This is a genomic window from Corynebacterium marquesiae, assembly GCF_030229635.1.
Classification (GTDB): domain Bacteria; phylum Actinomycetota; class Actinomycetes; order Mycobacteriales; family Mycobacteriaceae; genus Corynebacterium; species Corynebacterium marquesiae.
The window spans coordinates 1-56,924 of the sequence record NZ_JASPII010000011.1; the positions used below are offsets into that span (position 1 = coordinate 1).

Sequence of the window (56,924 nt, forward strand, 5' to 3'; positions counted from 1 at the left end):
CGAGATGGCCCCTAAACCACCGCCATGAAACTAACCCCAGATTCGAAAACAGATACACCACTACCCAGGACTTGACCCAAGCGCGCTGCCCAGCGAGCGAAGAAAGCAAAGCGCAACATTGAGTGCAACGGCTATATTGAAGGAGCGAAAGCCACCGGATGGAAACAAGCCATCAACCAACTAGCCGTGGCTTACCCCAACCGATTCGCAGATTACTTGTAAACCAAGCCTCCGCACACAAAGAATCGGACACTCTCTACCTCTCCGGATTTGCAACCGGAAGGAGCGACTGCAACTAGCTCCTCCAGCACGAGCAATAGTTCAACTATCAGCTCTAGTTCCACAAGCTCTGCGGCCGAGTCGTCCTCTTCGGAGCCGCAACCGGCAGCGGAAGCTGAGCCTTCGCTTGCCGACGCTCCCCTAACGAACACCGCCCAATCCACCACAGAACCCACCCTGACCGAGTGCGTATATGGCGGCGGTAGTTGGACCACCAACGGTTGGTACAGCGATGGGACTATTCGCTGGGCGCAAGAATGCCAGAACCTCCACGACGAGCAAATGGCAAAATACCCCTACCGGTGCCCGCAAACGGATCACTACGTCTCCGATCCATCTCAGTGCTCCTCGCCGGTAGGCAACGGGGATCGCGGCTCAGATTCAGATTATGATCCCAACATCCCTGCTTATATGACACGTTCTGCCGAAGTTGAGCAGATGCGCGCTGAAAACCAGAAGTGGTGGTTTAACTGCCAGGCAGAGCATTCGGCTGAATATTGCCGCGAGAACGATCCTTGGAGTCCATAGATTTCATGCTGATTTAACCAGCGATTCACTGCCGCTATTTAGGCTGGAAAAGTTCCTTTTAACCTCTTGTGGAGCTTTGTATGCCTTATTCAAATAGTCGTCCTTCTTTTAACCGTCGTAACTTCCTGCAGATTGCTGGTGTTTCGGCCGCAGCAGTGGCTGCGGGGATTAGTGCACCGGCGAAGGCGGGTGCGCAGTCGAGTCTGAGTTCATGGGGATCCTCGCAAGGTGGTGAACTGCCGCAGGATTCGGAACTTTTTGGCCTGGGCGTAGCGGCGGGTACGCCGCGGCACGATTCGATGATTTTGTGGACCCGCTTGGCCCCGGAACCGCTGGCCGAGGATGGTCACGGCGGCATGACCGGCGGCGATGTCCGCGTGGGTTGGGAAGTTGCGAAGGATGAGAGGTTTGGGGACGTCGTCAAGCAGGGCGAAGCCCTAGCCCAACGCGAGCTGGCGCACTCGGTACATCCACAGGTAACTGGGCTGGAACCTGCAACTGAGTACTTTTATCGCTTCCGCGTGGATGGCAAGGTGAGCCCCGTAGGTCGGTTTAAGACTCTGCCGGCGCCCGGTGCGAAGGTGGATAATTTCACCTTCACAGTGGCTTCGTGTCAGGCGTGGTACCACGGCTATTTCACCCCGTGGAAGCATATTGCGCAGGAACCGGACCTGGATATGACGATTTTCGTGGGTGACTACATTTACGAATACGGCATTGTGGAAGGCGATAATCTCTGGCGCCAGGGCGCAAGCGTGCCCAATGTTTTCAAGGCAACGGTGGAGACTCTGGAGCAGTATCGCCTGCGCTACTCGCTCTTCAAATCTGATAAGCACCTGCAGGCCGCGCACGCACGCGCCGCGATGGCGATTGTGTGGGATGACCACGAAGTAGAAAATAACTACGCCGGTAGTTGGTCCGAGATTGGCACCACGGCCGAGCACTTCCTGTACCAGCGCGCGGCTGCCTACCGTGCCTTTTATGAGAATCTTCCGGTGGCCCCGCCGGCGCTTCCCGAAGGCCCCAATAACCGCATCTATGATTCTTTCGACGTGGGCACGCTAATGCGTTTCAATCTAGTCGATACCCGCCAATACCGCGAAGAATCCGCGGAGGATGCCAGCATCTTGGGCGCGGAGCAAGAGCAGTGGCTCAACGATAAACTCACCACCTCCCCGGCACAGTGGAACGTGGTGGTCAATAGCGTGGTCGTCGTACCGATCGCCGATAGCACCGACCAGTGGGACGGCTTCCCAGCAGCCCGCCGCCGCCTTATCGAGTCCCTCTCCAAGGTCAGCGATCCCGTTGTCTTCACCGGCGATATTCACCAACACTGCGCTGCCGAAATCCAATCCGAATCCGGCCAGCCCGTCGGCGTGGAATTGGTCGCTACCTCCATTGCTTCCGATGGCGATGGCTTCGCTGGTTCCAAGAGCACCGAGTGGCTGGAAAAGCCGTATGTGAAGGCCATGGATAAGCGCCGTGGCTACATCAAAGTGCGCGCTACCCGCGAGCACCTCGATTCCGAATTCGTTGTCGTGCCCTGGATCGAGCGCGATGATACCGCCCCGCGTGAGACTGCTTTCTCCTTCCGTACCAATGCCGGCGAGCACACGCTGCGCTCCCTCTAAGCCCCGAAAGGACAATTCATCATGGGACTTTTTAGCTCGCTTTCCTCTTCTTCCTCTCGCCACGGTTCTTCCCGCAAACATTCCTCTGACCAGGGTTCCTCTGCTCCAGCTCCTACCGCGAGTGCTGCTCCGCCGGTCGTAACCGGCATTCAGGCAGAGCCGCAGCTCATGGAAAACTACATCACCTGGGAACATGTTTCTTGGAACGTCGTTTTGGATCACTACCGAGTCATCGGCACCGATCCTAATGGTGTAGACGTGCTGCTGGGCAAGACCATCTTCCCTTTCTTCCACCACTCACGGCGCGATGTTGCCGGTGAAAAATGGTCATATTATGTCAAGGTGGTTGATGCTGCCGGTGCTGAGTCCTCTCCTTCTGGCAAAGCGACGTCTACCTCCCTGCCTTCGGTCACTGCCGGCAAAGCGCTAGCCACGATTGGTTCCTTTGACCGAAAGGGCACGGAATTTCAGTACTCACCAAAGGACTATAAGAAGATCGTCACCGCGCACCCAGACCAGACAATCACTGTTGGACCGGATGCTACGCCTGCCGAGGTCCCCTATCTCCTCCCCGGCCCCGGCGACAAGTGGGCGGGCAGCAAGTCCTACACGCTGAAGTGGACGGTGAAATTGGATAAGCCTGCTTCAAAAGCGGCGCTGGCATTGTGGCTCATTGATACCACCAAGCTCGGCGGTGTTCTCGATATCACGATTAATGATTTTCATAAACAAATAGAGCTCCCACAGGGCGCAACGCAAGGTTCGCGCCAAGGCGATGCCAGCGGGGACCCGACCCCGCTGCGCCCCGCAGCAATCGAGTTTGATCTCGCCGAAGATACCCTGAAGGAAGGAGAGAACCAGCTGGTCTTCACCCTGCGCGAAGGCGGCTGGCTTGCATGGGATGCGCTGGGAATCTTTGCTAAGTAACACCGCGCAGGCGGTGCTTTGCCTGGAAACGGGAAATTGTTCACCGATTCCTGATGTACGGTAGTAACATCTGCACCCTTCTACTACATCGTCAGCAGCAAAGGACGCCGACGTTGAAAGGACTTAGCTTCCGTTATGCCTACAGTTTCTGATCGCCTGCACCGAGCCCAGCAGGATTTTAACGCGGTGATCACCATCATCCCGTTTGATGAGCACGCGGTGGATGAATCGCCCACGCTCATGGGACAACCGGTGGCATTCAAGGACATCGTTGATGTGGCGTGTGTGGCTACTACCTGCGGCACCAAGGTCAATGTTGGCCGCGCACCGGTCAAGGATGCGCCAGTGGTGCAGCGCTTGACGGCGAAGGGTGCGCTGCCGGTGGCGAAGGCGAACCTGCAGGAATTTTCCTATGGCATTTTGGGCGATGCCTCCGCGTATGGACGAGTTATCAATCCGCGGGATCCCGAAGTGTGCGGCGGTGGATCGAGTTCCGGTTCGGCGGCACTGGTAGCTTGCGGCGCGCTGCAGCTTACGGTGGGTTCCGATAGCGCCGGCTCGGTGCGTGTGCCTGCCGCATGCCAGGGCGTGCTGGGTTTCAAACCCACCTTTGGTCTCATTCCGGTAGAAGGCGTCTTTCCCTTCGCCCCGAGCTTTGACTGCGTTGGATTCTTTGCCAGCTCAATTGACCTGATTGAGCAGGCCTTTATTGCCACCGCAGATGAGGAACCAGCCGCAGCGCAAGACGTTTCTACAGTTGATATCACGGCCCTCAAGGCCAAGGGAGAGCGCTTCGCGGATCTTTTGGCGGCGCTGGAGCACTCGGACTTTGAGCTCGCCGAGAGCGTGGATTTGGAAGACACCATCGCCGCCACGGCTGAGCTCTACGAGCCGATGCGCTTGAAGGAGGTCTATGACGTCCACCGGCCGTTGCTGGACCAACGCGATAAGTATCAGGACGTGATCCTGCAGCGTGTACTGGGCGGGGAAAATATCAGCCAAGAAAATTATGACGCGGCCGCACAGGGCGTGAAAGAGCTGCGCGAGAAAGCGCTTGCCCTGCTTGGCGACGCCCCCATTATCCTCACCCCTACCCTCGATTCCGGCCCCCTCAAGTGGTCCGATATCACCGCGGAAAATACTGCGGAATCGGCCGCGAGCCTGCGGCGCTGGACCGAGCCTTTCAACGTGCTCGGATGGCCGGCGATTACGGTGCCGCTGCGCGGCGAAGAGGAAGAAGGTGTGGGTGATGCGGTGCAGGTCGTCGGCAAGCCGGGCGAGGACCTGACCGTGCTGCGCGTTGCCCGCGCTCTGCAGGCCCTGCTCTAGGCCTCGGCCAGCACTGTCTTTTCCTGCGTGCGCGGCCGCCAATAGGCGGCTTCTACGGCGCTAAGCTCCTTGAAGTGCGATGAGGTGAGCTCATCCATTGCTTGGATATAGCTAGGAACCTCCTCACGCGGCAGGCGCAACCCCATGGTCAAATGCGGGGTCCACCGCGGCCCGCGCCCATCCGGATTAGCGGCACTGATTTTTCGCGCGGCAATTTCTAGCTCATCGGTCGTTTCAAGGAGCCAAGCCACCGTCTGCTTGCGTTTGGTGCCAAAAATGACGTTTCCTACCCGCCGGAAATCTGCCGGCATGACGGCCGGCAACAGCTGCGCTGCTAAATCCACGATCTCTGGCTGCATATGCGGCGAAAAGGTCACAGTAATGTGCGGGCGTTGCTGCTGGACGGGAAAGCCGCGCTCTGCAAGGCCGGCAAAGATTTCGCGCACCTGTTCCTCCTGCTTTTGCGGCAGGTAGAGCAAGATATTATCCGGCGATGCTTTACTCACAGGCGAGCGTTCCCTTTCTGTAGTGGAGTGCTTCCAGCGTACAGTCCAAGAAGTGGATCACTGCCTCTTGTGCCAGCGCAAACGTTTGCCGTTTAATGAGAGTCATGAGCACTTCAGAGTCATCGCCCCTCATCCTCGCCATCACGGCGTGTCCGACGGGCATCGCACATACCTACATGGCGGCCGAAAACCTCGAGGCCGCAGCCCAAGAATTGGGCTACCGCATCAAGATTGAAACTCACGGTTCCATCGGCGTCGAAGGAACCTTTAGCAAGCAAGATATCGAAGACGCTGATGCCATTGTCATCGGTGCCGATACTGTAATTTCCAAAGACCGCTTCCATGGCAAACGCCTCGAGGCCACCGGTGTGGACGAGGCCATCAAACACCCGAAGGAACTGCTCAGCAGAGCCTTGAGCGCCTCGCGCTGGGAGGGCTCTTCCGAGAAGACAGAGGAAGAGACGCCTCGCAAAAATAGCGTTGGTCAAACCTTGTACAAGGCACTGATGAACGGCGTCTCGCACATGATCCCGTTCGTAGTGACCGGTGGTCTGCTCATCGCGGTCGCCCTCTCCATCGGCGGCACGCCCACACCGGAGGGCATGGCGATTCCGGAAGATAGCTTCTGGAATACGGTCAATGAGCTTGGCGCGCTGGCGTTTTCGCTGATGGTCCCGGTGCTCTCTGGCTATATTGCGGTGGGCATCGCGGACCGGCCGGGCCTTGCCCCTGGCCTTATTACTGGCCTCATCGCCACCACCGGCTCGCTTTACGGTTCTGAGGCGGGCGCCGGTTTCTTGGGCGGCATTGTCACCGGTATTTTGTCCGGTTATGTGGCTCTTGCCATTAAGAAGATTCCGGTACACAAGTTCATTGCACCGATTTGGCCCATCATCGTCATCCCGATTTTCACCACGCTGATCGTGGGGCTCATCTTCATCTTGCTCATTGGCGCACCAGTTTCGGCCGCGTTCGAGGCAATGACCGACTATCTCGCTGGCATGCAGGGCTCCTCCGTCATCGTGCTGGGTCTTATCCTGGGCGCCATGATCGCCTTCGATATGGGTGGTCCCTTTAATAAAACAGCCTTCCTCTTTGGCGGCGGCATGATCGCGGCCGGTAATGCGGCACCCATGGGCATGGCAGCATGCGCGATTGCCGTACCGCCTCTCGCCGTTGGTGTAGCTACGCTCCTGCGCCGCCGGTGGTTTACCAAGGCTGAAAATGATGCGGGCATCGCCGCATTGTTCATGGGATTCTTCGGCATTACTGAGGGCGCCATCCCGCTCGCGGCCGCACGCCCGCTACAGGTTATCCCTGCCAACGTTGCCGGTGGCGCCGTAGCTGGTGCGCTCGCCGGTCTATTTGGTGTACAAGACCACGTCATGCACGGCGGCCCGATCGTCGCGGTGCTCGGCGCGGTAGATAACGTCGTTGGTTTCTTTATCGCCATGCTTGCCGGCATCGCTGTCTGTGCTGGCCTTATTCTCCTGCTAGTGGGATTGACGCAGCGCAAGGATAAGCCGCTTGTTGCTGTCGATACGATTAGCCTCGATAAAGACCTGGGTTCTTCCAGCGAAGAGGTCATTCGCTCCATGGTGAAGCTCACCTCTTCGCGAATGTCCGATGCAGAAGCGGTCGCCAGCGCCGCGTTGAAGCGCGAATCCACCCGTTCCACTGGAGTGGGCCACGGAGTGGCCATTCCGCACGCTCGATCTGCGGGGGTGAAGGTACCAACTCTCGCCTTCGCGCGCCTGCCCCAGGGCGTCACGTGGGCCGCGGGTGAGGACCCGACCACCTTGGCCTTCCTTATTGCCGTTCCGGATAACGCCGGAAAGCAGCACCTCAAGCTGCTCTCCAAGCTGGCCCGCAGCATCATGAAAGAGGACTTCCGCGCACAGCTCCACGGTGCGAAGACGCGCAAGGAAGCCGCCGACATCATTTCAAAGGTGCTCTCCCCTGCACCATCGACTGACAACGCAGCCGCAACCTCCCAGGCCTAAATTGTCTTGCAGCTACTAGCGCTCAGCGGTTATCCCCGCTGGGCGCTTTTCTTATGCCAACACCGCGCAGGAATGAACTGCTCCCCATTAGTTGGACTGAGAAATCAGTTGCCAACAACTAGTGGGGAGCAGTTCAGACCCTCTTACCCGGGGCGGGGCGGTTTTCTCATGCCTAGGTGGGGGTGCGCACGCGGGTAAATGAAAAGTAACCGTCTTCACAAATGACAGTGGCGAGGGTTACACTAAAAGGCATTCGAATTGTTCAACAATCTTAAAGGACGGTGTTGAATGTCCTCGCTCCATATTGATTTGAACGCGGACTTGGGAGAAACGACCGCGGGCAATCCGGTCGCGGATGACGCGGCGATGCTGGAGATGGTGTCCTCCGCAAACGTGGCCACGGGCTTCCACGCGGGTGACCCACACTCGATTGCCGGCACGCTCAAGGCGGCTGCAGGAGCAGGCGTAGCCGTAGGCGCGCACGTGGGTTATAACGACGCCGCAGGTTTCGGTCGCCGCTTCATTGATTACAACCCGAACGAACTCGCAGACGAGGTGACTTACCAAATTGGCGCGCTCGACGCTTTGGCCCGCGCCAATGGCACCAAGGTTTCCTATGTGAAGCCGCACGGTGCGATGTATAACGCCATCGTGAAGGATAAGGCGCAGGCAGAAGGCGTCATCAAGGGCATTAAGGCCTTTGGTGATTTGCCGGTGATGCTGCTGCCGGGGGGAGTAGCGGTGGACGTCGCCAAGCGCAGCGGGCTTACCGTCATCCGTGAAGCCTTTGCAGACCGCAACTACAACCCCGATGGCACGCTCGTCTCGCGCAAGGAAGCCAATGCGGTGCTGGGTAGCGCCGATGAGGTGGTGCAGCGAGTACTGGAGGTGGCGCAGACCGGGTCGATCACGGCCGTGGATGGCACGAAGTTAGAGGTAGATGCACAATCCGTATGCACCCACGGCGATTCGCCCGGCGCGGTGAAGTTGCTGCGCGGCGTAGTGGAGCGCCTGCGGGAAGAAGGCATCGAGATTCGGAGCTTTATCTAATGCACATTAATTTTGTGGGCACGCGCGCGTTGCTCATTGACCTGGATGGATTGAACCAGGTGATGGATTGGCACGCGGCGCTTTCTGCCAAGCCGTTGAAGAATCAGGTGGACTGCATCGCGGCCGCCACCACCTTGCTGCTGACCTTTGAAGCACCCGATTCGGCGCGCGATGCGGCGGAATTTTTGCAGGACTTCTCCCCTGCCGCCGCGACGGCTGCGGAGGCACGCACGGTAGAAATTGATGTGCTCTATGACGGCGAGGATGTGGACGAGGCCGCAGACCTGCTGGGACTTTCGCGCGAAGCGCTCATTAACTGGCATACCTCTACCGAGTGGACCGCAGCATTCGGTGGCTTTGCTCCAGGCTTTACCTACTGCGCGCCGTCGGACCCCTCCCAGGCGCGCGCGGTGCCCCGCCGGTCCAATCCCCGTACCGCGGTACCGGCCGGCGCCGTAGGTATCGCGGGCGAGTTTTCCGCGGTGTACCCACGCGTTTCCCCGGGCGGCTGGCAGCTGCTGGGCACCACCAATACGCCGATGTGGGATTCCAATGCTAACCCGCCGGCGCTGGTACAGCCGGGAGACCGCGTGCGCTATCGCAGCGTGGATAAGCTGCCGGAGCTAGTCGATCACTCTGCCCGCTCGAAACGCGCCCCTGCCCGCTTGCCGCGCATGGAGGTTATCGATGCCGGCCTACTCACCCTCTACCAAGACCTGGGCCGCCCCGGTGTGGGCGATCTCGGCGTGACCCCCTCCGGTGCCGCCGACCGCGCCGCCGCCGCGACCGCCAACGTGGCCGTGGGCAATCCGCGCGGGGCAACAGTGCTGGAGAATATCGGCGGCATTAAGCTCCACGCGCTCACCGATACCGTCATTTGTGTCACCGGCGCGACCGCGCGTGTGCGCCTCGGCGAGATGCCAGTCCACCTCGCCCGCCCCGTGCTGGTCACGGCCGGGCACACCGTCACGGTGGATCCTGCAACGGTAGGCATGCGCAATTACGTGGCCATCCGCGGCGGCATTATTGCTGAATCCGAGCTTGGCTCCGCGGCCACTGACGTCCTTTCTGGCCTTGGCCCGGACCCGGTCACCACCGGCGATGTCATCGGCGTGCTGCCGCGCTCTACCGGCATGACCGACGCCCAGCTGGCTAACCCGCTGCGCGTGCGTGAAAGCTCCGATGGCAAAACCCGCGCCACCTTGCGCTGCGTGCTCGGACCGCGCGATGACTGGTTTGGCGATAATGTCTCCGCCTTCCTGGACACCGAGTGGACCGTCACTTCGGATTCCAACCGCGTGGGCCTGCGCCTCGATGGCGAGGAGACGATTGAACGCGTCAAAGACGGCGAGCTCCCCTCCGAGGGCATGGTCGCCGGCTCCATCCAAATCCCACCTAATGGCAAGCCCGTGGTCTTCCTGCGCGATCATGCCGTGACCGGCGGCTACCCGGTAATCGCCACCGTCTTGGAAGAAGATATTGATATTGCCGCGCAGCTACCACCCGGCGCGCGCGTGAACTTTGAACTCGTTGCACCCCAAGCCTTGAACACTGGAGAACAGAATGCAGATTAAAACCGTCCTCATTGCTAACCGCGGCGAGATTGCCGTGCGTATCGCCCGCGTCGCCCGCGACCTGGGCATTAAGTCCATCGCCATTTATTCCGAGGCGGACGCAGGTGCCCTGCATACCCAGGTAGCGGATGAAGCTTATGCGCTGCCGGGCAATACCGCGGCCGATACCTACATGAACGTGCCCGCGCTGCTTGATATCGCGGTGCGTGCCGGTGCCGATGCCATCCACCCGGGCTACGGCTTCTTGTCCGAAAACGCCGACTTTGCCCGCACGGTTACCGAGGCCGGCATGATCTGGATTGGCCCGTCGCCAGAGTCCATCGAGTTGCTCGGTGACAAGATCGCTGCGCGCCGCGTGGCCGAGGAGGTCGGCGCGCCACTGGCACCGGGTACCTCCGATCCCATCGATGACTGGCAGGAGGCCCGCGCCTTCGCCGAAGAGCACGGTCTGCCCATTGCCATCAAGGCCGCTTATGGCGGTGGCGGACGCGGCTTGAAGGTCGTGGACAATATGGAAGAGATTGAGGGTGCATTCAATTCTGCCGGCCGCGAGGCCATGGAGGCTTTCGGCCGCGCTGAGTGCTATGTGGAGAAGTTCCTCACCCACCCGCGCCACGTCGAGGCCCAGGTGCTGGCCGATACGCACGGCAATGTGCGCGTGCTCGGCACCCGCGACTGCTCCACCCAGCGCCGCTTCCAAAAGCTCATTGAGGAGGCTCCGGCGCCCGCGCTTTCCGACGCCCAACGCAACGGCATCATCGAAGGCGCCCGCTCCATTTGTTCCAAGGTAGGCTACACCGGCGCCGGCACCGTGGAATACATCGTCTCCGAAGACGGCACCATCTCCTTCCTCGAGGTCAATACCCGCGTGCAGGTCGAGCACCCAGTCACCGAGGTAGTCACCGGCACCGATATCATCGCCGAGCAATTCCGCATCGCGGCCGGCGAGCCGCTGTCCTTCGATGCGGATCCGGAGTCCCACGGCCACGCTTTTGAATTCCGTATCAATGCCGAGGACATCCTCAATGGCTTCGCCCCGTGCCCCGGCACCATCGTCTCCTTCGAGCCGCCCACCGGCCCGGGCATCCGCGTAGATTCCGCGGTGCGCTCTGGCTCTATCATTCCGCCGTACTATGATTCCCTGATTGCCAAGCTGGTGGTGTGGGGCCCGACCCGCGAGATCGCCCTGGCTCGCGCCCGCTTTGCCCTGCGCGAGTTCACCGTTACCGGCGTGCGCACAGTGCTGCCGTTCCACCGCGACATGATGGATGAGCCTGCACTCATCGGCACCGCCGCCCCAGCAGACGATGCCGCTGCCGCCGGCGCCGCCGAGATTGGCGTATTTACTGACTGGGTGGATCACAACTACCGCCCGTCTGCCGCCAACCAGGTGGAAAAAGTCGAGGCCATTTACACCCAGCGCCGCACTGTGGCCGTAGAAATCGACGGCAAGCTGGTCAACGTCGGCGTCCCCGTGGATTTCCTTGCCGCGCCGGGCGCCGCCTCGGCCGGTGGCTCCGCGTCCACCGCACCGTCTTCGGCTGGCGCGCAGTCCACCGATGACAATGCGGTCACCTCCCCGTTCGAGGCCAACCTCGTGGCCTGGAACGTCGCGGACGGCGATACCGTGGCCGAGGGCGATGCCATCGCCACCGTCGAGGCCATGAAGATGGAATCGGCCATCAAGGCTCCGCGCGGCGGTACCATCAAGCTCCTGGCCGCAGAAGGTGACCGTTTGGATTCCTCCAAGGTCATCGCGACCATCGATTAGCGCTCGCTCCATCGTTATGCACCTCATCTTGAATGTGAGGTGCATAACTTTTTAGTACAGTTGTGGTCATGCTTTCCCAGTCTGTCGCCTCCGAGTTGCGCGAGGCCATCTCCGCCGGCGAGTTTCAGCCGGGCGAGCAGCTCAGCGAGGTCAAGGCGGCCGAGCGCTTTCACTGCTCGCGCAATACCCTCCGCGAGTCTTTCACCAGACTTGCCGCGGAGCGCATCGTCGAGCGCATCCCCAACCGAGGCGTATTCCTTGCGACGCCCGATGCAGACTACATCCGCGACCTCTTCGCCGCCCGCGCGGCAATCGAGCCTGCCGCGGTACGTTGGGGCGCTTTTTCCGACGCCCCCTCACTCGTCACCCTGACTTCCTCTGCCTTCGACTACGCGGCACGCGGCGAGCACCAGGAAGTCTCCGCCATCAATCAGCGCTTCCACCGCGCGCTGGTGGCCGCGCTAGGCTCCCCTACCTTGAATGAGCAGATGGATAATCTGCTCGCCCGCATGCGGCTCACCTTCTTGCTAGCAATCCCGCGGTACCCGCAGCTTCATGCGGACCATATTCAAGGAAATATCACCTTGGCCACGCTTATCGCAGATGGAAAACGCCTCGAGGCCGCCACGCTTTCGCATGACAGCCTCATGAATACCTGCGAGAAGATCCTCGCCGTGCTGGACGATTAAGGAATGAGAAAATCTTGATCGCGGGCGTTGGTCACGAGCATCTGGCCCGGTGCGTGCGTAATAGCTAAGCGCGGCTTAGATTCCATCACGATGGCCTGCGGGGTCACACCACAGGCCCAAAAGACCGGCAGGCAGCCCTCCGGCACTTCGCCCGGATCACCAAAGTCCGGGCGGTTCAAGTCCTCAATACCAATGGCCGCCGGGTCACCCACGTGGACCGGGGCGCCGTGAACTGATGGGTAACGGGAGGTAATCCGCACGGCATCGGAGACCTGCGCGGCCGGAATCGGGCGCATGGAGACCACCATGGGCCCGGAAAAGACACCGGCCGGGGTGGTGGGAATCGTGGTTTTAAACATCGGCACGTTGCGCTGCTGGGCAATGTGCGCGACCTCAATGTCGTTATCCTGCAGCGCAGTCTCAAAGGTAAAAGAGCAACCGATGAGGAAGCTGACCATGTCTGGGGTGTAGTACGGGGTGGCGTCGGCAAGCGTAGCTGTATGCTCGCCATTTTCAAAGACACGGTAGGCCGGAATATCGGTGCGGATGTCCCCGCCCGGCAGCAGCTCGGAGGTGTACTGACCGGCTTCCAGCACGCCCACAATCGGGCATGGCTTGGGATTGCGCTGGGCAAAGAGTAAGAAGTCAAAGGCGTATTCCTGCGGCACGGCCAGCAGGTTAGCCTGCATGAAACCGCGGGCATGCCCGGCGGTGGTGACCATGTCATGGCTGCGCGCATACTCACGCACTTGCTCTGGGGTCTGCATTATGCCCACAGCTCGGTGATGCCGGAGAAGGCCTTGAAGCCGATGAAGATGGTGAGTACCCACGCCAGGGCGCCGATAACCAGCAACCACTTGGGATATTTATAGCCCTGTAGGAGGTCGCGGCGGCGCCAGGCCACCCACATCACGAGGGCGAAACCGATGGGCAGGATCAGGCCATTGATGGCGCCGGCGAAGATGAGCAACTTCTGTGGCGCGGAGTTGATGGCTACGAAGACTACCGTGCACACCGCAATGAAGATAATGGTGAGGATATTGCGGGTGCGCGTCGAGGTGCCCTGGGAGGTCACGAAGGATACCGAGGTATAGGCGGCGCCGATAACCGAGGACAAACCGGCCGCGAAGAGGACCACGCCGAAGGCACGCAGGCCAAACTCGCCGGCGGCATTGTAGAAGGCATCGGCCGCGGTGTTGTCGTCCGAAAGCGCCACGCCGGTGGCGACCACACCGAGAACCGCCAAGAAAAGGAGCATACGCATGATGCCGGTGACCACGATGCCGCTTACCGAGGTATAGGTAATGTTCTTGACGTTTTCCACGCCGGTGTGGCCAGAATCGATGAGGCGGTGCGCGCCGGCAAAGGTGATATAACCACCAACGGTGCCACCAATGATGGTGGTAATGACGAAGAAGTCGATCTCGCCCGGTGCGACGGTATTCTTTAGGGCCTCGCCCACCGGTGGCTGGCTGACCACCGCAACGTAGAGCATAAGCAAGATCATGACCGCACCCAGGACCGCTACGAGGCGGTCGAGGGCCATACCCGCCTTTTTGGAGAGGAAGATGAAGATCGCGATGGCCGCGGCAATGACACCGCCGATGCGCGAATCGATGCCCAGCATCGCGTTAATGCCTAGGCCAGAACCGGCGATATTGCCGATATTAAAGACCGCGCCGCCGATGAACACGAATATGGCAAGCACCCAGCCCAGGCCAGGGAGCACGGTATTGCCCAAAGTATTGGCGCGCATGCCGGTCACGCAGAGAACTCGCCACACATTGAGCTGGATAGCGATGTCAACGAGGATGGACAGCACAATCGCAAACGCGAAGGAAGCGCCCATCTGCACGGTAAAGACCGAGGTCTGGGTCAAAAATCCCGGACCGATGGCGGAGGTGGCCATAAGGAACATGGCACCAGCCATGGCGCCGAGGCCTTTGGGCGGGGTCTTGTCCCCCGCCTGCGCCGGAGTGGCGTGTGATGTCTCAGCACTCACTAGATTTCACCTTTCGTGATGCAGGTCGCATTAGTTTGTGATGCGCATCATCTTAAAGGTTGCTATGCCTTTTGTTCAACAACTTTTATGTACTGCGGGGTGGCGCGGGGGTGATCTAGGCAACTTTCCCGCCGCGTTTTCCCAGGTGGCTAGAGATTATCCGCAATGCCTCGTCCACCGCTTTCACCTCGCTGGAACCAAAGCGCAGCACCACGTATCTGCGGTTTTCTAGCGCTCGCTGCCTCTTTATCTGCTGCTTGACCACGTGGGCGGGTGTCTCGCCATAGGTACCGTCATATTTGGCATCGCCATCGACCTCAAGTACCAGCCAGCCATCGAGACAGAGATCCGCCCGATATTTCCCGAGCAACGGCTTCTGCGGCTCAATTTTCACCTGCGGGAAACGCTCGATAATGAGGGCTCGCAGATAGGACTCATAGGGCGATTCCGATCCGCCATACGCGTGCTCGATAACCTTACGCATAGCTGCTTGTCCCCTAGTGCGCCGCATTTTTGCCAGTTCTTCGCGCAAGTCATAGGTGGTGACGTCGTGTTGTCTGAGCGCAGAATCGGTAGCTACCAGGCCATCTGGGAAGCCATGTAGCCGGGCGATTTCGAGGCAGGTGCGGGCGGGATTCGTGGCGCGCACACCAGCTATCGACACCGTGGATTCCTGGAGGAACTTTACCCGGCGGTACCGGTATCCTTTCGCGGTGAGCCTGCGAGGGGGAACGCTTCCCGAAGGCACCGCTAACTCCACCTCCTCCCCTTCCCTAGAAATTACCCATATTCCCCACAGCCGCGCAGCCGATTTGCTGATGAGGACGGCGCGGTGAGTGCTCCACCCGGCAGCGACTACTTTGGCGAATTGTTGTTTATGGCGCACCCATTGCCTCCAGGTGGCCGTGGGAAGGGCGACCCAGGGCGCTATCTGGGTGAGCTCCCCGCACTGGAGGGCTAAATGGTGCGGACTTTCGGCTCCGGCGTAACGAAGGTTGATGAAGTGATCTGTAATCATGGTTTCATCTTCGCGGCTGGCGGGGCGGGGCACGCGTCATGAGGCTCAGGAAGGTGAACTTCCGAGGAGCTCGAGTGGGGTCGGAACTTTAGGTCCAAGGTGATCGGGCCGAATTGAGGGCGTTGAGGCTGAATTGAGGGCGGGTTGTGCTCAGATCAGCTCGATCACATTCGACCTAAGGGGAAGTAGTTCAAAGCGGCGGTGTGGGGGATAATTCAGCAGCGCTGTTAACCGTGCTTTACTAGAGATAATGGAACCCATCGAGCTCTCAGAACTAACCGGTACGCAATCGCGCACCTACGGCACCCGCAAGATCACCTCGGATATGGTCTCAGCACCAATCCACGTTGCGGTCGCGCTCTGGGACGAGCGTTGGGATTCCGCCCCCAACGGCACCATCGAAGGCTGGGTCATCGCGGTCAATACTAAACAGACGCGTTTTGTGCGCCGCGGCCAAACGAAGAAGGGCGATATCGTCGATATCGCCGTACGCGAGGTCAAACGAGCACTCAAAGGACTCGACGGGCGGGTGTGGATTGTCACTGGTCGCAGACAGAATGCGTTGCGAGCGGCACTCACGGCAGACGGTTTCACGGTGACGGGAAGCTTTGCGGAAGAAAATAGGGCTTCGAAGAGCGCGAGCTCTGTGCGCCGAAAACAAGCCGGCATCACCGCACGAAAAGCGCGCAAGATGGGTGAGGCGCCGAAAAAGAAGCAAGCGGCACAGGTAGAGACGCCGAAAGCACACTGGTGGCCGAACTTCTCGCGCGCCTCCTCGTGGCCCGAGGGCGACGTGGTTCGCATAGCCACCGATGCTTCCTCGGATACTGTATTCAAGGGGTCGATGTGCTTCGTTGCGGGAAACGGCGACTACCGGTTACGAACTCGAGAAACCAAGGCGAGCACGGATGAGCTCGAGCTCGAAGCACTGACGCTCGCGCTGAAATACCTGCTCAAGGTGGGTGCGCGCAAGGCGGTTATTGAGTCCGATTCCGTAGCCGCTTTGGAGGCGGTCGAGCAGATTGTGCATAAGCGCGGCTCTAAAGCATCGCGGCCGGGGCGCACGTGGCGAGGGGTGTCTTCGGGTGCGCGGTCCCGATTCCAGCAAGCTTGGGGCGATATCCAAGGCCAATGCGAGGTCGACATTCGCCGTGTGCTCGGGCATGCGGGCGATCCGCTGAATCGGGCGGCCGACCAGATTGCGTACATGGGGTTGCGCGCGATTGCGCATCCGATGAAGCAGTCTCGCGAGACTCTGCGCGAGGGAATTCAGAAAGCCCTCTCGGCATTGTGATCCGATCGGTGTGTTTAGGGCTTAGGGCCGATCTGATCAGGCCGAATTGAGGGAGTTAAGGCCGATCTGAGGCGGCCCAGCCTTCAGATCAGCCTGATCAGTATGGACCTAACGACAATAGGCGCGTCGACAAGAGGCGCACTGGGAGGGGCGCAACTAAGCCGAGCCGGGCTGCAGAGTTAGGCGAGGCGGCGGGCCCCGTCTCCCGGGCGGGCCACCAAGAAGGTGGGTTCTGGGAAGCTGCGGGATGCTGCGGCGTCGTAAATGGCCTGGGCAGTGGACTCGACGTCGGAACGGGGGATGAGCGCGATGACTGCGCCGCCGAAGCCGCCACCAGTCATGCGGGTGCCGATTTCGCCGGCCGCGGTGAAAGCGGAGTCAAGCTCGGGGGTCGTGACTTCGTACAGGTCGCGCAGGGAAATGTGGCTTTCGCGCATGAGGCGGCGGAACTCTGCCGGGGCGGATGAGGTGAGCGCGGTAGCGGCGGCTAAGGTGCGCTCAGTCTCTTCCACCACGTGACGCACGCGGCGGCGGTAGAGTTCAGCCTCCTGGGGGTTGACGGTCGCGGCGAAGGCGACGGCATCCGGGATTTCGCGGATGGAGCGGCCGGCGGCAGCCTGAACGGCGTCGATGATGCCACGGCGGGAGGCATATTGACCGTCGGAAAGCGTATGCGGCGCATTGGTGTCCGCGATAAGCAGCACCATGTCCTGGGCCTCGATATTGAACGGCACGCGCTCGACGGCGCCGGTGGAAAAATCCAGGAATAGCGCCTTGCCGCGCTGGCCGAGGAGGCTGGCGTTTTGATCCAAGCCACCGGTAGAGGCGCCAACCACCTCGTTTTCGGCGCGGATGCAAGCCTGGGCCAGCTGCGCGCGGGCGGCATCATCGGGAGCTTTGCCGTGGCAAAGCTCGTAGGCGGCCACGGCCACGGAGCACTCGAGGGCGGCGGAGCTGGACAGGCCAGAGCCGACGGGGACATCGGAGACAATGGCAATATCGAGGCCGGTGCAGTTCAGGACGCCCGCGGCAGTGGCGGCCCAGACGGTGCCGGCGACGTAGCCGGACCAGTCGGAAGGGTGGCCGGGGCGGACTTCGGAGAGTGGGAGGCTAGCTTGGGCAACGCTGCCGTCGTATTCGGAGGCTATCCGGAGAAGGCCATCGGTGCGGGGTGCGACGGCGACGGCGGTGTTTTGTTCCAGCGCAAAGGGGATGGAGGCGCCGCCGGCGTAATCGATGTGCTCGCCGATGAGATTGACGCGGCCGGGCGCGGCCCACACACCGGCGGGCTCGGGCGCGTCCGGGAAGGCAGCGGTGAAGAGGTCGCGGGCTGCGGCTGCTAGCTCCGCATCGCTGCGGGTGTCAATCCAGTTAAGCATCCCAGATCTCCTTAAAGCGGGCGGCGATGCGCTCCGGGGTGGTGTCATTGATCCACACGGCCTGCGAGGACTCGGAACCGGCGAGGTACTTCATGCGGCCGGGCGAGCGCATGAGCGAAAAGAGCTGCAGGTGCATGCGGATGCCGGGGCGCAGGTCCGGGTCCACCGGCGCTTGGGTCCAGCCGGCGATATACGGGGTCTTGTCCACGCCATCGAAGAAGCGGTCCACGGCGGAGTACAGCTTCTTGAGCAGGGGCGCGAGGTCGGCGCGTTGGGCGCCGGAAAGCGCGGCGAAATCGGGGACCTCCTCATTGGGCAGGACCATGGCTTCGAGCGGCCATTTGGCGGCGGCGGGGACGAAGACGGTGAAGTGCTCGGTTTCGGCGATGATGCGGGTGCCGGCGGCGCGCTCACGATCGAGGAGATCCTGGAAGAGGTCGCCGTCGTAGGCCCGGGCGGAATCCACGATGGAGCGCAGGCGCGGTGAGAGGAATGGATAGGAATAAATCTGGCCGTGCGGGTGTTGGAGGGTCACGCCGATTTCTTCGCCGCGGTTTTCAAAGGGGAATACCTGCTGCACGCCGTCAATCTGGGAAAGCGCAGCGGTGCGGTGAGCCCAGGCCTCGATCACGGTGCGGATGCGCGATTCCGGCAGGTCCTTGAAGGACAAAGCTGGGTCCTCGGTAAAGCACACCACCTCACAGCGGGCGCGGGCGGGAAGGCGTGGCACCATGCCAAGCAGGTTATCGTCCTCCGGATGCTCGATGTCCGCGGTGGTGGCAAAGGACGGGAAGCGGTTTTCAAAGACCACCACGTCATAGCTGGGGCTGGGGATCTCCGTAGGCAGCTGGCCTTCGCGCGTGGGCGCCAGCGGGTTCTCGTTGGCCGGTGGCAAGAAGGTGCGGTTCATACGGTGGGCGGCAAAGGCCACCCAATCCCCGGTAAGGGGATCCCGGCGCATCTCGGAGGCGGGGGCGACGGTGGGGATGTCGCGGGCGTCGACAAGCACGCGATCGGGGTGGGGTTGGTCATCGAAGTAGAGGATCTCGCGGCCGTCGGCAAGCGCGGCAGAGGTAATCTCAACCATTAGTTTTCTCCTGGGATGGTGATGGGCTTCAGGCGCGCCCACAGCACAAAGGCGGCGGCCACGGCCAGCAAAGCAAGGCTTGCCCATAGGTTATCGCTGGCGTTCTTAGCATGCCCGGTATCCGGGTTGATGCCTGGGTCAAGGAAGAAATAGCAGCCGAGCAAAATTAGGCCGTAGAGGCCGAGGAGTGCGGCGATAACATTGCGCAGGTCGAATGCGCCCGCGCGCTTTTTCTCAGACATGTTGGGCTCCTTAGGCAAAGATGACGTTGAGGGCTACGGCCATCACCAGGCAAATGATGCCCAGCGGGACGGTCTGCTGGTACCACGGCAAGGACTTTTCGGTGTAGTCCTCAAAGTGATCCTTGGGGGTCACGGAAGAAACAAAACCAACCAGCTCGCTATCCGGCTTGGGCTGGGTGAACAGGGTAACCACGATGGAGACTAGGATATCCACCACGAAGGCGACACCGGCCGCCACAAAGGCCGTGCCTTGGCCCGGCAGGTTGATCATGTCCGTAAAGGATGCGACGTACCAGAAAGCGATGGCGGAAGCGGTACCGGCTACGAGTCCGGACCAACCGGCGTGCGGGGTCATGCGCTTCCAGAACATGCCCAGAATGAAGGTGGCAAACAGCGGCGCATTGAAGAACCCAAACAGGGTTTGCAGGTAGTCCATGATATTGCCAAAGTTTTGCGCGAGCAGCGCGGTAAAGATGGCAATAGCGGTGGCGATAACCGTGGCGATGCGGCCGAACTTCAGGTAGTAGTCATCCTCGCGGTCCTTGACCACGTAGGTCTGCCAGATGTCATAGGAGATGACGGTATTAAAGGCCGAGATATTCGCAGCCATGCCGGCCATGAAGGAAGCGAGCAGGCCGGCGATCGCCACGCCTAGCAGGCCATTAGGCAAAAGGTCGCGCATGAGCAGCAAGATGGCGTCATTCGGCTCCGCGCGCTCCTCCATCAAATCGGCCACGGAGACGGAGGCGACCATGCCCGGAATAACCACGAGGAAGGGCACGAACATCTTGGGGAAGGCACCGATGATCGGCGTCTTGCGGGCAGCCGAAATGGAATCCGAGGCCATGGCGCGCTGAACTTCCACGAAGTTGGTGGTCCAATAGCCAAAGGAGAGCACGAAGCCGAGGCCCAGCACGATGCCGATGACGGACCACACCGGGTTCTCAAAACCGGAGATATCCGTGCCCGGCCAAGTGTGGAAGTGCGATTCCTGGGCCACCGCGTCCTTCAGCCCGCTCCAACCACCAACGCGGTTCAAACCAATGATGGTCAGCGGGGCGAGTGCGGCGATGATGACGAAGAACTGGAGGACCTCGTTATAGATGGCGGCCGAAAGTCCGCCCAGGGTGATATAGGACAGCACGATGAGTCCAGCCACGAGGAGCGATACCCACATCTGCCAGCCCAGCAGGGCCTCCACGATGGTGGCCAGCAAGTACAGGTTCACGCCGGCAATAAGCAGCTGGGCCACAGCGAAAGAAATCGCGTTGACCAGGTGCGCGGCGTTGCCAAAGCGCTTGCGCATAAACTCCGGCACCGAACGCACCTTGGAGCCGTAGTAGAACGGCATCATCACAATGCCCAAAAAGACCATGGCCGGGATGGCGCCGATCCAGAAGTAGTGCATGGTTTGGAAGCCATACTCCACGCCATTGGCGGACATACCGATGATTTCCACCGCGCCCAGGTTGGCCGAGACGAAGGCCAGGCCGGTAACCCAGGCGGGCAATCCCCGGCCGGAGAGGAAGAAGTCGATGGAGCTAGACACTCGGGCCTTGGCGGCCCAGCCGATGCCTAGCACGAAGAGGAAGTAGATGGCTACCAAGAAGTAGTCCACCCAGGAGGCATCGAGCCTCAATACGGATTCAGCAGTCTCCATGGCTGACCTTTCTAGTTATTGTTCTCTGCTGCAAGGCGCAGCGTGAATCTCTGCGGTTTCTGAGCGCTCAGGCGCGCGAGGTCTTGACCGCTGCGCAGCGCATTCGGCGGCGCGCTCATGGGCTCCACGGCTAATGCCTTGCCGGGGCCGCCTGCCCGCGGGAAATCGGCCGGGGTAAACATCTGCACCCAGTTCAGGCCCTCGCCCATCTCCAAGCGCACACCCTTTCCACCGGCCGAATACACGGCCGTCAGTGGGCCTTCGCCGTGGAAGCAATCGTCCCAATCCACCTCGGCGATGGGCTGATTAGCGATGCGCACCTGCTGCGTCTTTCCCGTAGGCAGGTTGCGGGCGTTTAGCAGGTGGCGCTTGCCGACGTCCACACTGAGCTCCGCTTCCTCCGCCCCCGCCCCTTGTGGGGAGAGGTAGAGGTGCAGCCCATAGGCGAAGGGAACCTCGCCGGGCTCCGTGGTGCGTGCGGTCAGCTGGTGGTGCAATCCCTGCTCATCGAGGGCGTAGGTGGCCTCTAGTTGAATCGTCCACGGCCAGCCCTGGCGCGGCTCAATATCAAAGGCGAGAGCCACCCGGTTGGCCGAGCGTTCCTTGATGCGCCACCAATCCACCGCGAATCCATGGATGGCGTTATTGCGCTCCGGTTCGTCGATCTCCAACTGGTGTCCGGTCCCCTGCCATTCAAACCAGCCATCTTCGGTGCGATTTGGCCACGGCGCCAGCACCACTCCAGCCATCAGCGGCGGCTTGCCCCCATAGCTTTCTACCAAGGGCGCACCGCGATAGGTCAGCGCCTTGAGAGCACCGCCGAATAGACCAATCTCGGCCGCATAATCGCCATGGGCAAGTGCGACGCTGGGGTAGTCAGCGTCAGGGCCAGCCGCTCCTCCACTGGTCATAACAAAGACCTTTCTGGCTATAACTTTCGTTGCATTTAGCCTAGGAGTACTGCGAAGCGTCGGTCAATCGTTTGCATAACTACCGACTCAAACCCACGGTTTCAGCAGCTCACCGCCCTTGAGTTAACCTCCAGTTAACCTCTTTCGGGGTTGGAAGCGCCGGTGGACAGCGGGCCGCCACACCGGGCGGGAACACTACCCCTGCATCCGCCGCCACACTATTCGCGCCGCGGAGTGTGACGTAGCCAAGACTTCGCGCAGGTAATTGCGCGGCATCAACCGCCACGGGGTGCGCGCGGAATGCAGGTGCACGGCAATGCCCAAGTGCCAAGCCCACAACGCTGTGCGCAGGACATGAAAATCATTAGTCACCACGTGCAATACGGAATCCGGGGCCAAGCGGTGGGCATTCTCTAGGTTTTCATTAGTGCTCGTGGCTTCCAGTTCCACCACAATGCGCTCGGCCGGCACGCCACGTTCGATGAGGTATGTAGCCATTGGTCCCGCCTCACCACGGCCGGAGACAATGATGCGCTGACCGCTATAAAGCGCCAACGCTTTATCAAGGCGCGAGCGCAGCATAGCGCCGGGATAGCCATGGGTTACGCGGGAACCCAAGACGAGAAGCGGGTCAGACATGGATACCAGCATAGACTTGCCAGCTCTTGACAGGAAGATGGAAATAGCCGTACCTTTAACTCCAATGTGCAATCGATTGCACCCAGGAGGGCCGGACACCGGCTCACACGCCCAAACCAAGGAGGACAGCATGGCCGGAACCACGCTCAAAGACGTGGCCGCTGCTGCCGGAGTATCCATTTCTACCGCGTCCCGCTCACTCTCGGGCAACCCAGCCATCTCGGAGTCCACGCGCCAACGCGTCAAGGATACGGCCATCAAGCTCAACTATAGGCCCAATGCTCAAGCCCGGGCATTGCGCAGCTCCCGCTCCAATGCCATCGGCCTGGTTATCCCCAGCCTGGACAATGCCTACTTCGCCGCGATGGCCGCAGCCATCGAAGAAGCCGCCGATAAGCAGGGCCTAGCCACGATGATCACCAGTTGCGGCGAGGATCCACAGCGGCTGGTCAAGGCACTCGATGCCCTCATGGAACGCCAGGTGGACGGCATTATCGCCGTACCGCTCGAAGGCGCTGAAGAAGCACTCGAGCAGGCGCGCAGCTACCGTCCGCTCGTGCTCATTGACCGCGCCCTGGGCCAAATTCCTGCAGTACTCTCAGACCCGCACACGGGAATGCAACAAGCCGTGGAACAACTCAAGGAGAAGGGGCATACGCACATCGGCTACCTGTCCGGGCCGCAGGAAACCTCCACCGGCCGCCAGCGCCTCCAAGCATTCAAAACAGCCACCCGCGGTATGCCTACCCATATCCACCACGGCAGCTACCGCCACCGCGAGGGCTATAAGGGTGCTATCGCACTCCTGCAGGAAGGCGTCACCGCGCTCATTGCCGGAGATTCCATGATGACGGCCGGCGCGCTGGAGGCCTGTCATAATGCGGGCAAGCGCATCGGAGAAGAAATCGCGCTCGTCGGCTTCGATGATTTCATCTACCTGCGCTTCCAACCCTCCCCTATCTCAGTGGTAGACCAGGATGTGGCCAGAATGGGCGAGACCGCCACAGCCAAGCTCATCACGGCAATCAATGATAAGCACCAACCGGAAGGCGAGGTGCTAGAAACCCGCTACATCCCGCGCATGTCCACCGCCCACCAACTCGATGGAGCCACGCCATGAGTAACTGCGTTTTGCGCCTGGACAATGTCACCAAGTCCTTCGGACCGGTGGAGGTTATTAAGGGGGTAGACCTCACCGTCCGCCGCGGCCAGGTGCAGGCCTTGTTGGGTGAAAACGGCGCGGGAAAATCCACCCTCATCAAGATGATTGCCGGCGTGCACGAACCAGATTCCGGCCGCATCCTGGTAGATGGCGCAGAGGTGAAAATCCCAGATACCAAGGCATCTGAGGCACTGGGCATCGCCACCATTCACCAAGAGCTCAACCTTGTACCCACCATGTCCGTGGCTGAGAACATCATGCTCGGGCGCACCCCACGCCGCTTCGGGTTGGTCAATCGCAAGCATCTCAAGGCGCAAGCCCAAGCAGCACTGCACCTTATCGGCTTGGACGTGGACCTAGACATGCCGGTGGGTGAGCTGGGTGTGGCCAAGCAGCAGCTCGTGGAAATCGCCAAGGCGCTGTCTATGAACGCGCGCATTCTCATCCTGGACGAGCCCACAGCCGCGCTCACCGGCAAGGAGGTCGATGCGCTCTTTGCCGTGCTCGAGGAGCTCAAGGCTAAGGGCGTGGCCATGGTCTTTATTAGCCACCACTTGGAGGAGCTGGCGCGCATTGCAGAGACCATCAGCGTGCTGCGCGATGGCTCTTTCATCGCCGAGGTCCCAGCCGATACGGACGAAGACGAGCTGGTACGGCTCATGGTCGGCCGCGAGATTGACAATCAGTACCCGCGCGAGGTTCCGCCTGAGCGCGGTGAGGCCCTGCTGGAGGTCTCCGAGCTGACTTCCGCAGGCGCCTTTCACGACATCACCTTCACCGTCCACGCCGGCGAAGTCGTCGGCCTTGCCGGGCTCGTAGGCGCCGGCCGCACCGAAATCATTCGCGCCATCGCGGGCGCTGACCCATACGATTCCGGCACCATCCGCGTCGACGGCACGCAGCTGCGCAGCGACGATATCCGTGCCGCCATCCGCGCCGGCGTGGGTCATATCCCCGAAGACCGCAAATCCCAAGCGCTAGTTCTAGATGCCTCCGTGGGCGATAACCTCGGCTTCGCCACCCTCTACCCCACCGCCAAGGCGGGGCTAGCAGACCGCAGCGGCCAACGCCGCCGCGCCGGTGACGTAGCAGAGAAGCTGCGCATTCGCATGGCCGATCTCTCCCAGCCCATTCGGAACCTATCCGGCGGCAACCAACAAAAGGCGGTTTTCGGCCGCTGGGTATTGGCCGGCTCCAAAGTCCTCCTCCTCGATGAGCCCACCCGCGGCGTCGACGTCGGCGCCAAGGTAGAGATTTACAACATCATCAATGAGGTCACCGCGGCCGGCGGTGCTGTGCTCATGGCATCCTCCGATCTGCCCGAGGTGCTCGGCATGTCCGACCGCATCCTCGTCATGTCCGGCGGCCAACTCGCCGGCCAGCTACCCAAAAACTCCACCCAAGATGAGGTCATGGCCTTCGCCGTATCCAACGTGACCTCCGCTACCTCTGCCTCTGCTGCCGCACCTGCCGGCACCAACCCCAAGGATGAAGCATGACCAAGAATCGAGTAGTTAACTGGGCGATGAATAATGGCGCGCTCGTCGGCCTCATTGCCCTGTGCATCGCGCTGTTTATCGCTACACCTTATTTCCTTACCGTGGCGAACCTGCTCAATATCGGCATCCAGGCCGCTACGGTGGCCATCTTGGCCTTTGGCATGACCTTTGTCATCGTCACTGCCGGCATCGACCTCTCAGTGGGCTCGGTCGCCGCGCTCGGCGCCATGGTCTCTGCCTATATGTTCTCCACTGCGGGACTGCCTGGCTGGCTCACCCTGCTTCTCGGCCTGATCGTAGGTGCGCTGGCCGGCGCCATCTGCGGCATGGCCACTGCGTGGGGCAAGATCCCCTCTTTCATCGCGACGCTGGCCATGATGTCCATCGCCCGCGGCCTCACCCTAGTCATCTCCCAGGGCTCACCGATTGAAACCGCGCCAGCCGTTAACGCCTTTGGCGGCGATATCGCAGGCTTCCCCGTCCCCATCATCATGATGGTCATCGCCGGGCTTATCTGCTGGTTCATCCTTGAGCGCACGGTACTCGGCCGTTCCATGTATGCCATAGGCGGCAACCTGGAGGCCGCCCGGCTCTCGGGCTTGCCGGTCAAGCGCATTCAAATCGCTGTCTTCGCACTCTCCGGCTTCTTCGCCGCCTGGGCCGGCATGGTCATGGCCGGTCGCCTCGAATCCGCACAGCCGCAGGCCGGCACCGGCTACGAGCTCGATGCTATTGCGGCCGTCGTCATCGGCGGCGCCTCGCTCTCCGGCGGGCAGGGCAAGGCTACTGGCACTCTGGTCGGCGCGATCTTGCTAGCGGTCATCCGCAATGGCTTGAACCTGCTCAACGTCTCCTCCTTCTGGCAGCAGATCGTCATCGGCCTGGTCATCGCGCTGGCCGTCGGCTTCGACGTCATCCGCAATAAGACGGCCAACTAAGGAGCACCCGCCATGAAAAAGCTCATCGCCACCCTCCTCGTACCGGCCCTCGCGCTGGGCCTTGCCTCGTGCAATCGCTCGGAAGAAGACCGCAACCGCATCACGCTAGCGCTGTCCACGCAGACCAACCCCTTCTTCGTCGAACTGCGCCACGGCGCGCAGGATAAGGCCAAGGAACTCGGCGTTCCGCTCGATATCCAAGACGCCTCCGATGACCCCGCCCAGCAGGTCAATCAGCTGGGCAATGCCACCTCGATGGGCGCCAAGGTCGTCGTGGTCAACCCCACCGATTCCGATGCCGTGGCCCCGGCCGTGCGCGGCATCAAAAATGACGGCGTGCCCGTCATCGGCGTGGACCGCGACGTCAACGGCGTAGAACTGGATTCCATGGTGGCCTCCGATAACGTCGCCGGTGGCGCGCAGGCGGCGGATAAGCTCGCCGAGGCCATCGGGGAAAAGGGCGATATCCTCATCCTGCAGGGCACCGCTGGTACCTCCGCCTCGCGCGAGCGCGGTAAGGGCTTTGAAGAGCAGATTGCGAAGTATGGGGATATTCGGGTCGTCGGCAAGCAATCGGCGAATTTCGACCGCACGGAAGGCCTCAACGTCGCCACCAACCTGCTGCAGGCCAATCCTGATATTAAGGCCATCTTTGCAGAGAACGATGAAATGGCGCTCGGCGCGGTCGAAGCTTTGGGGGCGCGGGCCGGCTCTGAGGTCAAGGTGGTGGCTTTTGACGGCACCTTCGATGGCCTCAAGGCGGTCAAAGATGGCAAGCTAGAAGCTACCATCGCCCAACAGCCCGCAGAGCTCGGTGCCCGCGCCATCGAACAAGCCGCAGCGCTCCTGCACGGTGGCGCGGCGGAGAAGAACGTCCCCGTCGAGGTCATCACCGTCACCCGCGACAATGTGGAGGATTTCCAATGAGCAAGCTAACCGTCGTCGGTTCCATCAATGCCGATCTCATCGTGCACGCCGAGCGCCACCCGCAACCCGGCGAGACCCTACTGGGCTCTGGCGGCGACATCTTGGCCGGGGGCAAAGGCGCTAACCAGGCTGTCGCGGCCGCACAGCTGGGCGCCACTGTGGCCTTCGTGGGCGCGGTCGGCTCCGATCCCTATGCCGAGCCTGCCATGCACTACATGCGCACCTCCGGCATCGATCTCGGCGCTGTGGAGCAGGCCGATACCAATACCGGCCTCGCCGTCATTACTGTCTCGGCCGATGGCGAGAACACCATCGTCATCTCCCCCGGTGCCAACGCGCTTGTCGACGCCCCCTTTGTCTCCTCCCGCGCCTCCACTATCGCCGATGCCGATGTAGTCCTCCTCCAGGGCGAAATCCCCGCCTCCGGTTTCCAGGCCGCGGTCGAGGCGGCCCAAGGCCGAGTGGTGGTCAACCTCGCGCCCGTGGTCAAGGTCGACCGCGACTCGCTTCTGCAGGCCGATCCCCTACTAGCCAATGAACACGAGGCCGGGCTCATCTTGGACCAGCTCGGGCTGCCTTCTGAGGGCGCCCCGCGCGAGCTCGCCCACCGCCTAGTAGAGTCCGGCTTCCGGTCCGTCGTGCTGACTCTCGGCGCTCACGGCGCCTACGTAGCCACCCCGGATAGCGGCACGGATATCCCCACCCCGCGCGTGACCGCCGTGGATACCACCGGCGCCGGCGATGCCTTCGCAGGTGCCTTCTGCGCCCAGCTCCTCACCGGTGCCTCGCTTGTCGATGCCGCCACTTTCGCCGCCCGCGTCGGCGCCTTCGCCGCCACCGGCAACGGCGCGCAACCGTCCTACCCCACCACCGAATCCGCCCTGCCGGAGGTCACCGATGCGTAAGTCCGGCCTCCTCAATCCCGCGCTCACCAGCGCCGTCGCACGCCTCGGGCACACCGATACCTTTGTCATCGCTGATTGCGGCCTTCCCATCCCCCACGATGTGCCCGTCATCGACCTCACGCTTACCTTCGGCATCCCCACCTTTGCCGATACCCTGGCCACCCTCCTTGAGGAGGTCGTGGTCGAAGCCGGGACCATCGCCGATACCACCCCGCCCGAAGTGCGCTCCCTGCTTCCCGCGATCCCGCTTACCGAAGTCTCCCATGATGACCTCAAGCGCGAGGTCGCCCGCGCCTCCTTCGTCGTGCGTACCGGTTCCACCACGCCGTTTGCCAATGTCATCCTGCGCTCCGGCGTGCCCTTCTAGCATTCGTCGACGCTACAGCGCGGAAGACCAGACTTCTTCCTCGCCCTACCCCATTTGAAGCAATTCCCCGCCCGAAAGTTTAAGGCGCTCTCTCCTCCACCCCACTGGATGCACCAGTACACAACAAGCACGTCTTGCCGAAAACCTCCACGGTTGTGGCTAAAACGTGCTTGCCTCATTCACCCCTGTTCCGGAGGGCTACTCTCCCAGCAGCTTGTCGCGCAGGTTCTTATCCTTCTGCTCGACCTCTTCGGCCATGCGCTTTTGGTAATCCACCATCTTGTCTTGGATGGCGGGATCGCCAGCGCCGAGGATGCGCGCAGCAAGCAGGCCAGCGTTTTTTGCACCGCCGATGGAGACGGTGGCAACCGGCACGCCACTAGGCATCTGCACGATGGATAGGAGGGAGTCGAGGCCATCGAGATCCTTCAGTGCGCGGGGGATGCCGATGACCGGCAGCGGCGTGGCGGCAGCGATCATTCCTGGAAGATGCGCAGCACCGCCGGCGCAGGCGATAATCGCCTTCAGCCCGCGGGTATGGGCTTCTTTCGCATAAGCCAGCATCTTTTCCGGGGTGCGGTGGGCGCTGACCACGCCGACCTCGAAGGGGATGCCGAAGTCCGCGAGGACCTGAGCGGCGGGTTCAACGGTGGGCCAATCGGAATCGGAGCCCATGATGATGCCTACGTGCGGTTGCATAATGTCCTTTCTACAGACAGGAATTTAAGCCCATTCGGCGTGCACGAGGAAGTGTGCGGCCTGGCGGGCAATGGTCAGGGTCTCGTCGGTACCTTCACCAGTGACGTTGACGTGGCCAATCTTGCGGCCAGGGCGGTGTTCCTTGCCATAGAGGTGCATCTTGGCCTGCGGATAGCGCTCCATGACTTCCCTGACGCGCTCCGGCATAGGCATAGCGGGATCCTCGTCGGCACCTAGGACATTGGCCATCACGGTCACGGGTGCAAGCGTGTCGACTGCGCCCAAGGGGAGGTCGAGCACGGCGCGCAAGTGCTGCTCAAACTGCGAGGTGACACAGCCATCCTGGGTCCAGTGGCCGGTGTTATGCGGGCGCATGGCCAGTTCGTTGACGGAAATATCCTCGCCCGCGGGGCCATCGAAGGCAAAAAGTTCGACGGCCAGCACGCCGGTCACGCCGAGGGACTCGGCGATGGTGAGACCCAACTCGGAAGCGCGCTGGGCAAGTTCCGGTGCGAGACCGGGGGCGGGAGCGATAGCCTCGGCACAAATACCGTTTTCCTGGCGGGACTGGGTAATCGGCCACACCTTAGCCTCGCCGGAAGGGCGACGGGTAACGAGGATGGAAAGCTCGCGGGTAAGTTCTACCTTTTCCTCTGCCATCAGCGGGGTTCCGGCCTCGAGTAACTCGGAGACCAGCTCAAAGCAATTATCGGCGGTGGGGAACCATACGCCCTTGCCGTCGTATCCACCGCGGCGTGCCTTGAGACACACGCGGCCATCGACAGCGTCGAAAAAGGCGCGGGCATCGGCCACCGAGTCAATGGCGGCAAAGCGCGGCACGGGAGCGCCCAGCGCGGCGAGCTTTTCGCGCATCTTGAGCTTATCCTGCGCGTAGATAAGAGCGGTGGGCTGGGGCTGGACGTTAAATCCGGCGTCGATAAGCGCGGCGGAGTGCTCGTTGGGCACATGCTCATGCTCGAAGGTAATGGCATCCGCGCCCTCTGCCACGCCGCGCAGCTCCTCCAAGGAGGTGTAATCCCCCAGCACCACGTCCGGGGTGATCTGCGCGGCGGAGGAATCCGGCTTGCTAGCCAGAATCCGCAGGTGAATATCGAGTTCCGCGGCGGCCGGCTGCATCATGCGGGCCAGCTGGCCGTCGCCACAAACAGTTACAATAGGCTTTAAGTCACTCACGTCCCCCAATACTAGCTTGGATACTATGTTCACTCGCCATACCATCTTCCAAAACTCACTCATGACCGCTTTACTGGACGGCATTTATGACGGCGAAATGACCATTTCGGAACTGCTAGGCAAGGGCAACTTCGGCCTCGGCACCTTTGATGGCTTGGACGGGGAGATGATCATTTTGGATGGCACCTGCTACCAGCTGCGTGGCGATGGCTCCGCGCAGATTGCAGACCTAGACCAGCGCACCCCCTACGCGGTGGCCACGAATTTTGTCCCGCGCATTACTGCCGACGCCCCCGCGGGCCTACGCCGCGATCAGCTCTCCGCGTTCATCGATGAGCTCGAGCCCTCCGCTAACTACATGTACGCGGTGCGCATCGCGGGCACGTTCAAGGAGGTGACCACCCGCACGGTGGTCAAACAGGAAAAGCCCTACCCGCCAATGTCCGAGGCCGTTGGCGGCGACAAGGAGCTGCATTTTAAGGACGTCGAGGGCATCATCGGCGGCTTCCGCACCCCCGTGTATGAAAAGGGAATCTCGGTACCGGGCTGCCACGTGCACTTTATCGACGCCGCCCGCACCTCCGGCGGCCACGTGCTGGACTACGTAGTGGATAAGGCAACGATTGAGCTCTGCCCCGCCTCCGACCTAGAACTGCGCCTGCCGCTGACACAGGAATTCAGCCGCGCCAACCTCTCCCCCGAGGATCTGGATAGCCAGCTGCACACCACCGAGGTTAAAACCAAGGGCGATCATTGATAATCTCTGCCACGCGCTTGGGCTTGGCCACATTGGGAAAATACATCGCCCGGTCCCAGCCGTGAATCGCTAGGGACACCCCGCCCCGGCGCTTGCGGGCGCCGCGGATATCCTGCAGCGGAATCGAATCGATATTGCGGCCCTCGCGTGCGATGACGCGCCTATTAGTCACGATGAAGCGCTTGCGGCGAGCCTTATAAAGGGGAATGACAAAGCGCCAGATTCCCAGCAGCGCCCACACCGCGACGAGGCCATTGCGCAGCATCGGATCTACCGCTTGGACATCGCACCAGCCGATGGCAATCCACAGCAGGCCGGTGATGAGGATGAGCTCGAGGAAGGGGAAAATCAGCGCGCGAAACGGCGCGGAGACATCCGCGCGCTTGACCTCACCTTGGCCCATCTTCATTAGTCCCATAGCTATGGATGCTACCTTGCGTGTCTACTGTAGTGGTTTACTGCTGCGGACGCAGGTGCGTGACATCGCCTGCGGAGTAGTACTCGCCGGCGACCATGATGCGGCCGTCCTCGCCGATTTCATCGACGTGACCGGTGACATCGCCAGACGGGGTCTCCAAGCGCACCTCTTGGCCAAGCGAGGAGCAGACCGCACGGTAATCGCGCAGGAGCTGCGGATCTTGGTTCTCCCACTGCGCGATGCGGCGGCGCAGGTTCTTCAACACGGTAATGGCCAGCTCGGTGCGGTCAGTATCACGGCCTTCGAGCTCGAGCGAGGTGGCCTTTTCAATAGGTAGGTCCTCACGAGTCAGGGTGACATTGATGCCCATGCCTACGACGACGCGCGCAGAAGGTGCGGCACTACCTACGGCCTTATTGACCTCTGCTTTGTTGACTTCAGCTTTATTAACCTCAGCCTTATTAACCTCGGCCTTGCCTACCTCCACCTTGGTGAGCTCGGTCTTCGGCGCGGCTTTGAAAGCTTGGCCCACGGGACCGGCCTCAGCAAGGATGCCGCACAGTTTATTGCCGTCGATATGCACGTCGTTTGGCCATTTGAGCACGGTGCCCTCGATCGAATCGGTCACCGCAAGTCCCGCGGCCAGCGGCAAGGTACCCAAGTGCTCGAGGGATTCCGGCAGCAAGAGCACGGAGAAGATTACCTGGGAGCCGGCCGGCGCGGTCCAAGTGCGGCCGAGGCGGCCCTTGCCGGAAAGTTGTTCGTCGGCAAGTAGCACGGTGCCATCCGCAACGTTGGTGGCCTGCATCAAATCGGTATTGGTGGAGCCGGTCTTTTCCACGAAATCGATGGTGGTGAAATCGTCCGCCAGCGCTGTGCGAATGCGTTCCAAATCAAGAGCAGTCATAAGCTTCAAGGATACCGGCCACCAATGGTGCTAGTGTGTTGCGCATGGCAAAGGTCACTTTTGAAAAGGTCAACATCACCTACCCCGGTGCGAGCGCGTCCACGGTAAAGGACTTGGACCTCGATATCGCGGACGGCGAATTTCTGGTACTCGTTGGCCCTTCGGGTTGCGGCAAGTCCACCACGCTGCGCGCCTTGGCGGGTCTGGAACCTACATCCAGCGGCCGCATCACCATCGATGGCAAGGATGTGACCAACCTGGAACCGGGCGATCGCGATATCGCTATGGTTTTCCAGAACTATGCCCTCTATCCGCACCTGACGGTGGAGGAAAACATGGGCTTTGCATTGAAGCTCGCGAAGCTCCCCAAGTCCGAGATCAAAGCCAAGGTACACCAGGCGGCGGAAACGCTCGGCCTGACCGAGTACCTCAAGCGCAAGCCGAAAGATCTTTCGGGCGGCCAGCGTCAGCGAGTGGCCATGGGTCGGGCCATTGTGCGCGAGCCGAAGGCTTTCCTCATGGATGAGCCGCTATCCAACCTGGATGCCAAGTTGCGCGTGCAGACCCGCGCGGAGTTGGCCAGCCTGCAGCAGCGCCTGGGCACGACGACCGTGTATGTCACCCACGACCAGGTGGAAGCTATGACCATGGGCGACCGCGTGGCGGTACTCAAGGACGGCGAGCTGCAGCAGGTAGCCCCGCCGCGAGAGCTTTATGACGCCCCCGCGAACGAATTCGTCGCCGGTTTCATCGGCTCGCCAGCCATGAATATCTTTGACTACAACGGTGGCCGCGTAGGTGTGCGCCCAGAAAAGATGTTTATCAATAAGGGACCGGTGGGCTTCCAAGGCGTCGTAGACATCGTGGAAGAGCTGGGCGCCGAGTCTTATGTCTACGTCACCGTGGGCGAAAACCGCTTTGTTGCTCGCGCCGAAGGTACCTCGCCACAGCGCGGCGAGGAGGTCGTACTGACTTTCAATCCACGCGAGGCCCACCGCTTCGATCCAGAAACGGGCCGCCGCATCGCGCAGGACTAGGCCCGCGAAGGGCGCTGGGCTACTGCGCCGCAGGTACGTAGTCCAACCTCCCGCCGCCCCTTTACTACCCCCATTTAGAGTTAAATAGGCCAAAATTATCCACCTTTTGGTTTCCGTATTTTAGGTTTAAAGAACCGAAAGTTTTCCGAAAGGTGAATTCCATGAAGAAATTCCTGCTTCGCACCACCGTTGCGACTACCGCAGTTTTGGCACTGGCCGGCTGCTCTTCTTCCTCCTCCGATTCCGCTGCGGGCGGTTCCTCCGAGGGCGGCGCGGATGCGCGCGGCCCCATCACCTTTGCCATGGGCAAAAATGACACGGACAAGGTGACCCCCATCATCGAAAAGTGGAACGAGCAGCACCCAGACGAGAAGGTCACCCTCAAGGAGCTGGCCGGTGAGGCCGACGCCCAGCGCGAAACCCTGGTGCAGTCTCTGCAGGCGGGTAGCGATGACTACGATGTCATGGCGCTGGATGTGGTGTGGACCGCGGAGTTCGCCGCCAATCAGTGGCTCCAGCCGCTCAATGGTGACTTTGAAACCAATACGGATGAGCTCTTGCCGGCTACCGTGGAGTCCGCCACCTATAACGACGTGCTCTACGCCCTGCCGCAAAACACCAACGGACAGCTGCTTTTCCGCAATACCGAGCTCGCAGATAAGGCACCAGAGAAGTTTGCGGATCTTAAGTCCGCGTGCGAGGCACTGGATAAGGGCAAGGACTGCCTGACCACCCAGTTCAAGCAGTACGAGGGCCTAGCGCTCAACACCGCTGACTTTATGGAAGGCTGGGGCGGCTCCGTCCTGGATAAGGACGGCAACGTGACCGTGGATTCCCAGGAGGCCAAGGACGGCCTGCAGGCCATGGTGGATGCCTACAAGGAGGAGACCATTTCCAAGGACTCCACCGCCGCCACCGAGGAGGAAACCAATATGGCCTTCACCGAAGGCAAGACCGCCTTCGCCATGAACTGGCCATACATGTACTCCAATGCGGTGGATGCCGGCATCGACGTCGAGGTCCAGGCCCCACTGGGTAAGGACGGCGTAGGCGTTTCCACGCTGGGTGGCTATAACAACGGCATCAATATCAACTCCAAGAATAAGGGCACTGCGCTCGACTTCATGAAGTTCATCATCAACGAGGACAACCAGAAGTCTTTTGCGGAGCAGTCCTTCCCGCCGGTCTTGGCTTCCATCTACGATGACCCGCAGCTGCAGCAGGAATTCCCGTACCTGCCGGCACTCAAGGAATCTCTGGAGAACGCGGCACCGCGTCCGGTTTCCCCGTTCTACTCGGCGATTTCTAAGGCCATCCAAGACAATGCCTACGCCGCATTGACGGATGGCAAGTCTGTCGATGATGCCACCGCCGATATGAAGGCGGCCATCGAATCGGCTTCCCAGGGCTAATCGCCCAATCCGGGTGAGGTAGGCGGACACCCCGCTGCCTCACCCTTTGTGGTTTTCACTCCCCTAATGGGGATAGAATCTAGCCAATACTTAGGATTTCTTGAACAGAAAGGCGGTCCAGCGTGGCTATAGCTTCGCCGACTGCGTCCAAGGGGGCGCTGAAGGGGGCGTCGGCAAGCGCGCCGAAGCCCCAGCGCAAGAATTATGGGCGCGTGGCCGGGCTGATTGCTCCGGCGCTCATCGTGCTCGCCGTCATCATCGGCTACCCCATCATCCGCGCCATTGTCCTGTCCTTCCAAGGCAATAGGCAGCTCAACCCGCAAACGGGGCTTTTTGAGGAGGGCGGCTTTGCCGGGCTGGAAAATTACCTGTACTGGATTAATAACCGGTGTGTTTCCGGCACTGGCCAGATTTCTACCTGCCCGCCGGGCGTTATCGCCACGGACTTTTGGCCGGCGGTTAAAATCACGCTCTTTTTCACCATCGTTACCGTGCTACTGGAGACCATCCTGGGCATGCTGATGGCGCTCATTATGAATGGCGAGTACCGCGGCCGCGGCCTGGTACGCGCTGCGGTACTTATTCCCTGGGCCATTCCTACGGCCGTCACAGCCAAGCTATGGCAATTCATGTTCGCCCCGGAGGGCATCATCAACTCGCTACTCGGTGCGAACATTGCCTGGACCACGGATCCCTTCTACGCTCGCCTAGCTGTCATCATCGCGGACGTATGGAAGACAGCACCATTTATGGCGCTGCTCATCCTGGCTGGCCTGCAGATGATTCCGAAAGACGTCTACGATGCCGCTCGCGTGGACGGCGCCAACCGTATCCAGACTTTCTTCCGCATCACCCTCCCGCTGGTGCGCCCAGCACTCATGGTGGCGGTGCTCTTCCGTACGCTAGACGCTCTGCGCATGTATGACCTCCCGGTCATCATGATTTCTAGCTCCTCCAACTCCCCCACCGCGACCATTTCCCAGCTGGTGGTAGAGGATATGCGTCAAGGCAACTTCAACTCCGCCTCCGCGCTTTCCACCCTTATTTTCCTCCTCATCTTCGTCGTCGCCTTTATCCTCATCCGCTTCCTTGGCGCGGATGTCTCCGGCAGGAAGGCAGCTAAATAATGCGTAAATTCGGACACTACGCCGGCATCATTTTCATCATGTTCTGGGGGCTGGCGCCCTTTTACTGGATGCTGGTGACGGCGCTGCGGGACCAGCGATTCACCTTCGATACCACCCCGTGGCCCACCCACGTCACGCTGGATAATTTCCGCGATGCCTTGGCTACCGATAAGGGAAATGACTTCCTTGCCGCACTCGGTAACTCACTGCTCATCTCACTGATTACCACCGCAGTGGCCGTGCTCATCGGCGTCTTTACCGCCTATGCGCTCTCCCGTTATGACTTCCCTGGTAAGGGAATCGTCACCGGCATTATCCTGGCCGCCTCCATGTTCCCGGCCATTGCCTTGGTCACCCCACTCTTCCAGCTCTTTGGCAACCTGGAGTGGATTGGTACCTACCGCGCGATGATCATCCCTAATATTTCCTTCGCGCTACCGCTTACGGTTTATACACTGCTGAGCTTCTTCCGCCAGCTGCCCTGGGAACTGGAGGAAGCAGCCCGGGTGGATGGTGCCTCGCGCTCCCAGGCTTTCCGCTTGGTGCTATTGCCGTTGGCGGCGCCGGCACTATTTACCACCGCGATCATCGCCTTTATCACCACGTGGAATGAGTTCATGCTGGCCAAGCAGCTTTCCACTACCGATACCGAACCGGTGACCGTGGCCATTGCGCGCTTCTCCGGCCCGTCCGCTTTCGAGTACCCCTATGCCGCGACCATGGCCGCCGGCGCATTGGTGACCATCCCACTGGTCATCATGGTGCTCATCTTCCAGCACCGCATCGTCGCCGGCCTGACTGCTGGTGGTGTCAAGGCCTAATGCGCCGGGCCATGCTGTGGGATACCGCGCTGGGCTTCCTTGGTTTCTTTAGCGTCCTCGCGGTTATCCAGGCCATCATCAACCTCTTTCAAGACTCCCCCGCCATCTGGCCCGGTCTCGTGGCCGGAGTACTGTGCCTTCTTACCTACCTAACCTGGCGGGCTAAAAGAAAGGACCTTTCATGAGCTGGTACCACAATGCCATCTTCTACCAGGCCCTCGTCGGCTCGTTTAAGGCCGATGGCGATAAAGAGGTAGGCACGCTGCGCGGGGTCATCGATAAGCTGGACTACCTCCAGTGGCTCGGCGTGGACTGCCTGTGGCTCTCGCCGTTTTATGCCAGCCCCTTGCGCGATGATGGCTACGATATCGCGGACTACTACTCCATCCATCCGGATTACGGCACGATGGAAGACTTTGAAGAGCTCATTGCGGAGCTGCACCGCCGCGGCATGCGCATCATGACGGACTTAGCGCTCAACCACACCAGCTCCGATCACCCATGGTTCCAAGCCTCTCGCACGGATCCCACTGGCCCTTATGGCAATTTCTATGTCTGGGGTGATGACCCGGAGCGCTACCCCGAAATCCGCGTCATTTTCACTGACGTGGAGACTTCCAACTGGACCTGGGACGAAAAGCGCGGCCAGTACTACTTCCACCGCTTTTACTCCCACCAGCCGGATTTGAACTACGATAACCCGGCCGTGCAGGAGGAAGTATTCAAAATTTTGTCCTTCTGGATGGACAAGGGCTTGGACGGCTTGCGCCTCGATGCCATTGCTTATCTCTTTGAGCGCGATGGTGTAGGCGGCGAGTCCCTGCCGGAAACAATTGAGTTTGTGGAAAAGATTCGCTCCTTCATGGACGCACACTACCCGGATGCGGTGCTCATCGCCGAGGCCAATCAGCCGCCGGCCGAGACCATGCAGTTCTACGGCAAGGGCGAGCGCTTCCACATGGTCTTCAACTTCCCGGTTATGCCGCGGTTGTACCAAGCATTGGCGCTTGGCGACGCAACCCCGGTCTACTCCATCCTCGACGAACTGCCCCAGCTTCCGGAAGGCTGCCAATGGGGTACCTTCCTGCGCAATCACGATGAGCTCACCCTGGAGATGGTGGACGATGACGTGCGCGAGCTGATGTATGAAGCTTTCCTCCCCGATGATGAAATGCGCGCCCATGTGGGCATTGCCCGCCGGTTAATGCCGCTGATGAACGGCGATCGCCGCAAGGTGGAGCTCATGTTCTCGCTGCTGATGACCCTGCCGGGCGCACCGTTTATCTACTACGGCGATGAGATTGGCATGCTCGATGACACCACGCTCCCGGACCGCTATGCGGTGCGCACCCCAATGCAGTGGGACGATTCCGAGCACTCTGGTTTCAGCACCAACGCACCTTCCCGCCTTCCGGTTGTGGGAGGTACCTCCGTGGCCGCCCAGCTTGATGACGCCACCTCGTTGCTCAACACTGTCCGTTCCATGATTGCCGAGCGCCACGCCCATCCGGATCTCGGCACCGCTCCGTGCGAACCAGTAGAGACGGGCGAGGAAGCCGTCCTTGGCTACCAACGCGGCGATCTGCTGTGCCTGCACAACTTCAGCGATCGCTCCATCGACCTAGGCCCGGTAGAGCTCGGGCCGTACGGCTACGCCTGGCTGCTGGCCTAAGCCTTAGCGCGCAGCCGCAGCCCCCTCTCCTACCGGCGCACTACGCAACCCACAGAGAAAAGCGCCCTCTCGGTCCTTATGGATAGAGAGGGCGCTTAATAGTTGTGGTGGCCTAGTTCCACTCAGGCGCGTCTTCGAGGCGCAGCTCGGAGTAGCGCGCTTCTGGCACAGAAGCCGAGTATGGCTTGCCCTGGGCTTCCCACTGCTGGTCAGAGTTGCAGCGCACGTCCTGACCATCAGTGTCGAGCATGGTAAAGCCCCACACCAGTTTGCCCTGCGAGTTCGCAGGCAGAGTGTACGGACCAACCACCTGGTTTAGTTTCCAATGCTGCTCGCTGACGTAGTTGAAGCCATAGGTCTTGGTCAGCACCTTGGCCAGATCGCCGGTACCTTCAATAGATCCGGAGACCTCGATGGTCTGAGTGCGGGCTTTGGTGACGGTGTGCTTGACCGGTACTTCCTCAGCGTTGCGATTAGCCACGCTGGTGGCATCAGTCTGCTTGAACCAACGTCGCTTTGCAGTGACGTAGGTGCCGTTTTCACCCGGCGTCGAGCAGTGCGTGCCCGGCTTGTAATCGTCGTTCCAACGCTGGGGCAGCTCAAAGTCCCCACCGAAATCAGCAGCGTGGGCAACAGGAGCAGCCACCAAGCTCAGCGACGCGAGGGCGCTAGCGATGGACTTCTTGATCACGTTTAGCCCCAATCGTTGTTATCGCGAGTGGAGACTTCGACGTGACGTTCCTTAGGCAGGGAAGCCGTGAAGGTGCCACCGTTGGGCTGCCACTTGTGGTCGGAGCCACACACGGTCTTCTGGCCCTCGAAGTCAGAGACAACCCAACCCGCACGCAGAACGGCGGTCTTGCCCGGAGCGATGTCATAAGGGCCGACCTGCTCGCCAACCTCATAGGACTGGCTGTCGGTGTAGCTGGAGGAGAAGGTGAAATTGATAAGATCCAACAGCTTAAAGTCGACGCCAGCAGACACGTTCCAAGTCTTGGTCTTAGTCTCCTTGATAGAGCGGGTAACAGGCAGCGGCTCATCATTGTAATTGGACACGGTCCAGGAACCGGCGGAACCATCGAAGTAGGTGCGCTTGATGTCAACGGTCTGGCCGGTGTCACCCGGGTTGGAGCAACGCTCACCGATGGTGGTCGGGTTAGCCGGACCCAAGTCGCGCTGCGGCAGGGCGTTAGCGGCCGGAGCGAAGATGAGGCCGGAAGCAACGGCGAGAGCCGCGGTAGTAGAAGCAATCTTGGACTTGAACATGGAACTTTCTCCTTGTGTAGGTGTGGTGGGATTTAGTAGATGGTCTGGGTCGGAACAGGCAGGTCGCGGAATTCGTCCGGAGTGACGTCCTCGGTGCGGGTATTGCCGGCCTTATCGGTGATCTTGGCCTCAGCCCAGAAGCCGCTCGGGGCGGAGGTCTGCTTGTAGTTAGAGGTGAGGTCGTAGTTTCCGCTCTTGCCGCAGTGAATCTCGCGATAGTTGATGCGGGTCATGGTGGTGCCATATTCCACACGTACACGCTCGCCTGGCTTGAGGTTGACATGCTTGAGCTCGGTGCCGACCGGCATGTAGGCACGCTTTACGGCACCGACGGACTCCAGCCAGCCCTTCGGAATATCGCCGCGGTTGCCCTGCCAGTTGGTGTATGGGGCGTGCTCGGCGCCAACGACGAAGTCAGTGACCGGTGCAAACTCGTAGTCACCCTCGGACCAGTTGAGGAAGTCCGTGGAGTAGCCAGCCTTGCGGTAGGTCGGCTTTACCGCGGTGATGTCCAGCGGGTACCAAGAGGTATCGCCGGCTTCACACTTATCGCCTTCCTTTGGCCAGGATGGATCGCGCTGCATGTCCGCAGACGGCTGCATGATCTCATCCTTCTTCGGATCGGCGATCTTCTCTAGGCTCGGGCCCGATACAGAGGTGTAGTTACCCTCGATCGGCTTGGAGTTTGCACCTGGGGAACGGGATGGAATTTCCATGGCCAGGTCGGACACGGAGCCGTCTGCCTTGATGATGTAGGCAAAGGCGTAGCGCTCGGCCGGGCCCTTACCGCGGATGACATTTGCGCCTGGGATGTTTTCCAAGCGGTCATCGTTGCAGCCTACGAACATGGAGATGAAGTCCTTTTCAATGACGCCGTATTCGACGCGGAAGGACTCACCCGGCTTCAGCTTCACAGGGCCGAAGGTTTCTTTATCGCGCCAGCCGTTGGTCATCTTCAGACCGATATCGGACTTAGCGGTGGTGTCCCAACCGGAAGGCAGCTTTGCCTTGGAATTGGCGTCAATCTCGTGATTGGTACCAGTTTCTACCTCGGCGGAGTAGGGCACTTCTTGGTTGGTGGTGTTTTTGAACTGCAGGGTGCCGTCGCTCATGTAGCGGCGGCCGGTTTCTGCAAAGCGCCATTCGCGCTCTGCATTATCGCCGGCGGCACTGCAGCTCTTATAGAGGTTGGAAATGGGATATGCCTGCGGCATCGGGGGAACATCTCCCGCGTGTGCCACTGGCGTGAAGAGAGCCGCTACGGCGAGCGGTGCGAGCAAACGCAGTCCCTTTTTAATCACCAGAAGACCGTCCTTAATAGATCGTTAAAAATCAGGGGAAACATTCATGAAGACTCAGATAATCATAAGGGCTTACAGGACTCACATCAATAGTTGAATGAAAATCTTTCTTCTTCCTTCACCCGCCTTGAGGTGCGATAATCAGCGCTCACCTGCCTAGCACTGCAGGATACTTACAATAGACTCTACCCCCAGATTAGGGCCCTATGACTTGCTTCCTTTCAACAAACTCCCAGGTTTTATGCACCGCACACACTGTGGTGGCATTTGACACACAACCGTTTTCCACTCCGCGTCCCCGCAGCGTTCCATTCCGCATTGAGCGGGGTGCCCTAGTAGTGTGGGGGCCTATGACTGACCTGAAAACCACCGCCGGCAAGATCGAGGACCTGGACGCTAAGCTCGCCGAGTCCCGCGCGCCGCTGGGAGAAGGCGAGCCGGCCGCCCGCACCCGCGTGACGCAGCTGCTCGATGAGGGCTCCTTCGTAGAAACGGATGCGCTGGCCCGCCACCGCTCGACCGATTTCGGTCGCGAGCATGACCGCCCCTATACCGATGGTGTGGTCACCGGTTACGGCTCTATCGACGGCCGCCGCGTGTGCGTCTTTAGCCAGGACGGCGAAATCTTCGATGGCACGATGGGTGAGGTTTATGCCGAAAAGCTCACCAAGATTTATGACCTCGCCATCAAGACCGGCGTGCCCATCATCGGCATCTATGAATCCACTGGCCCGCGTGTGCAAGAGGGCATCGTCACCATGGCCGGATATGCCCGCCTTATGGCGCGTGTCTCCCAGGCTTCGGGTCTCATCCCGCAGATTTCCGTTGTCGCGGGCAATACCAGCGGTATCGCTGCTTTCGCACCCACGTTTGCCGATGTCCTCGTAGTCACCCAAGGCACCGCTCTCCACCAGGCCGCCAGCCACGTGGCCGGTGCGGAGCCAGAGACCTTTGGCGGCGCCGCAGCCCACGCAGAGTCCGGCACCGCTCACCTGGTGGCCAGCGACGACAAGCAGGCTTTGTCCCTCGTGCGCGACGTTTTGGCTTACTTCCCCGCCAATAACCGGGCCGAGGCGCCGCGAGTGGAAGCCGGTAGCGTCGCAGACTTTGATTTGAACGCCGTCATCCCAGATACGGCTGCGCAGGCCTATGACATGAGCGATGTCATCCAGGCTGTCGTCGATGAAGGCTCCTTCTTCGAGTTATCCGCCGAGGCCGCACAAAACATCCTTACCGGATTTGCCTACATCGATGGCCGCGCCGTCGGCATCGTTGCCAACCAGCCGCTGGCGCTGGCCGGCGCCCTAGATTCCGCCGCCGCAGAAAAGGCCGCACGCTTCGTGCGTACCTGCGATGCCTTCAATACCCCCATTGTGGAATTCGTGGACTCCCCAGGCTTTGTGCCTACCCCGGAAGAGGAAAAGGCCGGTCTGCTGCGCAGGGCGTCGAAGTTTGCCTATGCGCAGGCTGAAGCGAGCGTCGGCAAGCTCACTGTGATCACCCGCAAGGCTATTGGCCCGGCCTACGTATTTATGGGTGCCAAAGACCTCGGCGCGGATTTGGTCTACGCGTGGCCCACCGCGGAAATTGCCGTCACCCAGGCCTCCCAAGCTTCCCTGGCCATCTATGGCTCGGAGGACAAGGAAGAGGAGATGGACGAGCTCTTCTTACACCCATATGCCGCAGCGGAGCGCGGGCTGGCCGATAATGTTATCGAGCCAACGGCAACCCGCCACTACCTGGTAGAAGGCCTGCGCCTGCTAGAGCGCAAGGCCGTAGCCCAGGTACCGAAGAAGCACGGAACCGTTTAGGAGGGTACATGTCTGCACCTGAAATCAAGGTAGTCAAGGGCAATCCCACCGAGGACGAACTCGCGGCCCTGCGCACCGTATTGGCCCAGATGAGTGCAAAGCACTCGGGCGCTACCGGCGAGCGCAATGAATGGGGCAACCCTGCCGAGCGCTTCGAGCGCTTTGGCGCGCAGCGCGTCTACAACCCCTCCGCCTTCCATACCGTGCGGTACTTCTAATGCGGCTTATCCTTGCCTCCCAATCACCCTCGCGCGCGTCTATCCTGCGCGGCGCGGGCGTGGAGCCCGTTTTAGAGCCGGCCGATATAGACGAGCGCTCCCTCGAAGCCTCGCTCGCGGGCCACCCACCGGCCGATATCGTGGCGGCCTTAGCCTCCGCCAAGGCCGAAAAGGTGGCCGAGCGCTACCCCACCGAGCCCGTCATCGGCGGCGATTCCATGCTGCTGCTCGACGGCGAGCTACAAGGCAAGCCCCATACCGAGGAAGCCACCATCGAGCGCTGGCACCAGCAAGCCGGCCGCACAGCCGAGCTGCTTACCGGCCACTGCCTCATCTTTGGCAATAAACGCCATGTGGAAACATCCACCACCACGGTGCACTTTGCCCAGGCCAGCGAGGCCGATATCGCAGCATATGCCCACTCCGGCGAGCCTCTCCACTGCGCCGGTGCCTTCACCTTGGAAGCAATGGGCGGCTGGTTCATTGACCGCATCGAAGGCGATCCTTCCTCCGTTATCGGGCTATCGCTGCCGGTGGTGCGCCGCGCGCTCTATGCCTTTGATCTGAACGTCTCCGATTTCTGGTAGCAGAGCGCCGGCGTCGCTACAGTGGGGTGGCATGGAAATGAAAGACATGCTTGCCCCGAAGCCCATTGAGCTGCCGGCCGATCCCGGCGCAGAGTCCACCTCGGATCTGGCCGCTGGCATCGTTGCCCACCCCGATTCCCCGCTGCTGTGGGCGCTCCTAGCGGAGCAGGAACTCAACCAGCAGGAGGGCTCTGAACCGTCCGCTTTCATCACCGCCTACGCCTACGCGCGCACGGGCTACCACCGCAGCCTCGACCGCCTGCGTGGTAATGGTTGGAAGGGTTGGGGCCCTGTCCCCTTCTCCCATGAGCCGAACCAGGGTGTCCTGCGCGCCATCGCCGCACTCGGCCACGCCGCCAAGGCCATCGGCGAGGACGACGAATACGACCGCATTCGCCAGATGCTTTCCGACGCCGACCCAGAGTCCGTCGCCACCCTCCTCGACTAATCCTGGAGTTCCCGTATGCCTGCCGTGACACCGCGCTGCCTACGCCGCTTCTCTGCCACCGTATTGCTCACTGTTTCCGTGCCGCTCGCGCTGAGCGGCTGCGGTGCTCAGGAGGATTCTTCTTCCTCCCATCAGCCGGTCTTTTCCAGCCAAGCACCTGCCGAAGATGATTCCGACGGCTGGGACGATGCAGCTTCCGCAGCAGCCCCCTCCCCGTCTGAGTCCACCGATAAGGGTGAGAAGTCAGCCACGCAGCAGCAGGATAAGAGCGAGGACAGCGAGTGCACGGAGCTCCCCAACGATCCGCGCAAGGTCTACGCCTCTGGCACGGCACCTGGGCGCATGCCCGCCGATGATGGCAGCGATTTCAATTACTGGATCGCCGATATCGATAACTCCTATGACCCGTGCTCGACGATTAGCTGGATCATCTTCCGCGGCTCAATGGGTGATGTGAACGGTCCGGCAGGCACCGGCGCATCGATTGCTGATGGGCTAGCCCTCTATGTCAACGGTGCCCCGGTAAAGGACATGTCCGTCTTTGACAAGGTAGAGAGCATCACCCCAGTCTCAGATAGCGAGGTCGATTTCACGTGGGGAGAGCGCAGCCGCTCAACCGCGGAGGGCATTACCGCCCACCACACCGTGCGCCTGCAGGCACAGGGCGATTCCCTCGAACCGGTATCCGGCGAAGTCGAGGAATTCAACAAAATGTGGGTTGACCTTCCCAGCTACCAGCTGGGCACCTACGACTAACTTTTAGGCCGGCATTTAATCGCCTGGGCCTGCAATACAATGCTAGTCCATCTTGTCCAGGATGTCGCCGGTGTTTTGCGCAATGCGCACGTTAGCCACCTTGGCTTCCAGGAATAGCCTGATAGCGACCATGATTGCGTAGTAGATGACAGTGCTCAGTACCGCTAGGAAGATGAACGCAAAGATGCTTCCGAAGATGGCGGACGCGGAATCTTCCTGAATGCCATAAATGCCCATGCCGGTGGCGAAGAAGAAGGCACCAAGAAGGTGAAGGATCCACATGATGCCACCAAGAATCATGGCGACCTTGTAGATTTCCTTCACATGGGTGAGGGTCAGGAAGTGCTTAAACTCGAACTCAAAGAGCCCGCCCAATAGGCCGTCTTTCTTGCCCAAGCCCTTGAGGGTGTCACTCATCTGGCTCTTCTTATCACCAAGAGTCTGGCCGGAATCGGCAGAAGCTTCACCTGCTGGCGGGAACTGTCCGAATCCCTGGTTCGTGTTCTGCTGCTGGGTGTAACCGCCGAAAACCGGCTGATCGTGAGCGGACTGGGCGGAACCGAATTGGTTGCCGTTCACAGCAGCATCCGACGACGCCGCATCCGTAAATGGATTATGCGCACGGGAGGCAGCTCCCTCGCCTGGGGTGGAGGACTTCGAGGAGGCCCAGAAGTCAGAGGACTTGCCCTCCGCGCTCGGCTGCGGGGAGGAAAGAGCACTCGAATTTTCAGACTCATCAGGCTGATCGGTGTGGCCGAAAGACTTCGTCTCCTTGGCATCAGTAGAGCCGAATTCCTTGGTCTTGTTCACCTCGGAGGCGCCGGTGACCCCAGCGCTTTTCGCCGCGTCCTCGGCGCGGTGCTGCGGGGTCTCGGAAAAATCGCGCGGAGAAAAATCCTTCGGGAAGCCGTCGGAGTTGAAATCATTATCAGCCATAATCTGGTCCTTATAAAATGCTTTAGGGGATGGTAGGAAAAGGCCCCACGGTCACCCGTGGGGCCACTTGGCAGAATACAGCGTGCGCTAGGCGTTCGCGTCCTGAACGCGACGCATCGCCTCGGCGGCGACCTTTTCTTGGATACCCATGTCCAGCTCGGAGGTAAAGCCAACGCAGGAGCAGTTGATTTCGCCGAGAACGTAGGTGTCGGTGCCATCGGGGGCATCGTCAAGCATGAAGTCCGCGGTCCAGATCAAAGGAACATCCTTGGTATCGCCGAGCTTCTCTGCGATAACGGGGCGAGCCTTCTCGAACATCTCCAACAGTTCCGGCCAGGATTCCGGCTTATCGTAGGTGTACTTTGCGCCGGAGAAGAGCGTGGCAGAGAAGTTGTCGCCGCCTTCCGCTGGCTTCTTGTGCACGATGAATACCGGCTCATCCCCCACGAGGAGAATACGGATTTCACCTTCCACAATGCGCGGCATAAAGCGCATGTCCACCAGCATGCCGTTATCGCCCTCAATGTACTGGTCACAGAAATCCATGAAGGCGCCCAGCTTATAGTCATGGGTCTGGTTGTCTACTGCCTCGGTGCACTTCAGGGCGGTGTCAAGCGGGAGCGCGGTGCCCGGTTCCACGGATTGGGCAAGCTCCTGGTCCGCGAGGCGCACGCGCCAGATGCCCTCACCGGTGGAACCGCGGTTTTGCTTGAGCACCCGCTCACCATAAGACAGCGAGGTGGGGAAAGTATTATGCAGCTCTTCTACCTCGTAGTACGCGGCGGTATCGTCCGGCACCAGCGGGGTGTCATTGAGCTTGACCAGCGCATCTTTGGCGCCGTAGGCCATCATGTCCGCCGGAGTGGACATGCCTACCAGGCCGGCGTCTGCCAGCTTGGTGAGCAATTCGAAGTAGCCCTTCTCGCCACCGGGGATATTGCCTGGGTTCACGCGAGAGATATAAGCATCAAAGTTTTCAGAAACCTGGGCGTAGATCTCTTCCGCCTTGTCTGGGTGGAAGTAGATAACCTCAGCTTCCCAGCCCTGTTCCTTGATCGCATTGACGATCGGCATGGTGTCCTTACGGTGACCATCTGCGCCTTTATCGGAGCCGCCCTCTACCTCAAATACAACGATTGCCTTGTGCACTAGCAATTCCCTTCTTAGGTGGTGTTCATAGCACGTTGTCGCACCATATCCGTAGTTTATCCCAGCTTTACCTCCCCCGCGCGGCCAACTGCCCCCTCTGCCTAACCCCGCCGGCCGGCGCCCCTATTTCCCCGGCCGAGCCCTGTATCGCACACCACAGGAATGATCCCCGAGTGATCACCACGGGAAAATTCGGGTTAAAGTGGTGGGAGCGAAATACTAACCCTTATCGGAAAGGCAGGCGGACAGTGGCTGACGTTGATCCCTATCCCCCATTTCAGGAATACGCACACCCCGAGCGCCTCGTGTCTGCACCGTGGCTGTCCGCACGCCTAGGCGTCAAGGGCCTGCGCGTCATTGAGGTCGATGAAGACTCACTCCTCTATGACATTGGCCACATCCCCACCGCCACCCGCATCAACTTCCGCACGGAACTACTGAGCCCACTTACTCGCGATTTCATCGATGGCAAAGAGTTCACTGCTTTGATGCGGGACAAGGGCATTAATGCCGACGATACGATTGTCCTGTATGGCGATAAGTCCAATTGGTGGGCCGCCTACGCCCTGTGGGTATTTACCCTCTTTGGCCACAAGGATGTTCGCCTGCTCGATGGTGGCCGCAATGCCTGGATGGCCGAGGAACGCGATACTTCCTTCATGGTGCCGGACTTCCCCGCATCCGAATACCCCGAGGTAAGCCGCGATGATTCCGTCCTGCGTGCCTTCGTAGACCAGGTGCGCGAGTCCGAAGGAGCGCTCGTGGATACCCGCTCCCCAGAGGAGTTTGCGGGCGAGGCCACCGAGCACGATCCCAATGGCGATTCCGCCTACGGCACCACCATGCGCCACGGCCACATCCCGGGCGCCATCAACCTCGAGTGGGACCGTTCCATCTATCCCAACTCCTGCTTCCGTTCGGCCGAGGAGCTCAAGGTTAATTACGGAATGTTGGAGCCTGAATCTACAACGATTCTCTACTCCCACGTGGGCGCACAGGCCGCACACACCTGGTTTGTGTTGACGCATCTTTTGGGATTCACAAAGACGCAGGTCTACGATGGTTCGTGGTCTGAGTGGGGTAATATGGTGAAAATGCCGATTGAGCGTTAACTTTTCGGTTTCGCCACATAAACCCATATCCGGCAGGGATGTGGGTTTATTTTTGCCCAAAAACATCCCCACTCGCGTGCGTGAAAATTAACTCATGCTTTTGTGTGCAAGAATAGATTGCGTATTCAACCTAATGTGTTCAGGAGGTTGCTGCCGTGGCAGTAGAAACCAAAAAGATCTCTAAGGTTCTCGTGGCGAACCGCGGTGAGATCGCCGTTCGCGTGATCCGCGCGGCCCGCGACGCTGGCATTGCCTCCGTCGCCGTCTACGCCGAGCCAGACGCCCAGGCACCTTTTGCCTCGCTTGCCGACGAAGCCTTTGCCCTCGGCGGCACCACTTCTGCCGAGTCCTACCTCGTCTTTGACAAGATTCTGGACGCCGCAGAAAAATCCGGCGCCGATGCCATCCACCCCGGCTATGGCTTCTTGTCTGAAAACGCCGACTTTGCCCAGGCCGTCATCGACGCCGGCCTGACTTGGATTGGCCCCTCTCCCGAGTCCATCCGTGACTTGGGAGATAAGGTTACCGCGCGGCACATCGCCGAGCGCGCCGAGGCCCCTATGGCCCCGGGTACTAAGGATCCGGTAGCCGGCGCCGATGAGGTGCAGTCCTTCGCCATGGAATACGGCCTGCCCGTAGCCATCAAGGCTGCCTTTGGCGGCGGCGGCCGCGGCATGAAGGTGGCCTGCTCCGCAGAGGAAATCCCCGATCTCTTTGAATCCGCTACCCGAGAGGCAACCTCCGCCTTCGGCCGCGGCGAGTGCTTCGTGGAGCGCTATCTAGACCGCGCCCGCCACGTGGAAGCCCAGGTACTGGCGGATAAGCACGGCAACGTAGTCGTCGTCGGCACGCGCGATTGTTCCCTGCAGCGCCGCTTCCAAAAGCTGGTCGAAGAAGCCCCGGCTCCTTTCCTCACCGAGGAGCAGCGCGCCTCCATTCACGAGTCCGCCAAGCGCATCTGCCGCGAGGCCGGCTACTACGGCGCAGGCACCGTGGAATACCTGGTGGGCGCCGATGGTCTCATTTCCTTCCTAGAGGTCAATACCCGCCTGCAGGTGGAACACCCAGTTTCCGAGGAAACTACCGGCCTCGATCTCGTGCGCGAGCAATTCCGTATCGCTGAGGGCCACGAGCTCTCGCTGAAGGAAGACCCCACCCCGCGCGGCCATGCCTTCGAGTTCCGCATCAACGGCGAGGATGCCGCGGCAAACTTCATGCCGGCGCCTGGCACCATCGTGAAATACTCCGAGCCGGCGGGTCCGGGTGTGCGCGTGGATTCCGGCGTCGTTCAGGGCTCGGTCATTGGCGGCCAATTCGATTCCATGCTGGCCAAGCTCATCGTCTGGGGCCCAGACCGCGAGACCGCGCTGCGCCGATCCGCCCGCGCCCTAGCCGAGTACAAGATTGAAGGCCTGCCCACCGTTATCCCGTTTGACCAGGCGATCGTTGCTGACCCAGCTTTCACCGCAGAAGACGGCAACTTCAGTGTCTACACCAAGTGGATTGAAGAGGAATGGGATAACCAGCTGCCCGCCCACGATGAGTCCACCGATGCCGAGGCTACAGAGGCAGAGCCATCCCAGGTACACACCGTGGAGATCGACGGCCGCCGCATTGAGGTCGCCCTGCCTGCTTCCTTTGGCATCAACGGCGCGCCACGTAAAAAGAAAAAGCGCAAGGGCTCCAGTACCAAGGCCGCCGTATCCGGCGATGCGGTTACCTCCCCAATGCAGGGTACGGTGATCAAGGTCAACGTAGAAGAAGGCCAGGAGGTTGCCGAGGGCGAGGTCCTCCTCGTGCTCGAGGCCATGAAGATGGAAAACCCCGTCAAGGCCCATAAGACCGGCACCGTTACCGGCCTAGCAGTAGAAGCAGGCGCTGCTACCACCAAGGGAAGCGTGCTACTGGAAATCAAATAGCACGCACCGCTAGCCTGGAAGAATGACTGCTTCTTCTCTCGGCGTGCGTTTGGCCAAGGAAGAGGACCGCGACTATCTCGCGGGCCTCTTCCCTTCTTATATCTCTGAGTGGTCCCCCATCGTGGATGGCGGGGTTATCGCCCTGCCCATGTCCGCGAATGAGGATCCCACCGTGGCTCCCCGCGGCGCCGCGCTCTTGCGCTACTACCCCGCCGCTGACAAAGGCCCAGCTTTCCTTGGCGATCCCTCGGCCCACCCGCTTGACGACGCCGCCTGGCTCACCCCCTTCGATCCCGAGGACATTCCCGAGCTCGCCGTTTCCAGCGATGACCCCGCCGCCCGCGAGTTGCTTATTGCCAACGCCATCGACCTCGCGGCAGAACAGACCGCTCCTGGTATCTCATCGGCCACACCCCTACCTGGCTTCGAGGAGCTTGCCCCAGGTAAATTCTTCCGCCGCTTTTAGCCCCCCTTGGGCCAGCCGCCTGTCTGCTAACCTAGCAACGATGTTGAAAATAGATGCAGACTACGGACATTCCGCCGCCTTGGGGCACTTAAACCGCAGGTTTGATGCCGGTCGCGTATACGGACTAAGAGGCCCCAACGGTGCCGGAAAATCTACGCTGCTACAGACTTTAAGCGGGGAGCTTTCCCCACTGGAAGGCACCGTTTCTATCGACGGCGCCGCACCCGGTAGCCCGGCGGCGGCCGGTTCCGTTATCTCCGTCGGGGACCCAGTCTTCCTCCCCGACCTCACCGTAGGTGAGCACTTTAGTTTGCTATCCCGCCGCACCGGCGTGGACTTTGCCGAGATCCACGAACTCTGGGCCCTCGACCAAGCCATCCTGAGTTCTGCAGTCAGCGATCTTTCCTCTGGCCAGCGCCAGCGCGTCTACCTCGCCGCCCAGCTCTATCAGCCTGCCAAAGCCCTGCTTATCGACGAACCCGAGCGCCACCTCGACCACACTTGGACCTCTTTCTTGGCCGAGGAGCTGCGGCACCTCGCAGCCGATGGCCGCTGTGTGGTGCTCGCTTCCCATTCCCACGTCATCTTCAATGCCTGCGACGAAGTGGTGGAGATCTCATGAAACTTCTTTCCACAGCCTCCTCAGCGATCTATTACGCCTTTATCGCGGCACTTATCGCGAGCGTCAGCGTCTACGCCTGGAACAATGCTGCAGCGCTTCTGCCTTCGCTAGCACAGCGCACGGCTGCCTCCTTCCCTGCCACCGCGACCACTGGCGCTGCGTTCGGCTCCCTCGCCCTCATCGTCCTCCTCGAGGCGCTCTATCCGCTGCGCAGCCTTTCGCTCGGGCGTTGGGTCTATGCGGATAGACCGCGGGGGCGCATGCGGGGCGTCGATAAGCTGTCCATTGCCCAGATCGCTGGGGTAAGCCTCCTCGGCCTAGCCCTGTGCACGTCACTGCACCTTCCGCTCTATGCGGCGATAGCCCTTCCTCTGCTGCGGTTTGTCATCGGCTGGCGGTCCTTCGATCTCGCCTCGCTCCTCCGCGCGGGCCGTACCCGTGCCATCGGCTCGTCCTCCTTTGGGCTACTGGATTCTGAGGTTTCTGCCGATGCCATCGCCTCCCAATCCGCACGCCTGTGCCCGTGTTCGCGTGCCACGGCTTCGCTCAGTCTCTTCTTTGCCCGGCGCCTGTATCGCAGGTGGTACATTCCGCTCGGTGCGGTCGCCGTCATGGGACTCACCCTAGGGCTAGCACCACAGCTTGGCAGTCTCGGGCTCATTGGATTCGCTACCGCATGGACCATTGTCGGTGCCGCTACCGGCCGCGCTGCCTCCTTCGGCCGCATCATCGATGGTGCCTGGCCCGACTGGGGACTGCCGCTGGCTGCTTCCGCAGGTGCTGCTGTTCTTGGCACGGCCTTCATCGCCGCCGTATGGAAGCTATCCCTGTTCACGCTCGCAGCGTGTTGTTTGGGCCTTACCTACGCCGCCTTTAAGCGCTCCCGCCCCGCACGCGTGACCACTATGAGCATCATCGACACCGGTGGCTTCGGTGCTTCATTCTCCCCCGAGGTCTTCAGTTACTTCCTGCGCGGTGGCTTCGGCATTGCGGCCATAGCTGTGATCCTCTTTTTCTAGTCGCCCTGCACTTTCCCCAGGTACGTCACTTCAATAAGTTGCACATACCTGGGGATTTCTTTTGAGGTTGATTCTGTATTACTTCACATAACACAGTTTGTGTTACTATAAATAATACAGAATAAAGATTGGAGGTGACAGATGTTTATTAACCTCAACCCCGAGTCTGGCGTCCCCGTCTTCCAACAAATTCACGATGAAATCGTCGTGGCTATCGCTCGCGGCCAGCTATCTGATGGCGACAAGCTAGATCCCGTCCGCCGCGTTGCCAAGGATATAGGCATCAACCCTGCCACTGTGAAGAAGGCATACGACCTCTTGGTTTCCGATGGCCTCGTAGAAACCGCCGGCCGCTCCGGATCCATCGTCAGGCCTGGTGCTCGCACCGCCGCACAAGAAAAACAACTGGATGAGCAATTAAACCGCGTGGTCGCACTCGCCCGCGCACAGGGATTTAGTCCGGATGAGCTCCACGCTCGACTCAACTCCACCCTTAATGACCTGGAAGTATCGTCATGATTTTCACACTTTTATTGGCCACCACCACCCTCGTTATCACTTGGATTATGGCCCAAACGCCTTCCCTGGCCTCGCCCAGTACACCGCTCGGCGTGCGCGTGCCGAAGACCTACCTTTCCGATCCTGCAGTTGCCTCTGCGCTCGCCGGATTCAAGATACGTACGTGGAGCTGCGGCATCGTGGCAACGGTCCTGTCCCTCTTTGCCTGGAAACTGCCACTATTAGCCGCCGTGCCTTCACTCGTGGTGACACTCGGTGGCTTGTGGTCCTACATCTCCCAACGTCGCCGCATCATAGCCGCTAAAAAGGCGGGCGGCTGGTTCGATGAGGTTGAAACCAGCATCGCTGCCCGTGTCTCCCGTAGATCCATTGGCACGCCCGAATTCCACGGCATCCCCACGCCGACTTTTCCGTGGATAACTATGCTCTCCTCACTGCTGGCTATCGCGGCCGGTGCCATAATCGTCGCTTCCCACTGGTCTGCCATTCCGGACCCTGTTCCCGTGCACTGGAATGAATCCATGGAGGTGGACAACTGGAGCGACAAATCAATAAGGAGCGTGTTTTCCACCTCATTTGTCGCTTTAGCAATGCTGGGCCTATTTGCTATTGTCTGCTCTTTTATCGCGCATAGTGAGGTATCCCCACGCTCTGAGCGCACCATTAAAGCTCGTTTGCGCAACGAAGCAAACCTCGCTGTGACGAACACCGGAACGGGTGTCCTTACTCTGCTCATCAGCGTCGGGATGGCATTCATACAAGTAACTAGCTCTATCCCGCATTATCAACGCTTCACCGGCGCCGCGTTCATCACAATGCTTATTCTCGCCATTGGTGGCAGCATCGGCCTAGTTGTATTTATTCTCTACAAGCAATCCCAGATATCCGAGCAGTTGCGCGGCATTCGCTTTCCCGATGAAGATAAAGAATCACCGGACAATGACCACCTCTATAAATGGGGTGTGATGTATTACAACCCGGATGATCCGGCGGTACTGGTAGACAAGCGTTTCGGGACGGGAATGTCCTTTAATTACGCCCGGTGGCAGGCCAAAGTCATTCTCAGCCTCTCAGTACTCATCTTGGTCGGTTCGGTGGCACTGCCCCTCATCCTTAACTAAGGCAAACCTCCACTATCATCGCGAATCAACGATTTCGTCCATCTAAAACACCGAATTCGTCGACGGTTGTGGTCATTTGGATGGGCGAAATCGTTGATTTTTACCACAGTTAGATACCACAGCGCCCCGCTTCCTAGAGGATTGCGCGAAGGAAGCGGGGCGCTGGTGTGCGTCAGTTAGTTGATGACGGCGATGAGGTCGCCGCCTTCAACCTTGGTAGCTTGGCCGATGGCGACGCGCTCGACCACGCCATCCTTGGTGGCGGAGATCGATGCTTCCATCTTCATCGCCTCAATGACGGCGATCTGGTCGCCTGCCTTCACCTCGTCGCCCGGCTTGGCAGTGGGGTTAACCACGCCAGCAAATGGTGCGGCAACGTGGCCCTCGTTGGAGGGGTCGGCCTTTTCTACGGTGGCGACAGTGGACTCGGCGTTCTCATCGCGGACCTTCATCGGGCGAATCTGGCCGTTGACGTTGAGAACCACGTTGCGCATACCCTTCTCGTCCGGTTCACCTACGGCGTCGAGGCGTACCACGACCTGCTTGAGGTCGGCGCGATCGGTAGAGCCTTCTGGGAAGTAGTGGACGACCTTTTCTTCGCCTTCGGTAAGGCCGTAGAAGAAGGTGGTATCCGTCAGTGCCTCAGTGTTGCCGTACTTGCGGCGGAACTCGTTGAACTCCTCGAACTGCTTCGGGAACAGGAGGCGGTTCAGGCTGGCGCGGCGCTCATCCGAGTTATCGGATTCCAGATGCGACTGTTCTTCCGCAGGAACCTCGCTCACCTTGGCGCCGGTTTCTTCGCGGCCATCGAGCACCTTATCGCGCAGCTCCGGCCAACCGCCCGGAGGAGTACCGAGCTGGCCGCGGAGGAACTGGTTGACCGAGTCCGGAATATCGAACTTGGTCGGGTTGGCAGCGAAGTCATCAGGGTCTACGCCTGCGCCGACAAGGTGAAGGGCTAGGTCGCCCACAACCTTGGAGGATGGGGTGACCTTGGTCGGACGGCCCAGCATCTCATTGACTGCTGCATAGGTGTCCTCGATGACCTCGAAGCGGTCCGCCAAGCCGAGGGCAACGGCCTGGGCACGCAGGTTGGACAGCTGACCGCCTGGGATCTCGTGCTTGTATACGCGACCGGTCGGTCCAGGGATGCCGTTTTCAAACGGGGCGTAGAGCTGTCGCACGGCTTCCCAATACGGCTCGAGATCCGATACAGCCTGCAGGTCGATACCGGTATCGCGCTTGGACTGGGAGAACGCTGCAATAAGGGCGGATAGTGATGGCTGCGAGGTGGTACCGGCCAGCGGAGCGGAGGCGCCATCGACAATGTCGGCACCGGAGAGCGCAGCCGCATAGTAGGTAGCCATCTGGCCACCGGCGGTATCGTGCGTGTGCACGTGCACCGGCAGGTCGAATTCCTTGCGCAGCGCCATAACCAGCTTGGAAGCGGCCTCAGGGCGTAGCAGACCGGCCATATCCTTGATGGCAAGGATATGGGCTCCCGACTCTACAATCTGCTCGGCCAGCTTGAGGTAGTAATCCAGCGTGTACAGGTTCTCCTTCGGCGACGAAAGATCACCGGAGTACGCCATGGCCACCTCGGCAACGGTGGTATTGGTCTCGAGGACAGCATCGATGGCGGGGCGCATCTGGGAGACGTCGTTAAGAGCATCAAAGATACGGAAGACGTCCACGCCGGACTTGGCTGCTTCTTGTACGAAGCCGCGGCAGACCGAATCCGGGTACGGGGTATAGCCCACAGTATTGCGTCCGCGCAGGAGCATCTGGATGTTCTGGTTTGGCATAGCCTCGCGCAGCATGTCCAGGCGGACCCAAGGGTCCTCGTGGAGGAAGCGCATGGCGACGTCATAAGTCGCACCACCCCATGCCTCGACCGAGAACAGGTTCGGGGTCATGCGCGCAACAGCCTCGGCCGCAGAAACCAGGGCGGTACTACGCACGCGGGTGGCCAGCAGGGACTGGTGGGCGTCGCGGAAGGTGGTATCCGTAACCATCAGCGCATTCTGCTGGCGGATCTTTTCTGCCCACTTCTGTGGTCCAAACTCGAGCAGATCATCACGCGAACCGCGTGGTAGCGGCTCGGAAAGGTCCAGCTCGGGGAGCTTATCAAAGGGGCGCAGCGCCGTTGGGCGCGTACCGTTGGGCTTATTGACGGTGGTCTCCGCGATGTACTCGAGGATGCGACCGGATTCGTCGACTGCCGGTGGAGCCTTGAGCAGGTCCGGATGATCACTAATGAAGCCCGTGTTCACGCGCGTCTTGGTGAAGTCCGGCTCGCGCAGCAAGGCACGCAGGAATCCAATATTGGTGGCCACGCCAGAGACATGGAACTCGTTCAGCGCACGCTGGGCGCGCTGCACGGCCTGCTCAAAGTTGACGCCGCGGCAGGTCATCTTCACCAACAGGGAGTCGAAGTTGGGCGAAACCTCTGCGCCCACGGACGTTGCACCGTCCAGGCGCACGCCGGCGCCGCCCGGCGAACGGTAGGCGGTTAGCGTGCCGGTATCGGGGCGGAAACCGTTATTTGGGTCCTCGGTGGTGATGCGGCACTGCAGAGCAGAACCGGTGATGGAAATCTTGTCTTGGGCGAGGTGAATATCTTCCAGCGATGCGCCGGCCGCGATGTTCATCTGGGCCTTGACGATATCTACGCCGGTGATTTCCTCGGTCACGGTGTGCTCCACCTGCACACGCGGGTTCATCTCGATGAAGACGTGGTTGCCGCGCTCATCGACGAGGAATTCCACGGTACCCGCACCCTCGTAGTTGATGTGCTCACAGAACTTCACTGCGTCAGCACAGATGCGGTCACGCAGCTCTGGGTCTAGCGTCGGCGCTGGGGCTATCTCCACTACCTTCTGGTGACGGCGCTGAACGGAGCAATCACGCTCAAAGAGGTGAATGACGTTGCCCTGGCTATCGCCCAGAATCTGGACCTCAATGTGTTGTGGCTTAATGACCGCAGTCTCAAGATACACACTGCCATCACCGAAGGCTGCCTCTGCTTCACGGGAAGCCTCGGCAGCCTTCTCGCGCAATTGATCTTCGGATTCGACGAAGCGCATGCCGCGTCCGCCACCACCGGCGACGGCCTTAACAAAGACCGGGAAGTTGAAGTCCTTGGAGTATTCCACCAGCTTATCGACGTCCGTCGATGGCTCCGAGTCCTTCAACGTCGGCAGCTCAGCTTCCTTAGCGGCGTTCACCGCGGCAGCCTTATCGCCGGTCAAGTCAAGGGTGCTAGGGGTAGGGCCAATGAACTTGATGCCATTGTCTTCACAAGCCCTAGCGA

The 56,924-nt window shown here is 60.5% G+C and carries 54 protein-coding genes and 1 pseudogene (1 of these 55 running past the window's edge); 35 read left to right on the forward strand and 20 right to left on the reverse strand.

The window, feature by feature from the left end:
* Nucleotides 1-78: 78 nt before the first annotated feature.
* The 4 genes and pseudogenes from QP971_RS08065 to QP971_RS08080 all read left to right on the forward strand — a co-directional run.
* Nucleotides 79-222 (forward strand): annotated as a pseudogene (locus tag QP971_RS08065) (IS256 family transposase); the annotation flags it as partial.
* A gap of 665 nt (nt 223-887) precedes the next feature.
* Nucleotides 888-2,438 carry an alkaline phosphatase D family protein gene (locus QP971_RS08070; protein ID WP_269954375.1) on the forward strand — a complete coding sequence of 517 codons (1,551 nt, stop codon included), beginning with the start codon at nt 888-890 and terminating at the stop codon, nt 2,436-2,438.
* Between the two features lie 21 nt (nt 2,439-2,459).
* Nucleotides 2,460-3,365, forward strand: a complete 906-nt coding sequence (locus QP971_RS08075) for a polysaccharide lyase family protein (protein WP_284792363.1) — start codon at nt 2,460-2,462, stop codon at nt 3,363-3,365.
* 135 nt (nt 3,366-3,500) lie between these two features.
* On the forward strand, nt 3,501-4,694 hold the full coding sequence (locus tag QP971_RS08080) for an amidase (RefSeq protein ID WP_284811349.1): 1,194 nt from the start codon (nt 3,501-3,503) through the stop codon (nt 4,692-4,694).
* Here the strand turns inward: QP971_RS08080 and QP971_RS08085 are convergent.
* On the reverse strand, nt 4,691-5,200 hold the full coding sequence (locus QP971_RS08085; RefSeq protein WP_284788573.1) for a 2'-5' RNA ligase family protein: 510 nt from the start codon (nt 5,198-5,200) through the stop codon (nt 4,691-4,693). The two genes, QP971_RS08080 and QP971_RS08085, sit on opposite strands and share 4 nt — an antisense overlap.
* Before the next feature lie 104 nt (nt 5,201-5,304).
* Here QP971_RS08085 and QP971_RS08090 point away from each other — a divergent pair, with 104 nt between their 5' ends.
* The 5 genes from QP971_RS08090 to QP971_RS08110 all read left to right on the forward strand — a co-directional run bounded on the left by QP971_RS08090 (nt 5,305) and on the right by QP971_RS08110 (nt 12,287).
* A complete protein-coding gene (locus QP971_RS08090) occupies nt 5,305-7,203 on the forward strand; it encodes a fructose-specific PTS transporter subunit EIIC (RefSeq protein WP_284792366.1) in 1,899 nt (632 codons plus the stop codon).
* 288 nt (nt 7,204-7,491) lie between these two features.
* Nucleotides 7,492-8,253 (forward strand): LamB/YcsF family protein, encoded by a 762-nt coding sequence (locus tag QP971_RS08095; protein WP_269954103.1) that lies wholly within the window; start codon nt 7,492-7,494, stop codon nt 8,251-8,253.
* Complete coding sequence (locus tag QP971_RS08100; RefSeq protein ID WP_239273421.1) at nt 8,253-9,827, forward strand: 5-oxoprolinase subunit B/C family protein; 1,575 nt, start codon at nt 8,253-8,255, stop codon at nt 9,825-9,827. Before QP971_RS08095 ends, QP971_RS08100 begins: the two co-directional genes overlap by 1 nt.
* The gene (locus QP971_RS08105; protein ID WP_239273420.1) at nt 9,817-11,598 is read left to right on the forward strand and encodes an acetyl/propionyl/methylcrotonyl-CoA carboxylase subunit alpha; all 1,782 of its coding nucleotides are present in this window, start codon (nt 9,817-9,819) and stop codon (nt 11,596-11,598) included. The genes QP971_RS08100 and QP971_RS08105 overlap by 11 nt, the downstream gene beginning before the upstream one ends.
* 68 nt (nt 11,599-11,666) lie before the next feature.
* Nucleotides 11,667-12,287, forward strand: coding sequence for a GntR family transcriptional regulator (locus tag QP971_RS08110; RefSeq protein ID WP_269954105.1), 621 nt, complete (start codon nt 11,667-11,669; stop codon nt 12,285-12,287).
* Here the strand turns inward: QP971_RS08110 and QP971_RS08115 are convergent.
* The 3 genes from QP971_RS08115 to QP971_RS11415 all read right to left on the reverse strand — a co-directional run bounded on the left by QP971_RS08115 (nt 12,284) and on the right by QP971_RS11415 (nt 15,307).
* Complete coding sequence (locus QP971_RS08115; protein ID WP_284788022.1) at nt 12,284-13,054, reverse strand: putative hydro-lyase; 771 nt, start codon at nt 13,052-13,054, stop codon at nt 12,284-12,286. The genes QP971_RS08110 and QP971_RS08115 overlap by 4 nt on opposite strands.
* On the reverse strand, nt 13,054-14,217 hold the full coding sequence (locus QP971_RS08120; RefSeq protein WP_198493230.1) for an NRAMP family divalent metal transporter: 1,164 nt from the start codon (nt 14,215-14,217) through the stop codon (nt 13,054-13,056). Before QP971_RS08120 ends, QP971_RS08115 begins: the two co-directional genes overlap by 1 nt.
* 187 nt (nt 14,218-14,404) lie before the next feature.
* Nucleotides 14,405-15,307: a type IV toxin-antitoxin system AbiEi family antitoxin gene (locus QP971_RS11415; protein ID WP_489687070.1), complete on the reverse strand. Its 903-nt coding sequence runs from the start codon at nt 15,305-15,307 to the stop codon at nt 14,405-14,407.
* Nucleotides 15,308-15,557: 250 nt separating this feature from the next.
* Here QP971_RS11415 and QP971_RS08130 point away from each other — a divergent pair, with 250 nt between their 5' ends.
* Nucleotides 15,558-16,601: an RNase H family protein gene (locus tag QP971_RS08130; RefSeq protein ID WP_284811345.1), complete on the forward strand. Its 1,044-nt coding sequence runs from the start codon at nt 15,558-15,560 to the stop codon at nt 16,599-16,601.
* A gap of 179 nt (nt 16,602-16,780) precedes the next feature.
* Here QP971_RS08130 and galK read toward each other — a convergent pair whose 3' ends face one another.
* From galK to QP971_RS08160, 6 genes are all read right to left on the reverse strand, one after another.
* Nucleotides 16,781-17,980 carry a galactokinase gene (gene galK / locus QP971_RS08135; protein WP_049383667.1) on the reverse strand — a complete coding sequence of 400 codons (1,200 nt, stop codon included), beginning with the start codon at nt 17,978-17,980 and terminating at the stop codon, nt 16,781-16,783.
* Nucleotides 17,973-19,067, reverse strand: a complete 1,095-nt coding sequence (gene galT / locus QP971_RS08140) for a galactose-1-phosphate uridylyltransferase (protein WP_049383666.1) — start codon at nt 19,065-19,067, stop codon at nt 17,973-17,975. Before galT ends, galK begins: the two co-directional genes overlap by 8 nt.
* Entirely contained in the window at nt 19,067-19,309 is a 243-nt protein-coding gene (locus tag QP971_RS08145) for a cell wall anchor protein (protein WP_239273412.1), read from the reverse strand. The genes galT and QP971_RS08145 overlap by 1 nt, the downstream gene beginning before the upstream one ends.
* Nucleotides 19,310-19,319: 10 nt before the next feature.
* A complete protein-coding gene (locus tag QP971_RS08150; protein WP_049383664.1) occupies nt 19,320-20,969 on the reverse strand; it encodes a sodium:solute symporter family protein in 1,650 nt (549 codons plus the stop codon).
* 11 nt (nt 20,970-20,980) lie between these two features.
* Nucleotides 20,981-21,880, reverse strand: coding sequence for an aldose epimerase family protein (locus tag QP971_RS08155; protein ID WP_284811343.1), 900 nt, complete (start codon nt 21,878-21,880; stop codon nt 20,981-20,983).
* 195 nt (nt 21,881-22,075) lie between these two features.
* Nucleotides 22,076-22,519 carry a YdcF family protein gene (locus QP971_RS08160; protein ID WP_284811341.1) on the reverse strand — a complete coding sequence of 148 codons (444 nt, stop codon included), beginning with the start codon at nt 22,517-22,519 and terminating at the stop codon, nt 22,076-22,078.
* 130 nt (nt 22,520-22,649) lie between these two features.
* Between QP971_RS08160 and QP971_RS08165 the strand changes: the two genes are divergently transcribed.
* Genes QP971_RS08165 through rbsD form a run of 6 tightly spaced genes read left to right on the forward strand, consistent with a single transcriptional unit; the run spans nt 22,650 to nt 28,317 of the window.
* Nucleotides 22,650-23,639 carry a LacI family DNA-binding transcriptional regulator gene (locus QP971_RS08165; RefSeq protein ID WP_269954114.1) on the forward strand — a complete coding sequence of 330 codons (990 nt, stop codon included), beginning with the start codon at nt 22,650-22,652 and terminating at the stop codon, nt 23,637-23,639.
* Nucleotides 23,636-25,180 (forward strand): sugar ABC transporter ATP-binding protein, encoded by a 1,545-nt coding sequence (locus tag QP971_RS08170; RefSeq protein WP_239273406.1) that lies wholly within the window; start codon nt 23,636-23,638, stop codon nt 25,178-25,180. Before QP971_RS08165 ends, QP971_RS08170 begins: the two co-directional genes overlap by 4 nt.
* Complete coding sequence (locus QP971_RS08175; protein WP_049378628.1) at nt 25,177-26,118, forward strand: ABC transporter permease; 942 nt, start codon at nt 25,177-25,179, stop codon at nt 26,116-26,118. The genes QP971_RS08170 and QP971_RS08175 overlap by 4 nt, the downstream gene beginning before the upstream one ends.
* 12 nt (nt 26,119-26,130) lie before the next feature.
* Nucleotides 26,131-27,045 (forward strand): substrate-binding domain-containing protein, encoded by a 915-nt coding sequence (locus QP971_RS08180; protein WP_049383661.1) that lies wholly within the window; start codon nt 26,131-26,133, stop codon nt 27,043-27,045.
* Nucleotides 27,042-27,950 (forward strand): ribokinase, encoded by a 909-nt coding sequence (locus QP971_RS08185; RefSeq protein WP_284767880.1) that lies wholly within the window; start codon nt 27,042-27,044, stop codon nt 27,948-27,950. The genes QP971_RS08180 and QP971_RS08185 overlap by 4 nt, the downstream gene beginning before the upstream one ends.
* A complete protein-coding gene (gene rbsD / locus QP971_RS08190; protein WP_284767879.1) occupies nt 27,943-28,317 on the forward strand; it encodes a D-ribose pyranase in 375 nt (124 codons plus the stop codon). Before QP971_RS08185 ends, rbsD begins: the two co-directional genes overlap by 8 nt.
* Nucleotides 28,318-28,515: 198 nt before the next feature.
* Here rbsD and purE read toward each other — a convergent pair whose 3' ends face one another.
* Entirely contained in the window at nt 28,516-29,016 is a 501-nt protein-coding gene (gene purE / locus QP971_RS08195; protein ID WP_284788039.1) for a 5-(carboxyamino)imidazole ribonucleotide mutase, read from the reverse strand.
* Nucleotides 29,017-29,040: 24 nt separating this feature from the next.
* Entirely contained in the window at nt 29,041-30,156 is a 1,116-nt protein-coding gene (locus QP971_RS08200) for a 5-(carboxyamino)imidazole ribonucleotide synthase (RefSeq protein WP_284811351.1), read from the reverse strand.
* A 79-nt stretch (nt 30,157-30,235) separates the two neighbouring features.
* On the opposite strand from QP971_RS08200, the gene budA reads away from it, so the two are divergent.
* On the forward strand, nt 30,236-30,967 hold the full coding sequence (gene budA, locus QP971_RS08205) for an acetolactate decarboxylase (RefSeq protein ID WP_284788041.1): 732 nt from the start codon (nt 30,236-30,238) through the stop codon (nt 30,965-30,967).
* Here budA and QP971_RS08210 read toward each other — a convergent pair.
* The gene (locus QP971_RS08210; RefSeq protein ID WP_005326709.1) at nt 30,945-31,385 is read right to left on the reverse strand and encodes a hypothetical protein; all 441 of its coding nucleotides are present in this window, start codon (nt 31,383-31,385) and stop codon (nt 30,945-30,947) included. The genes budA and QP971_RS08210 overlap by 23 nt on opposite strands.
* A gap of 37 nt (nt 31,386-31,422) precedes the next feature.
* Complete coding sequence (locus tag QP971_RS08215; protein WP_239273401.1) at nt 31,423-32,292, reverse strand: biotin--[acetyl-CoA-carboxylase] ligase; 870 nt, start codon at nt 32,290-32,292, stop codon at nt 31,423-31,425.
* Nucleotides 32,293-32,336: 44 nt separating this feature from the next.
* Here QP971_RS08215 and QP971_RS08220 point away from each other — a divergent pair, with 44 nt between their 5' ends.
* From QP971_RS08220 to QP971_RS08245, 6 genes are all read left to right on the forward strand, one after another.
* Nucleotides 32,337-33,329 (forward strand): ABC transporter ATP-binding protein, encoded by a 993-nt coding sequence (locus QP971_RS08220; protein ID WP_284811339.1) that lies wholly within the window; start codon nt 32,337-32,339, stop codon nt 33,327-33,329.
* 161 nt (nt 33,330-33,490) lie between these two features.
* Nucleotides 33,491-34,741 (forward strand): ABC transporter substrate-binding protein, encoded by a 1,251-nt coding sequence (locus QP971_RS08225; protein WP_284788050.1) that lies wholly within the window; start codon nt 33,491-33,493, stop codon nt 34,739-34,741.
* A 122-nt stretch (nt 34,742-34,863) separates the two neighbouring features.
* Entirely contained in the window at nt 34,864-35,868 is a 1,005-nt protein-coding gene (locus QP971_RS08230) for a carbohydrate ABC transporter permease (protein ID WP_431831083.1), read from the forward strand.
* Nucleotides 35,868-36,689, forward strand: a complete 822-nt coding sequence (locus QP971_RS08235) for a carbohydrate ABC transporter permease (protein ID WP_239273398.1) — start codon at nt 35,868-35,870, stop codon at nt 36,687-36,689. Before QP971_RS08230 ends, QP971_RS08235 begins: the two co-directional genes overlap by 1 nt.
* Nucleotides 36,689-36,874, forward strand: a complete 186-nt coding sequence (locus QP971_RS08240) for a hypothetical protein (protein ID WP_086587901.1) — start codon at nt 36,689-36,691, stop codon at nt 36,872-36,874. The genes QP971_RS08235 and QP971_RS08240 overlap by 1 nt, the downstream gene beginning before the upstream one ends.
* Nucleotides 36,871-38,361: an alpha-amylase family protein gene (locus QP971_RS08245; protein ID WP_284811337.1), complete on the forward strand. Its 1,491-nt coding sequence runs from the start codon at nt 36,871-36,873 to the stop codon at nt 38,359-38,361. The genes QP971_RS08240 and QP971_RS08245 overlap by 4 nt, the downstream gene beginning before the upstream one ends.
* A gap of 112 nt (nt 38,362-38,473) precedes the next feature.
* Here the strand turns inward: QP971_RS08245 and QP971_RS08250 are convergent, their stop codons facing one another.
* From QP971_RS08250 to QP971_RS08260, 3 genes are read right to left on the reverse strand one after another with little or no spacing between them, the layout of a single operon-like run.
* Nucleotides 38,474-39,052: a hypothetical protein gene (locus tag QP971_RS08250; protein WP_284788055.1), complete on the reverse strand. Its 579-nt coding sequence runs from the start codon at nt 39,050-39,052 to the stop codon at nt 38,474-38,476.
* 2 nt (nt 39,053-39,054) lie between these two features.
* Nucleotides 39,055-39,627 (reverse strand): hypothetical protein, encoded by a 573-nt coding sequence (locus QP971_RS08255; protein WP_284788058.1) that lies wholly within the window; start codon nt 39,625-39,627, stop codon nt 39,055-39,057.
* 32 nt (nt 39,628-39,659) lie between these two features.
* Nucleotides 39,660-40,928 (reverse strand): hypothetical protein, encoded by a 1,269-nt coding sequence (locus QP971_RS08260; protein ID WP_284811335.1) that lies wholly within the window; start codon nt 40,926-40,928, stop codon nt 39,660-39,662.
* Nucleotides 40,929-41,278: 350 nt separating this feature from the next.
* Between QP971_RS08260 and QP971_RS08265 the strand changes: the two genes are divergently transcribed.
* The 5 genes from QP971_RS08265 to QP971_RS08285 are packed head-to-tail and all read left to right on the forward strand — an operon-like array spanning nt 41,279 to nt 44,748.
* Entirely contained in the window at nt 41,279-42,739 is a 1,461-nt protein-coding gene (locus QP971_RS08265; RefSeq protein WP_284788063.1) for an acyl-CoA carboxylase subunit beta, read from the forward strand.
* A gap of 8 nt (nt 42,740-42,747) precedes the next feature.
* A complete protein-coding gene (locus tag QP971_RS08270) occupies nt 42,748-42,957 on the forward strand; it encodes an acyl-CoA carboxylase subunit epsilon (protein WP_198492599.1) in 210 nt (69 codons plus the stop codon).
* On the forward strand, nt 42,957-43,544 hold the full coding sequence (locus QP971_RS08275) for a Maf family protein (protein WP_284811333.1): 588 nt from the start codon (nt 42,957-42,959) through the stop codon (nt 43,542-43,544). Before QP971_RS08270 ends, QP971_RS08275 begins: the two co-directional genes overlap by 1 nt.
* A 31-nt stretch (nt 43,545-43,575) precedes the next feature.
* Nucleotides 43,576-43,992 carry a DUF3151 domain-containing protein gene (locus tag QP971_RS08280; protein WP_049377994.1) on the forward strand — a complete coding sequence of 139 codons (417 nt, stop codon included), beginning with the start codon at nt 43,576-43,578 and terminating at the stop codon, nt 43,990-43,992.
* Nucleotides 43,993-44,007: 15 nt separating this feature from the next.
* The gene (locus QP971_RS08285) at nt 44,008-44,748 is read left to right on the forward strand and encodes a hypothetical protein (RefSeq protein ID WP_284811331.1); all 741 of its coding nucleotides are present in this window, start codon (nt 44,008-44,010) and stop codon (nt 44,746-44,748) included.
* Between the two features lie 42 nt (nt 44,749-44,790).
* Here the strand turns inward: QP971_RS08285 and QP971_RS08290 are convergent, their stop codons facing one another.
* Together QP971_RS08290 and QP971_RS08295 are read right to left on the reverse strand one after the other, a co-directional pair.
* Entirely contained in the window at nt 44,791-45,684 is an 894-nt protein-coding gene (locus QP971_RS08290) for a DUF4282 domain-containing protein (protein WP_284811329.1), read from the reverse strand.
* Between the two features lie 87 nt (nt 45,685-45,771).
* Entirely contained in the window at nt 45,772-46,833 is a 1,062-nt protein-coding gene (locus QP971_RS08295) for a Cj0069 family protein (RefSeq protein WP_239274378.1), read from the reverse strand.
* Between the two features lie 248 nt (nt 46,834-47,081).
* On the opposite strand from QP971_RS08295, the gene QP971_RS08300 reads away from it, so the two are divergent.
* The 7 genes from QP971_RS08300 (at nt 47,082) to QP971_RS08330 (ending at nt 53,611) form a co-directional block, all read left to right on the forward strand.
* A complete protein-coding gene (locus tag QP971_RS08300) occupies nt 47,082-47,945 on the forward strand; it encodes a sulfurtransferase (RefSeq protein ID WP_269954126.1) in 864 nt (287 codons plus the stop codon).
* A 155-nt stretch (nt 47,946-48,100) separates the two neighbouring features.
* Nucleotides 48,101-49,864, forward strand: a complete 1,764-nt coding sequence (locus QP971_RS08305) for an acetyl/propionyl/methylcrotonyl-CoA carboxylase subunit alpha (RefSeq protein WP_284811327.1) — start codon at nt 48,101-48,103, stop codon at nt 49,862-49,864.
* Between the two features lie 22 nt (nt 49,865-49,886).
* Nucleotides 49,887-50,330 (forward strand): hypothetical protein, encoded by a 444-nt coding sequence (locus QP971_RS08310; RefSeq protein WP_284811326.1) that lies wholly within the window; start codon nt 49,887-49,889, stop codon nt 50,328-50,330.
* A gap of 40 nt (nt 50,331-50,370) precedes the next feature.
* On the forward strand, nt 50,371-50,952 hold the full coding sequence (locus tag QP971_RS08315; RefSeq protein ID WP_284788077.1) for an ABC transporter ATP-binding protein: 582 nt from the start codon (nt 50,371-50,373) through the stop codon (nt 50,950-50,952).
* Nucleotides 50,949-51,971 (forward strand): ABC transporter permease, encoded by a 1,023-nt coding sequence (locus QP971_RS08320; protein WP_284788078.1) that lies wholly within the window; start codon nt 50,949-50,951, stop codon nt 51,969-51,971. The genes QP971_RS08315 and QP971_RS08320 overlap by 4 nt, the downstream gene beginning before the upstream one ends.
* Nucleotides 51,972-52,112: 141 nt before the next feature.
* On the forward strand, nt 52,113-52,490 hold the full coding sequence (locus tag QP971_RS08325) for a GntR family transcriptional regulator (protein WP_284788079.1): 378 nt from the start codon (nt 52,113-52,115) through the stop codon (nt 52,488-52,490).
* The gene (locus tag QP971_RS08330; RefSeq protein WP_284788081.1) at nt 52,487-53,611 is read left to right on the forward strand and encodes a DUF5808 domain-containing protein; all 1,125 of its coding nucleotides are present in this window, start codon (nt 52,487-52,489) and stop codon (nt 53,609-53,611) included. The genes QP971_RS08325 and QP971_RS08330 overlap by 4 nt, the downstream gene beginning before the upstream one ends.
* A 176-nt stretch (nt 53,612-53,787) precedes the next feature.
* Here the strand turns inward: QP971_RS08330 and QP971_RS08335 are convergent, their stop codons facing one another.
* Nucleotides 53,788-56,924 carry the 3' portion of a pyruvate carboxylase gene (locus QP971_RS08335; protein WP_284811324.1) on the reverse strand. The gene runs 295 nt beyond the window's last position, so only the last 3,137 of its 3,432 coding nucleotides appear in the window; its start codon lies beyond the right edge, outside the window — the gene reads right to left on this strand; its stop codon occupies nt 53,788-53,790.

Bases quoted from the DNA above. Each gene is read 5' to 3' on its own strand.
- purE (WP_284788039.1), bottom strand. From the start codon at position 29,016: ATGCAACCGCACGTAGGCATCATCATGGGCTCCGATTCCGATTGGCCC.
- QP971_RS08215 (WP_239273401.1), bottom strand. From the start codon at position 32,292: ATGACTGCTCTTGATTTGGAACGCATTCGCACAGCGCTGGCGGACGAT.
- QP971_RS08100 (WP_239273421.1), top strand. From the start codon at position 8,253: ATGCACATTAATTTTGTGGGCACGCGCGCGTTGCTCATTGACCTGGAT.
- QP971_RS08235 (WP_239273398.1), top strand. From the start codon at position 35,868: ATGCGTAAATTCGGACACTACGCCGGCATCATTTTCATCATGTTCTGG.
- QP971_RS08120 (WP_198493230.1), bottom strand. From the start codon at position 14,217: ATGGCTGGTGCCATGTTCCTTATGGCCACCTCCGCCATCGGTCCGGGA.
- QP971_RS08090 (WP_284792366.1), top strand. From the start codon at position 5,305: ATGAGCACTTCAGAGTCATCGCCCCTCATCCTCGCCATCACGGCGTGT.
- QP971_RS08265 (WP_284788063.1), top strand. From the start codon at position 41,279: ATGACTGACCTGAAAACCACCGCCGGCAAGATCGAGGACCTGGACGCT.
- QP971_RS08200 (WP_284811351.1), bottom strand. From the start codon at position 30,156: ATGATGCAGCCGGCCGCCGCGGAACTCGATATTCACCTGCGGATTCTG.
- QP971_RS08220 (WP_284811339.1), top strand. From the start codon at position 32,337: ATGGCAAAGGTCACTTTTGAAAAGGTCAACATCACCTACCCCGGTGCG.
- QP971_RS08145 (WP_239273412.1), bottom strand. From the start codon at position 19,309: ATGTCTGAGAAAAAGCGCGCGGGCGCATTCGACCTGCGCAATGTTATC.
- QP971_RS08180 (WP_049383661.1), top strand. From the start codon at position 26,131: ATGAAAAAGCTCATCGCCACCCTCCTCGTACCGGCCCTCGCGCTGGGC.
- QP971_RS08130 (WP_284811345.1), top strand. From the start codon at position 15,558: ATGGAACCCATCGAGCTCTCAGAACTAACCGGTACGCAATCGCGCACC.
- QP971_RS08290 (WP_284811329.1), bottom strand. From the start codon at position 45,684: ATGGCTGATAATGATTTCAACTCCGACGGCTTCCCGAAGGATTTTTCT.
- QP971_RS08315 (WP_284788077.1), top strand. From the start codon at position 50,371: ATGTTGAAAATAGATGCAGACTACGGACATTCCGCCGCCTTGGGGCAC.
- QP971_RS08255 (WP_284788058.1), bottom strand. From the start codon at position 39,627: ATGTTCAAGTCCAAGATTGCTTCTACTACCGCGGCTCTCGCCGTTGCT.
- QP971_RS08110 (WP_269954105.1), top strand. From the start codon at position 11,667: ATGCTTTCCCAGTCTGTCGCCTCCGAGTTGCGCGAGGCCATCTCCGCC.
- QP971_RS08170 (WP_239273406.1), top strand. From the start codon at position 23,636: ATGAGTAACTGCGTTTTGCGCCTGGACAATGTCACCAAGTCCTTCGGA.
- QP971_RS08210 (WP_005326709.1), bottom strand. From the start codon at position 31,385: ATGGGACTAATGAAGATGGGCCAAGGTGAGGTCAAGCGCGCGGATGTC.
- QP971_RS11415 (WP_489687070.1), bottom strand. From the start codon at position 15,307: ATGATTACAGATCACTTCATCAACCTTCGTTACGCCGGAGCCGAAAGT.
- galK (WP_049383667.1), bottom strand. From the start codon at position 17,980: ATGCTTAACTGGATTGACACCCGCAGCGATGCGGAGCTAGCAGCCGCA.
- QP971_RS08160 (WP_284811341.1), bottom strand. From the start codon at position 22,519: ATGTCTGACCCGCTTCTCGTCTTGGGTTCCCGCGTAACCCATGGCTAT.
- QP971_RS08325 (WP_284788079.1), top strand. From the start codon at position 52,113: ATGTTTATTAACCTCAACCCCGAGTCTGGCGTCCCCGTCTTCCAACAA.
- QP971_RS08285 (WP_284811331.1), top strand. From the start codon at position 44,008: ATGCCTGCCGTGACACCGCGCTGCCTACGCCGCTTCTCTGCCACCGTA.
- QP971_RS08275 (WP_284811333.1), top strand. From the start codon at position 42,957: ATGCGGCTTATCCTTGCCTCCCAATCACCCTCGCGCGCGTCTATCCTG.
- QP971_RS08155 (WP_284811343.1), bottom strand. From the start codon at position 21,880: ATGACCAGTGGAGGAGCGGCTGGCCCTGACGCTGACTACCCCAGCGTC.
- QP971_RS08080 (WP_284811349.1), top strand. From the start codon at position 3,501: ATGCCTACAGTTTCTGATCGCCTGCACCGAGCCCAGCAGGATTTTAAC.
- QP971_RS08185 (WP_284767880.1), top strand. From the start codon at position 27,042: ATGAGCAAGCTAACCGTCGTCGGTTCCATCAATGCCGATCTCATCGTG.
- QP971_RS08270 (WP_198492599.1), top strand. From the start codon at position 42,748: ATGTCTGCACCTGAAATCAAGGTAGTCAAGGGCAATCCCACCGAGGAC.
- QP971_RS08150 (WP_049383664.1), bottom strand. From the start codon at position 20,969: ATGGAGACTGCTGAATCCGTATTGAGGCTCGATGCCTCCTGGGTGGAC.
- QP971_RS08075 (WP_284792363.1), top strand. From the start codon at position 2,460: ATGGGACTTTTTAGCTCGCTTTCCTCTTCTTCCTCTCGCCACGGTTCT.
- QP971_RS08165 (WP_269954114.1), top strand. From the start codon at position 22,650: ATGGCCGGAACCACGCTCAAAGACGTGGCCGCTGCTGCCGGAGTATCC.
- QP971_RS08320 (WP_284788078.1), top strand. From the start codon at position 50,949: ATGAAACTTCTTTCCACAGCCTCCTCAGCGATCTATTACGCCTTTATC.
- QP971_RS08115 (WP_284788022.1), bottom strand. From the start codon at position 13,054: ATGCAGACCCCAGAGCAAGTGCGTGAGTATGCGCGCAGCCATGACATG.
- QP971_RS08280 (WP_049377994.1), top strand. From the start codon at position 43,576: ATGGAAATGAAAGACATGCTTGCCCCGAAGCCCATTGAGCTGCCGGCC.
- QP971_RS08225 (WP_284788050.1), top strand. From the start codon at position 33,491: ATGAAGAAATTCCTGCTTCGCACCACCGTTGCGACTACCGCAGTTTTG.
- galT (WP_049383666.1), bottom strand. From the start codon at position 19,067: ATGGTTGAGATTACCTCTGCCGCGCTTGCCGACGGCCGCGAGATCCTC.
- QP971_RS08240 (WP_086587901.1), top strand. From the start codon at position 36,689: ATGCGCCGGGCCATGCTGTGGGATACCGCGCTGGGCTTCCTTGGTTTC.
- QP971_RS08070 (WP_269954375.1), top strand. From the start codon at position 888: ATGCCTTATTCAAATAGTCGTCCTTCTTTTAACCGTCGTAACTTCCTG.
- QP971_RS08245 (WP_284811337.1), top strand. From the start codon at position 36,871: ATGAGCTGGTACCACAATGCCATCTTCTACCAGGCCCTCGTCGGCTCG.
- budA (WP_284788041.1), top strand. From the start codon at position 30,236: ATGTTCACTCGCCATACCATCTTCCAAAACTCACTCATGACCGCTTTA.
- QP971_RS08310 (WP_284811326.1), top strand. From the start codon at position 49,887: ATGACTGCTTCTTCTCTCGGCGTGCGTTTGGCCAAGGAAGAGGACCGC.
- rbsD (WP_284767879.1), top strand. From the start codon at position 27,943: ATGCGTAAGTCCGGCCTCCTCAATCCCGCGCTCACCAGCGCCGTCGCA.
- QP971_RS08105 (WP_239273420.1), top strand. From the start codon at position 9,817: ATGCAGATTAAAACCGTCCTCATTGCTAACCGCGGCGAGATTGCCGTG.
- QP971_RS08330 (WP_284788081.1), top strand. From the start codon at position 52,487: ATGATTTTCACACTTTTATTGGCCACCACCACCCTCGTTATCACTTGG.
- QP971_RS08095 (WP_269954103.1), top strand. From the start codon at position 7,492: ATGTCCTCGCTCCATATTGATTTGAACGCGGACTTGGGAGAAACGACC.
- QP971_RS08175 (WP_049378628.1), top strand. From the start codon at position 25,177: ATGACCAAGAATCGAGTAGTTAACTGGGCGATGAATAATGGCGCGCTC.